This is a genomic window from Providencia sp. PROV209 (genome assembly GCF_028479485.1).
GTDB lineage: Bacteria > Pseudomonadota > Gammaproteobacteria > Enterobacterales > Enterobacteriaceae > Providencia > Providencia alcalifaciens.
The window spans coordinates 57,672-115,342 of sequence record NZ_JAMPNR010000003.1 but is presented as its reverse complement, the minus strand read 5'-3'; the positions used below and the strand labels follow the sequence as shown (position 1 = coordinate 115,342).

The following is a 57,671-nucleotide window of genomic DNA, read 5'->3' as shown; positions in this document are numbered from 1 at the left end:
CAAGCGCTCGCTGAGGAATTTCCTATATCCCAAGCAATTGCCGAAAACGTGACAGCGTCACGTAAAAGAATTGAAAAGATCTTATCCGGTGAAGACCCTCGTTTATTGGTCATCGTAGGTCCGTGCTCTATTCATGATATTGATGCTGCTATTGAATATGCGAATAAGCTCAATGTGCTACGCCAAAAATATCAAGATCGCTTAGAAATTGTCATGCGCACCTATTTTGAAAAGCCTCGCACCGTTGTAGGTTGGAAAGGTTTAATCTCTGATCCACACCTCGATAATTCATGCCAAGTGAATACAGGGATTCGATTAGCCCGTAAGCTTTTGATTGAAGTTAACCAATTAGGGTTAGCAACCGCCACTGAATTTTTGGATATGGTGACCGGACAATACATTGCTGACTTGATTAGCTGGGGTGCTATCGGCGCAAGAACAACAGAAAGCCAAATTCACCGCGAAATGGCGTCTGCACTCTCCTGCCCTGTAGGCTTTAAAAATGGAACTGATGGCAATATTAATATTGCCATTGATGCCATCCGTGCCGCTAAAGCACAACATATGTTTTTATCTCCAGATAAAAACGGGCAAATGACTATCTACCAAACTCGCGGTAACCCTCATGGGCATATCATTATGCGCGGTGGTAAAAAACCTAACTACGAAGCGCAATACATTTCACAAGCCTGTGAAAAGTTAAATGAGTTCGGTTTGGCTGAGCATTTAGTCGTCGACTTTAGCCATGGGAATTGCCAAAAGATCCATCGCCGTCAATTAGATGTCGCGCAAGACATCGCACAACAAATAAAGCAAGGCTCCAAAGCAATTAGCGGTGTCATGGCTGAAAGCTTCTTAAAAGAAGGTAATCAAAAGATTTGTGCAGATCAGCCTTTAGTCTATGGTCAGTCAATTACCGACCCATGTTTGGGTTGGGAAGATACAGAACAATTGATTGAAATTCTGGCTGACGCCGTTAATTCCCGTTTTAAGTAACTCGTCATTGAATTGCTCCCTCAGTGCTTTAGATGCCTTTTTAATCTAAAGCACGCTTCTCTATCTCCCCCTCAAATACATCTCAGTAAACCAATTTCACCATCAATATAATTATCTGATTATTTACTATTTTTCATTATTATTATCCAGAAAACACTTGATACTACCACTTTATTAACGATAATGATTATCGTTTTAATTATGAGCTACCCATAAATAGTTTTCTTATTTAGGCAACTAGCACTCTATTAACCAGGAAAGGATTTCCGATGGCGTTTATCATGACATGCGCATCAAGACAAGATGCTCCTCGCACCAAGATATTTTCTTTATCAACATTAACAGTTGCTCTTGCAATGACCGGTTTTAGTACAACAAGCCTAGCAACCAAGGATGTAATCTACGTCACAACCCCTCCACTAAATAGCGAAAAATTTGCTGTTGCAGAACAATTTGAAGTGATTGACGCAACTGCACCTGAACAACAAACTGCGTCATCTGCCCTTGATTTATTAAAAGGACAAGCGGGTATTTTTGTGACTGGGGCGGGTAGTACCTATGGACAATCCGTACAAATGCGCGGATATGACTCTCGTGGTGTAAAAATCATGGTCGATAATGTCACCCATGATTTTAACTCCGGTCTATTTGATGCCACATTAATTGATCCTTCATTAATCAGTAAAGCGTACGTACATAAAGGCTCATCCTCAGTGCAACATGGCAGTGGTGCAATGGGCGGTGTTATCTCGCTAAAAACACTCAGTGCTTCTGAGGTCTTGGAGCCTGAACAGCGACTTGGCGGACGTTTATTTAGCGGAATAAATCGTAATGATCATGGTTATTATGCAGGAGGAACATTGCTTGGGCGTAGTGATTCTGTGGATGCCTTATTCAGTTATAGCCAACGTAAAAAATATTTAGTGTCATCAATTGAATCGGTTCCTTTTGATAACCAAGAAAAAATTCACAATTGGATGTTTAAAACCGTCTGGATGGCTAATCCCGCATATCATGTTGGTTTACAGTTAAGGGAATACCGTAATGACGGTTTGAGTTTGAGACAACCTGCACTCATTAATACCCAAAAAAACATGTTCAAGAATACCCCGACTGAACGTCATGCACATCAGCGCGATATTCTAATCAATCAAATATTTAAGCCTGAAAATAGATTTCAATGGGAGGCTGAGTGGGATATTTATTACACCGACCTAAGCTTAAACCAACTCGACCTAGTTAAAGCTCAAAAAAAACCAACCGAATATGGTAATGAAAGGCGTAACCAATATACCTATGGTTCTAAGTTTTCAAATCACTTTACACTGCCTGTATCAAACTGGGCATTCAGTCGTATTCAAAGCGGTATTGAACATTACCAACAAGCGCAAACGTCGAATGAATATGCTATCAGCTACCCGCCGACTGAGTTGTCAAATACCTCCGGCTGGCTGAATAATGACTTCACATTCGCTCACATCCCTGTGACATTATCAGCAGGAACGCGGTTTACTCAATATCATGTCAACCGAGAAGGTTTTGCAAAAAATAAACATACTAATTGGTCTTCTCGCGTTGCTATCAGTGCAACACCAACCCATTGGTTGAGCCTTCACTCTTCCTATGCAGAAGGTTATCGCACGCCAAGAATGGCTGAGCTGTATAATAATTCACTTCACTTTTCCACGCCGTTTAGCGGTTCTTCCATCTTTAAAACGTCCCCTGATTTAAAGCCAGAAACTAATAAAACTGCAGAGGCAGGGTTAAAGCTGAGTTTTGATGATTTCGTGGTAACAGGCGATACACTCAGCTTTGGATCAACCTACTTCCATACAAAAGCGCGTAATTATATTGCAATGAATAGCCAATATAAGCGGAAAATTGGGCCAGACCTCTATTATGTTTGGTTCCCTGAAACCATTTATTACATCAATGTGCCTTCCGCAACAATTACTGGATTCGATAGTTTTGTTCACTATCAATCCCAATGGTTTGATTTAAGCTTTAATCATAATCTGACCACAGCTAAAGAAGATTTAGAAAATCACGCGCTATCCTCCATTCGCCCTGAATCACTGATAATCAAATTCAATGCACCAGTATCAAATACAGGGATCAACGTTGGGTGGAGTGGCGAATTTGCTGCAAGAACGAAAATAACAGGCGACAGCACCCATAAACTGCCTGATAGAAAAAACTCGAAAGATTTGGATCGCTATCGTCGAGAAATATTCCAACAAGCAGGCTATGGTATTCATGACTTTTACATTAACTACCAAGCCGATCAATTCGTGAAAGGACTAAATACCACCCTAACGCTAAAAAATGCCTTTGATAAAGAATATGTTTCCTCCATTGGGGTACCACAGGAAGGGCGTAACGTTTATTGGAACGTCAACTATCGCTGGTAATTCACACATAAGTCATTATTGAACAAGTAGGCTCATTTCTCTGACTCATTGAATTTACGGATAAATGAGCCTGCTATATTACTATTTTTGTGTCTGCCAAAACTGATAAAATCAATGGCTTCTACTCCATAAGAAGAACACAATTTACTTCGGAATTTCCTGTCAATTGTTATACCCTACTCGTCAATTTGTTCATTATTAAACCAAATAAAAATTCAATAATTTACTTGGTTAATAAAATCGAACAGTATCAACAATAAAATTGAATGAGTATCTAGCCCCTTCCAAAAGCACACCTTTAATTTCATTAATTTAAATATATCTTATTGTATTTAATGATATTTTAACATTCATTTGTGTATGTTTAGTTTTTCGCATTTTAATAGAAACTATCGTAGCAATAGCTATTCTCATTCAAAAACCGCACGATTAGCCTATCGATATATCGGAAAAAAAGGAAGAATAGACCATAATTTCATGAGTTATTATTAGTTATTAATGAACAATAGCCTACTAGAGTAGGAGGTAGATATGTCAGAAAGTGTAGTCAATGAAATTGTTAGATGGCTTGAAAGCCAATTACAACGCAATGAAGGCATCAAAATCGATACTATCGCAGATAAAAGTGGGTATTCGAAATGGCATTTGCAGCGCGTCTTTAAAGAGCTTAAAGGATGTACTCTTGGTGAATATGTCCGTAAACGTCGCCTGCTAGAAGCTGCTAAATCATTACGTGAAGGCAACTTACCTATTCTAGACATTGCGCTACAATATGGCTTTAGTTCACAAGCAACATTTACACGCATATTCAAAAAACACTTTGATACTACGCCTGCAAAATTCCGTCAAGTAGGTGAATTACCAGAATGCAAAACCTTTATGACCTGCAATTGTCATCATTAATAGTACATTAGATTTTCGTTACACCCTCAAACACCCATTCCAACGAAATCTATATTTTGAGCCGATACACTAATCGGCTCTTTTTTTATCTCAGTTCGTTAACTAACCAGCCTTCTAAATCAGCAAACTGCTCAATCAATGCTGGCCACCGTGTTTTCATTTGTGCCATTAACTGGTGGATAGTGTCTATCTGATACGTTTGCCCAACAAATTGTTCGCTCAACCATTCTAGCGGCGATGGATCTAAGCTATCCGTAAAAAATTGGCAGCGAGTGATCACCCCTTTTTCGATATCAAAATGAAACTCGATACCTCCCCATGGGAAACGAGTATCCGCCATATGACTAAAAGCTGGCGCTTGCCCAAAGTTCCATTCCCAACTACTTTGCTTTGCAAATGTCTCCGCAAAATTAGGTAAGTCAGGGAGTTTCTCCGGTGAAATATATTCAGCTTCGACGGTTTCACCATAATAACTAAAGAAGCTATTTATGATCCCTTCACACACTTTTTCATGAGAAATATCAGGGACTAATTCATTTAGATTGGCAACACGAGAACGAACTGATGTGATCCCTTTAGCTTGCAGCTTTTTAGGATCTGGATTGAGGTAGTTTGCTAAGCGACTTAAATCTGTATTAATGAGCAAGGTACCGTGGTGAAAACCGCGATCTTTGGTTTCACGGTAAGCTGAACCTGAAATTTTTCGCGGACCATTTTCTGTTTCGAGAACCAAGTCATTACGCCCAGAAATTTCAGCGTGAATCCCCACGTTAGCAAGACCATTCACAATAATTTGGGTTGAGATAGTCTTATCATATTCAGGCTTACCTGCCATAAAGGTAAAGCAGGTATTGCCTAAATCTTGAAATACAGCCCCACCACCACTGCTACGACGCGCTAATCGAACATTATCTTGTTCCATTTTACGCGTGTTGCATTCTTTCCACGGATTTTGAGCGCGTCCGATAACCACAGTATCCGCATTCCGCCAAAGAAACATAACACGCTGATCAGCTGACATTTGACGAAAAATAGTTTCTTCAACCGCTAAGTTAAACCATGGGTCGAAGGATTCTGAGATAAATAAACGTAATGTAGACATTCGGCTACCCTAAAAACAAAACTTGCTCTTAAGATAGCATAATCACTGAAGAATTAATGGAGAATGAAGCGAAATTAGATACGGCGCGCTTGCCAAAACACTTTTCGCCAATAACTATTGTCCATTGATGAGCGCATAACGCCTTTGCTGGTAGAAGCATGGATAAACGTGTTGTCTGTATCATAAATTCCTACATGCAAACCGTTCTCTCCTGACCCTGTTTTGAAAAACACAAGGTCGCCAGGCATTAAATCTGATTTATCAATACGGGTGCCTAAGCGAGTTTGGTCAACCGTCGTGCGCGGAACCTCAATAGCAAAGCGATCACTAAAAGTACGATAGACAAACCCTGAGCAATCAACGCCATTTTGGCTCATTCCGCCATAGTGATACGGTGTGCCATACCATTGACTTAATTGATCTTTAAGTTGAGCGATCGTCATTATAGGGTCTGACAATTGGGTTTTCATTGGCGGTGCTGACGTCCGTTTTACGGATGAAGAGCAGCCAATCAACACGAGGCAACACAGCAATGGTAGGTATTTGAGATTCACTATCATAGCGTACCTTATAGATAACCCATGAATAATCACCTTAAGTGATATCTTTATACGCGAGACTATAATGTACAATGCGTGAAAAATAAACACTTAAGGCTAATTATCTGGAACTATTCCGCTTTTTTAGTTAACTGCTTGGAAGGGCGGCTAATCAGCCATACACCTAATAAGATAAATGCAATTCCTGCTGCTTTTAACCCTGTTGCTGGTTCATTAAACCATGGCAGCACTACCGCCAGTATATAGACAAATACATAGCTTAAACTGATCAGCGGATAGGCTTTATTTAATGCGATATATTTCAACGCAAATAGCCAACACAACATCGATAATGCATAACAAACTAGCCCAACAAAAATAATCCCTAAGCTTACCGCATTAGCCATCAGCCATTCTCGCTGTAGCCAGTGCCACCCTAAGGAAAAAGAAGGGAGTTCGACAACGCCGGCTTTTAAACTCAGTTGAGCGACAGTCACTAATAACGCACTACCAAGCACCCATAAGTAGCCTTTATTCATACGCTTATACTCATTAGTAATATCCCTACCATGATAGAAACAACCCCAAGCCAATGATTCAACCCAGTTTGCTCATGGTAGACAAATTGCCCTATCAGCGTGACTAACACAAAATTAATGCTGAGCATCGGATAAGCAATACTTAATGGCATCGTCTCCAATAACTTAAGCCAAAACAACATGCCCAGACCCAGCATAAAAACAGCCAGCACCAGCCAACGAATGGCGGATGCGGCTTTGTTCTGTTTTTCGCCTTGCCAAGTCACTACCGCTTGCTTTTGGGCAATTTGCCCCACACAAGTCAGAATACTGACAAGGAGTAATAAAAATAATTGCGCTATCATTGTTTATGATAAACCACTATCGCCATGCGAGAATTTTTGATCACTTCATCCGGTTTCGGAATATCTGGCAATCCTTCTTTCTTACCTAGCAAGAATACCACCGTAACCTGCCCTTCTTGACGAGCCTTCGCTAACCATGCGGCAAATTCATCGGGTTTTACTAAGCGATGCGCACTGTCAGGGTATTTCAAACCATAAGTCAATTCGCCACTACTGTTGTAGAGGTAAATGTTCGAATTTTTAGTTTCCCATGCCAAACCGGCTGCCACCCCAACATTACTCGCCATCAAATAGCGGCTATCCATCAGAAGGTCATGATTTTGGTGAATAAAATTCTGTGGTAATTTCGAATCAATCGTATTATTAGGTAATGCGCTACCAATGCATAAACTGACAGCTAACGAGCAAGAAGCCGCCCATAACCAATATTTGGCATTCAGCACTGTACAGAGATACCCAATGATTGCCCAAATTGAAAACGCCACAACACCCAGCACCATTTTTGACCATTCATCATGCTCATATAATGGTTTTTTGATTACACTGCTGACGATAATCACCGCGATCACCGCCGCGATTCCAAGCACTATGTTGATAATTCCATTGGCTTTCAATGCCTTCATCGTGCCATTACGTACACAGTCGACACCATATTTCGCCATTAACAGTGCCAATGGACCCATAAATGGCAGCATATAGGTTGGTAATTTTCCGCGTGAAATACTAAAGAAAATCACGGGGACCACGAACCAACATAATAAGAAGAACATATCTGGGCTTGATTTTCGCTCTTTCCACCCCTTAACCAAGGCACCAGGCAGTAAACCAGTCCACGGAATTGCACCTAGTAAAATGATAGGAATATAGTACCAAAATGGCTCAAGGTGTTGGGCATCATCAGCCGTGAAGCGTTTAATATGCTCAATCCAGAAGAAGTAATTCCAGTAGTCTGGTTCTTGTTTAGCGATGGCTAAAGCCCACGGCAAACTGATGATCACTGCAGTGATAATCGCCAGAGGACCATATTTCAGCATTTCAAGAAAACGTTTTTGATACAACGTAATAGGGAGCATCACGATAACGGGAATGGCTAAGGCTAAGAAGCCTTTGGTCATGAATGCCATTCCACAGGCTAAACCAAGTGCACTCCATGCTGCAAGTTTGGTTTTTACCTCTCGGGCTTTCATCGCCCATAAGCAGCAAAACATGCTAGCAGTAATCCATAAAGACAACATGGGATCGAGGACGCTGTAGGTTCCCACGGCAAATACGAGGAACATCGAGATATAAATGAAGCTTGCCACATATGCCACATGACTATTACGCCACATCATTTTTGCCATGCGATACACAAGCAACGTACTCAATAAAATACAGAAAACTGAACCAAAGCGAACGGCAAAGTTAGTATCACCAAAAATCATTTGGCTAATATTGTTGATCCAATACCCTGCCACTGGTTTTTCAAAATAGCGAATGTCCAGCATATACGGCACGATCCAGTCACCGCGTTGCAACATTTCGCGACTGATTTCTGCGTAACGAGTCTCATCCGGCTGCCAAAGTAAACGGCTGTTCAACGGCAACAAATAGGTCAAGACAAAAAAAAGAGCCAGCAGAGAGGCTCCTACTTTGCTCGCTCGGTTATTCAACATGGGTATTTTATTCCTCTTCTTGGCAGCCCAGCCAACCTTCTCGTCCCGGGAATGGGGCGCGAACCACTCTTCCTTTAGGAAGCATATTGATGTCTTCAGGCAACAATTCACTTAATGTACAGAATTGGATTTCTTCTTGCTTAATTCGTTCCAATAATTGTGAAAATTGTTGTGACTTTGACATTCCTTCAACTTCCGTATGGATAGTGTAAACCGGAATACCTTGGTCATCTTTTATTGCTTGAAGAATAAAATCATTAAATTCTTCATCAGTGACTACCGTGCCGACGACTTCATCGTAGGTTGGTAATGTCACCGGAATTTGAACCGTACCCAAAGAACCATCACGCAAGATAGGTCTAAATGGGAATTTTCCACGACAGTCGCTGTTGTAGTCAAAATTAAACCCTTGTTTAACTTCGAGTACACGCTCGTCACCACGCCACCCTGCTACCGCTGAACAAGTGACTCGTTGACCTGTTGCGTTGTGCAGTGCGTCGACACCCAATTTCACTTGTTCAGTGAGTTGAGCCTCGCTCCATTTAGCCACCTTAGCTTGCCACCCTTGATGATCCCACGCATGTAAGCCGACTTCATGCCCAGCGTCCAAGGTTTGTTTCATCAAATAGCCTAGATCTTTGGCGATTTTTTTACCTGGCCACGCAGTACCCGCCAGTAAAATATCTAAACCATACAAAGATGCCGCATTCGACCGTAGCATTTTCCACAGAAATTTAGGACGCAAAAGGCGCCATAAATGGCGCCCCATATTATCGGGTCCTACACTGAAGAAAAAGCTGGCCTGAATATCATGCTCTTTGAGCACTTTAAGTAATTGAGGAACCCCTTTCAATGTACCTTGATAGGTGTCCACATCGATTCTCAAGCCAACTTTTTTCATTATTTTTTGCTTTCCAGCTCTTCTACAGCACCCTGTAAGAAGAAGTCTAATGTTTCTTCAATGGTATCTTTCATATCGATAGTCGGAACCCAGTCAAGTAAACGACGTGCGTTTTCAACACTTGGTTTACGATGCTCGACGTCTTGGTAACCTTGACCATAGTAGCTAGCACTTTCGATTTCACGGAAGCCAGCAAATGGAGGGAATTTTCCACGTGCAGGGTGTTTTTCGAAGCTTTCTAACAGCATTTCCGCTAACTGACGAATACTTGCTTCGTTAGTTGGGTTACCGATGTTGATGATTTGACCATCACATTTGCCGTCTTTGTTTTCAATGATGCGGAACAGTGCTTCGATACCATCTTTGATATCTGTGAAGCAGCGTTTTTGAGCACCACCGTCAACTAACTTGATTGGTGAACCTTCAACTAAGTTCAGGATCAGCTGAGTAATCGCGCGTGAGCTACCAATACGCGCAGAGTTTAGGCTGTCTAAACGTGGTCCCATCCAGTTAAATGGACGGAATAAGGTGAATTTCAGGCCTTCTTTCGCACCGTATGCCCAGATCACTCGGTCAAGTAACTGTTTAGAAACCGAGTAAATCCAACGTTGTTTGTTGATTGGACCGACGATCAAACGAGATTCGTCTTCATCAAACTCTTTATCATCACACATACCATAAACTTCAGAAGTGGATGGGAAGATGATGCGTTTGTTGTATTTCACACAGTAACGAACAACTTTCAGGTTTTCTTCGAAGTCTAATTCGAATACACGCAGTGGGTTACGGGTATATTCGATTGGCGTCGCGATAGCAACCAGTGGCAGAATAACGTCACATTTTTTGATGTGGTACTCAATCCACTCAGTGTGGATGCTCACGTCACCTTCAATGAAGTGGAAACGTGGGTTACCAATGAAACGTTCAATCGCAGATGAGCCAATATCCATACCATAGATATCGTAGTTGTCATCTTGTAACAGACGCTCAGTTAAGTGGTTACCGATAAAGCCGTTCACACCTAAGATCAGAACACGTTTACGACGCTTAACTTGCGCAGTTGGTTTAGCACCAACGCGAACGTCAGTTACGATGCCCATTTCGTTAGCCAGGCGGTTGCCTTGCATGTACAGACCAGTTTCGCTTTGACCGCTAACGATTTCCAGTGCGCCTTGACCACATGCGATACGCAGTGGGTCGCTAGACAATACGGTACCTGCTGCTTTACCTTGGTTATCGTCTAATACACGCGCACGCCATATAATCATTTTACGCGCACCTAAATAGGTAAATGCGCCTGGGTATGGTTCTGTTACTGCACGAATCAAGCAGTTAATTTCTTTCGCGCTACGGTTCCAGTCGATTTGACCATCATCCGCACTACGGCGACCAAAGTAGCTCGCTTGGCTTTCATCTTGTGCCGTTGTTTTGTAGCTGCCTGCTTCGATTAATGGCAGGGTTTTATCCAACAGAACTTCCGCAGCTTCGCGGACTTTAGCGTGTAAAGTCAGTGCAGTATCGGTATCGGTGATAGCCACTTTCTCTTGAGCCACGATATCGCCAGCATCAGCTTTAGCAACCATCTTGTGCAACGTTACGCCTGTTTCGCTTTCGCCGTTTAACAGCGCCCAGTTGATTGGTGCACGACCACGGTATTTTGGCAGTAAAGAACCATGCAAGTTGAACGCGCCTTTCGGTGCTAATGCTAATAGTTCTTCGCTTAACATATCGCGATAGTAGAAAGAGAAAATCACATCAGGTTTCATCTCACGAATACGTTCAATCCACAGTGGGTGGTTAACGTTTTCTGGAGCGAAAACAGGAAGTTCCATATCTGCACTGACACGAGCTACAGAAGAGTAAAAGTGGTTTTCATTTGGATCATCAGTGTGAGTAAATACTGCCTGAATATCAAAACCCGCTTTCTCAAGCGCTTTTATCCCTACACAGCCAATATCATGATAGGCAAAAACAATAGCTTTCATTAGTTTTCTTCCTGATTTTTGTCGGATTTAAGGTCTGCTCCGACGACTTTTTGAATAAAATAACGAGGTCTCGCGCGCACATCATTATAGATCCTACCGATGTATTCGCCCAATAATCCCATAGCAACAAACTGCGCGCCGATAAACATAAAGAGTATCGCAAACAGTGTAAATACGCCGTCTGCAGCCCAGCTCGCGCCGAACAGTAGACGTAAAACAATTAACAGCACTGCCAGTACAAAACCACCCGCAGCGATAATGCTACCAACAACACTTAACAAACGCAGAGGTGCAGTGGTTAAGCACGTTAATAAGTCATACATTAAATTAATCAGCTTCATAAAGCTGTATTTTGAATCACCAAACTCACGCTCAGCATGCGCTACATCAATTTCAATGGTTCTACGTGCAAAAGTATTCGCTAAAATAGGAATAAATGTACTGCGTTCATGACATTGGAGCATGGCTTCAATAATATGTCGACGATAAGCACGCAACATACAACCATAGTCACCCATTGAACGACCTGTTGCTTTGGTGATCATCGCATTGATCATTTTTGATGCAGTTTTACGGAACCAAGAGTCTTGACGATTCGCACGACGAGTGCCAACAACATCATAGCCTTGAGACGCGGTTTGCACTAAACGCGGGATTTCTTCCGGTGGGTTCTGTAAGTCGGCATCAAGAGTGATGACTAAGTCACCATCAGCTTGATTGAAACCCGCCATAATAGCAGAGTGTTGACCATAGTTACGGTTCAAAATGATCGCAATCACATGATTATCTGGATTTTCTGCGGCTTCCACCAGCATTTTTGCTGAACGATCGCTACTCCCATCATCAACCAAAATCAGTTCATAAGACTGAGTGAGTTGTTTACAGGATTTAATCGTACGTTCTAACAATTGAGGCAAACTTTGCTCTTCGTTATAAACAGGGATTACGACTGAGACTTTTTTAATCTCATCAAATTCATCAGCTAATGACACTATTTTGACTCCAAAAGGACTGTATTAATCGCACTCACTACCCGTTCAACATCGGCGTCAGTCATGTCTGGGAATAAAGGCAACGAGCAAAGTGTTGCGCTATTCCATGTTGATTCTGGTAATGACAGCTCTGGGTATTTTTCGCGGTAATATTTTTGTGTATGAGCTGCACGGAAATGTAAACCCGTACCAATATTATGCTCTTTTAACTTCTCCATAAATGTATCGCGGTCAATACCACAAACAGATTTATCAACACGCACCATAAACAAGTGGTTTGCATGCAAATGAGGGTATTCTGGCACAGATAACATCTGTAATGGAGAGTCTTTTAGTAATTCACGGTAACGAGCCGTTAATTCTGCTCGACGTTGATTTAAATACTCAACACGAGACAATTGTACGACGGCAATGGCAGCATGAATATCGGATAAGTTATACTTGAAGCCGGGCTCAACCACTTCCGCTTGCGGTTTTCGACCTTGCATCTGACGATCAAATGCATCCACACCTAAGCCGTGGAATTTCAATGCACGAACGCGCTGAGCAAGTGCATCATCATCTGTGGCGACTAAGCCACCTTCCGCACATGTCACGTTTTTAATCGCGTGGAATGAAAAAATGGCAGTCCCCTTTTCACCAATCCACTCATTCTTATAACGTGTTCCAACCGCATGAGCTGCATCTTCAATGAGGAAAACGCCCGCTTGTTGAGCAATAGCACGCAGTGCATCTAAATCGCAAGGCGCTCCCGCATAGTGCACAGGGATAATTGCCTTCGTTTTACTTGTTAAGGCTTTTTCTACTGCTTCTGGCTTAATCATTAAGGTATCACGATCAACATCAATCATGACAGGCGTTGCACCCAGCAACTCGATCATATTGATAGTGGAAACCCACGTTTGTGATGGCGTAATAACCTCATCGCCTGGACCTATGCCCAATGCCATTAAAACAACATGCATGCCAGCTGTCGCCGATGCAAGTGCAATTGCATGCTTGCAACCATAGCGCTTACAGAAATCTTCTTCTAATTGATGATTCTGTGGACCCGTGGTAATCCAGCCTGAACGCAGAACGTTTTCTACTGCCTTAACCTCTTCATCCCCGATTGCTGGTTTTGAAAACGGAAGGAAATTGCTCATATTGTTTGTAGCCTAATTTCATTATGAATAGGATATTCTAGTTAAATTTACTTTAACCGAACCTCAACACCAGTCATCATTACTGCAATAAATTGCCGTGATACGGGCAATAAGAACACGATTAGCTAATTAGTATGATTAATAATTTGCCATACTTTCTCTGATGAGCTTTGGCTGAGTTTTATATCAGCCATAAATACTTCTGACAAATGACTTTCTGTCATTACATCGTCAGGCTCACCTGCATAGATAATTGCACCTTTCTTAATCATCCAAATTCGACTTGCATTTTTATATGAATGACTAAGATTATGTCCACTCATTATAACTGTTCCTGCGCAATGACAAAAACATTTCACCCATTTATCTAGCATTCCTTGCTGAATAATATCTAAATTGTTTATTGGTTCATCAAATAAGATTATTTTTCCGCTCAAACAATCCTGATCCCAAACCTGCAAAAATACAGCAACAATCCGAATTCGCTGCCATTCTCCACCAGATAATTGATTAATTGGCTTAGACAATAATGACGTAAGTTGGAAATCAGAACATATTTCACTAAAAATAACCGGTGGAATTAATTTCTGTCCAATAAACAAAGTTAAGTATTGAAATACTTTTAGGCTTGGTAAAGTGCTTGCTTGCTGTGTTAAATAAGCTCGATACGTTGAAAGCGCTTGAACAGTATAATTTTCTAAATTCAGGTTATTGAGAAGAATCGTTCCTGTATAGGTGATGCAACCACTCAGAGCGGCTAACAATGTGCTTTTTCCTGCACCATTCGCACCTAAGAGGTGTATTTGCTCGCCAGCAGAAACACATTGGCTAATCCCAGATAACCGATGTTCCACCTTTAAATTTTGAGTTTCAATCACCCATGTTTTATTCATATCATTGCCGCCAAGCGTGATTTTTGACTAATAAATAGATAAAAACCGGTGCACCTAAAGTTGCCGTAATCACCCCTATCGGAATTTCCGCATTGTCTATCAATAACCGAGACAACAAATCTGCAATTAATAAACATAGCGCACCAGCGACTGCACAAGCAGGTAATAAAAAGCGGTTATCCGTTATACCGCTTAGCCTTAATATATGCGGGATAACCAACCCAATAAAACTAATGGCACCCGCCACTGCGACACTAAGCCCAATTAGTATTCCGGTAATGATAATTAATATTAACCGCCATCGATGAGTAGAAACACCCAATTGGTAAGATTGAATATCACCCAGTAATAAATAATTTAAAATTTTACCCTGTCGCATTGCCCAAAATAAGAAAGGAAGACAAGCAATAATTAACCCTATTTGACGCCAATCCACGCCGCTAAAGCTTCCCATCATCCAATACAACAATTGGCGTAAATCTAAATTGCTGCTCATATAAACCATCCACGTCATACAGGCACCACTGATCACGCCAAGAGCAACACCAACCAATAGTAGGCTAGTATTATTGATATTTTTACGGCGAGCAAAATACAAAAGAATACCAGTAAGAATCAATGCCCCCGCTATTGCACTGAAGCTCAGAACCCAATAATTAACCTCCCCTGATGAAATCAAGACGGTAAAAACCACAGCGACGCCAGCGCCATTACTGACCCCGAGTAAGCCCGGCTCTGCAAGAGGATTTTCGAATAACGCCTGCATGATCGCACCGGTAACCGCTAATGCCGCACCAATAATCACCACAGCAAACAATCTCGGCAATCGAATTTGCCAGACAAATAATTGTGCAGAATCATCCATCCATTGACTCGGCCAATACCAAACTTCTCCTGCACTGAGCGATAGTATAACAATGATAAAAAGACTCAGTAACAACAAAAAAATCAACCCCATATCAGATTGACATTGCTGTTTTTTTAATTTTTTCAAGGAAATAGTCATGACATTTACAATAATTATTTCTTGTTAAAAAACAAGCGCGTTTTATATAAGAGAGAACATAAAAAAAAATTTAAACTACTGCCAATTTTTTACTCTTAACCACTATAAGGGGCTACACATGGCACAAACTACAGTTAACCATTCTTCCAAATCGCAACTTTCTGCATATAACACAAAAGAGGTGGACCAAACTGGGGATAAGGCTAGCAGCCATTTTAAAACATCAATAAAGAAAGTAACTCAATTATTTGCTAGCTTTTTTTCTTTATTTTTTAGTAACCAAAACAAACAAGCCGACCATAAAAAAACCGTTTCAGATGAACCCTTGGTTATGATTAGCCTTCCAAACAAGGATGCATCGTCACGCACAGTTTCCTTTACAAATGAAACTTCCACAAAAAACTTACCCCATCAAGAGGAAACTATATCTAAAGCGAGCTTAACTGGAAATCCTCGAGCCGATGCTGCAAAAGCTGCTGCACTACATAAAGTCGCGCAACATAAAGCCCAGCTAGCAGAAAAAACACGAAAAAACGAAACCACTAAATTGCAACAAAGGAATGTTGAGCTCATTAATAATGATGAGCGTCTTTCTGACATAGATAGAGAGAAAAACCGTACAATTAACCTGTTAGGTTGTGCGATTCTTAAACATCAGGAATATGCAACGAGTCAAGGAATCTTTCGTACTCCAGGTACCGAAACTGACATCAATAAACTCTTTAATAAGGTAAATGACCCAAAGAATGGCCATGAGCATCTGACACAACTAGAGCACTATCCTTTAACAACATTAACCAGTACGTTTAAAAAAATAGCTGGAGAATCGCTTAGAAAAAATAACAACATTGACTTCAAATCAGATATTTCATTTGGTGATTTACAAGCGTGTGCTGATGCAGTAAAAAACAAAGAGGATGTAACTCAACAAATTAAAAGTAACGAGCAATTAAAAAATAAGACCCCTTTGATTTTAAAAAACAGTGATAACAGGATCCACCGTGCGTTGAGCCGCTTGGCACCACCGCCATTAACATTACAACTTGTTACTCGCTTTTGTGCTCTTATTTCCAATGATGAAGCATCCCATAAAATGTCCATCAGAAATTTAGCTATAATATTCGCTCCACACTTAATTAACACGAGCAACGCCTCGCAACATAATAGCCAAAACGCTCTTGCTGAGCTCGAAAAAGAAGCTGCAGCAACTCAGCTAGCAGAAAATTATCTTGCTGCGTTAATCCATCAAGAGAAAAGTACATTTCATCGTCTTTAAAAAAATGTTTTTTACTTAAAAACAAAAGACCGCCTAGGCGGTCTTTTTTATTACTCTGCTATTCAGAGAATAGGATTACTCTTTTGGGGTTGCTCTTTCCACACGGCTTTTTAATTTTTGGCCAGGGCGGAAGGTGACAACACGGCGAGCAGTAATTGGAATATCTTCCCCAGTTTTAGGGTTACGACCGGGACGTTGATTTTTATCACGTAAATCAAAGTTACCGAATCCAGATAATTTAACTTGCTCACCATTTTCTAAGGAAAGGCGAACCTCTTCAAAGAAAGTTTCAACAAGGTCTTTCGCATCACGTTTGCTAACACCTAGCTTTTCAAACAAATTTTCTGACATTTCAGCTTTAGTAAGCGCCATAAGTTTAGTCCCTCAAGGAGGCTTGGAATCGCTGTTTTAACGCAGCAACACACAGATCAACGGTCGCGGTAATCTCTTCTTCTTCCATGGTACGCTGGGTATCTTGGAAGACGAGACTGATAGCGAGGCTCTTATAACCTTCTGCTATCCCCTCACCACAATACACATCAAATAAGTTTATGCCAACTATATGATTTATGCCAACTTTTTTACATTCTGCTAAAACTTCGGCAGCTGCTACATTTTCTGGCACAACCACAGCAATGTCACGACGGTTCGACGGATAACGCGAAATCGCTTTCGCTTCTGGAATAACACGCTGTGCGATTGCATCAGTACGAACTTCAAACACGACTGTTCTACCATTTAAATCGAGTTTACGTTCTAACTCTGGGTGAACAACACCAATAAAACCAATATGTTCATTTTCCAGATAAATCCCAGCACTTTGCCCAGGATGTAATGCTGGATGAGCTTCAGATTTAAATGTAATTTGATTTAGTTTTCCAGTCAATTCAAAAACAGCTTCAAGATCACCTTTTAAATCAAAGAAGTCAACAACTTGTTTATCTAATGACCAATGTTCATCAAATTTATTGCCCGTGATCACACCCGCCAGCATGTTTTCCTGACGGATCCCATATTCTGCTTGATTATCAGGTGTAAAGCGCAGACCAGTCTCAAATAAACGAATTCTATTTTGTTGACGATTTTGATTATAGACCACCGTTCCTAATAAACCAGTCAACAACGACAAACGCATAGCAGACATGTCGGCTGAAATTGGATTTGGCAGGCTCAGCACCTCTTCTTGAGGGTGTAACAAGCTTTGAACTTTAGGATCAACAAAGCTATACGTAATCGCTTCTTGATAACCACGGTCAACCAGCATCGCTTTAATGCGTTTCAGCGGTAAATCCGCTTCTTTATGATCCGTCATGATCAAGTCAGCACGCAAAGGAACGTCAGGAATATTGTTATACCCATATACGCGAGCGACTTCTTCCACTAAATCTTCTTCGATTTGCATATCGAAGCGCCAGCTTGGAGCAACAACGTCCCAACAATCGGCGGAAACTTGTACTTGGCAACCTAAACGCGTCAAAATATCGGTGACGATATCATCCGCAATCACATGACCAATTAAACGATCTAATTTTTTACGAGTCAGTTTAATATTTGCCGCTTTTGGTAAATGTGCTTCACTAGAAACATCAATAATGTCACCAACTTCACCGCCACAAATTTCCACGATCAACGCAGTTGCACGCTCCATTGCTTTAAATTGCAACTGTGAGTCAACACCGCGTTCAAAACGATGGGATGCGTCGGTGTGCAAACCATAATTACGTGCACGACCGGTAATCGCCAGTGGTTCGAAGAATGCGCACTCTAATAAAATATTTTTAGTTTCGGCGTTAACACCAGAATGCTCACCACCAAAAATCCCCGCGATACCCAGAGCTTGAGACTCATCGGCAATCACCAGAGTATCCGATTTCAAAGTAGCTTCAGTTCCATCTAGCAGAACCAGCTTCTCTTCATCTTTTGCCATACGGACAATGATAGAACCGTTTAAACGGTCTAAGTCGTAAGCATGTTGTGGTTGACCTAATTCCAGCAGAACATAGTTTGTAATATCCACAACTGCATCAATAGAACGAACACCGCCACGACGTAACTTTTCTTTCATCCACATTGGTGTCGGCGCGCTAACATCGATATTCTTGATAACACGACCTAAGAAACGTGGGCATGCCGCAGGCGCTTCAACACGGATAGGGAAAGTCTCTTTAATGGTGCTAGCAACCGGAGTGATCGCAGGTTCAACTAAATCTAATTTGTTGATCACCGCAACATCACGTGCCACACCTAAAATACTTAAACAGTCAGCACGGTTTGGAGTAATACTGATTTCAATTGCATGATCATCTAATTTTAGATACTCACGAATATCAGTACCAATAGCAGCATCTTGTGGCAATTCAATAATACCGCTGTGATCATCAGAAATACCCAGCTCAGAATAAGAGCACAGCATTCCTTCAGATGGCTCGCCACGTAATTTGGCTGCTTTAATTTTGAAATCGCCTGGCAATATCGCACCGACCGTTGCAACAGCAACACGTAAGCCTTGACGGCAATTTGGTGCACCACAAACGATATCTAATAAACGATCGCCACCTACGTTGACTTTGGTGACACGAAGTTTGTCGGCATTAGGATGCTGTCCGCATTCAACAACTTCCCCTACAACTACACCGTGAAATTGCCCTGCGACAGTTTCAACACCATCAACTTCCAGACCAGCCATCGTGATTTGGTCTGATAATTCTTCACTACTTACCGCCGGGTTCACCCATTCGCGTAACCATAGTTCACTGAATTTCATGAGATAGACCCGCCTTATTTAAACTGTTTGAGGAAACGAAGATCGTTTTCGAAAAATGCACGAAGGTCAGAAACGCCATAACGCAACATGGTTAAACGCTCCATTCCCATACCAAATGCAAATCCGGAGTAGACTTCAGGGTCAATACCAACATTGCGTAATACATTTGGATGCACCATACCGCAACCTAATACTTCCAACCATTTACCATTTTTACCCATCACGTCAACTTCAGCTGAAGGCTCTGTAAATGGGAAATAAGATGGACGGAAACGCACTTGAACCTCTTCTTCAAAGAAGTTGTTCAGGAAGTCATGAAGTGTGCCTTTTAAATTGGTAAAGCTAATGTCTTTATCAACAATCAGACCTTCAGTTTGATGGAACATTGGGGTATGAGTCTGGTCGTAGTCATTACGATAAACACGACCAGGTGCAATAATACGGATTGGTGGTTGCTGACCATTCATGGTACGAATTTGCACGCCTGACGTTTGAGTACGTAATAGACGTTTTGCATCAAACCAAAAAGTATCGTGGTCTGCACGCGCAGGGTGATGAGCAGGAATGTTTAGTGCATCAAAGTTATGATAGTCATCTTCGATTTCGGGTCCGGTCTCAACAGAGAAACCTAACTCACCAAAAAACTCTTCAATTCGCTGAATGGTACGAGTTACTGGGTGTAACCCGCCATTTTCCATACGGCGCCCTGGTAATGAAACGTCAATTTTTTCTGATGACAAGCGTGCATTCAGAATATCCGCTTGCATTGCATCTTTACGGGCGTTCAGTGCATCTTGAACTTGGACCTTAGCTTCATTAATCACAGCCCCTGCTGCTGGGCGTTCGTCCGCAGGCAGATCACGCAACGTTTTCATCTGGAGTGTGAAGTGGCCGCTTTTGCCTAAAAATTCAACACGCACTGACTCTAACGTCGCAACATCTTGTGCCTGTTCAATGGCTGCTTTTGCCTGTGCAACCAATTCAGCGAGATGTGGCATTGTTTCCCCTTTATGACCACTCGGTCTTTTGCTAGTTATTCACTAAATTTCACAAATCATATTTAATGAGATATGAATACTTGACTGATTTTACTGTATTTTCTGTTAAACCAAAAACAAAAAAGCCTCCTGACGGAGGCTTTAGCGTAACTTTTCGTTTCTATTCTACTCGCTATACGCAAAAGCCCCCGAGATTCAGGTGCTAAAGTAAAAAAAGAAACGAAAAATAACGTTGTTCATTAAAAGAGTCTCAATAAAAACAGGCTTAAAGTATTAACACAAGCTAATTTTTAATACAAACAATATAAATGAAAAGAGGAAGTTTCCTTCCTCTTTTCAAGCAAACATTAAGCTAAAGCGCCTTTTGCTTTTTCAACTAAAGCAGTGAATGCTGCTTTATCGAAAACTGCGATGTCTGCTAAGATCTTACGGTCGATTTCAATTGAAGCTTTTTTCAAGCCATTGATGAAACGGCTGTAAGACAGACCGTTCTGACGAGCCGCAGCGTTAATACGCGCGATCCACAGTTGACGGAACTGACGTTTACGTTGACGGCGGTCACGGTAAGCGTATTGACCAGCTTTGATTACCGCTTGAAATGCTACGCGGTAAACACGAGAACGTGCACCATAGTAACCTTTCGCCTGCTTCATGATTTTTTTGTGACGTGCACGGGCGATTACACCACGTTTTGCGCGAGCCATAGCTATCTCCTATCGTCTTTATTCTTAATTAACTAAAATGTTTACTTATGCGTAAGGCAGGCAAGCAACTACCAGACCCAGATCGCCCTTAGATACCATACCTTTCGGACGTAAATGGCGTTTACGCTTAGTAGACTTTTTAGTCAGAATGTGACGAAGGTTTGCATGCTTGCGCTTAAAGCCACCGCCTGCAGTTTTTTTAAAGCGCTTTGCTGCGCCACGTACAGTTTTAATCTTTGGCATTTCTGTTATTTCCAACTTCGCATTGTGATTAACTACGAATTAATTAGGCGAATAATATTCACATTACTGTAAGATTATTACTTGATGGCCTAATTATTTCTTCTTCGGTGCCAGCACCATAATCATCTGACGTCCTTCAATTTTTGAAGGGAATGACTCCACTGACGCCAGCTCTTCCAAATCAGACTTAATGCGGTTAAGCACTTCCATACCGATTTGTTGGTGAGCCATTTCACGACCTCGAAAACGTAGCGTTACTTTAGCCTTGTCACCATCTTCTAGAAAGCGTATCAGGTTGCGTAGTTTGACCTGATAATCACCTTCATCTGTACCAGGGCGGAATTTAATTTCCTTCACCTGAACAACTTTTTGTTTCTTTTTCTGTTCTTTTTGAGATTTGCTCTTCTCATAAAGGAATTTGCCGTAATCCATGATACGACAAACTGGCGGTTCAGCATTTGGGCTAATTTCAACGAGGTCAACACCCGCTTCTTCAGCTTTTTCAAGCGCTTCACGTGCGCTCATAATGCCTAACTGTTCGCCGTCTAAACCGGTTAAACGGACTTCAGGAACACGGATTTCATCATTAATACGATTTGGTCGTGTTGATGGGATTCTTTTTCCGCCTTTAATACTTCATTCCTCCAACTGGATAAAGAGATTTGCTACATTCTCTAAAGCAAGCGTTCCGGTAATGTTTTCAATAACTTTTCACCAAAACGCGATATTCTTTTTGGGCTTTAACTCGAACAATGCGAGATTTTACAAAGCGATTCGACCGCGGATTTTACTGCTTATTGTGAGATTACTCAAGCAGATATTCAAATTTTTCGCGGTAAGTCATGTTAATGAGAGGATATCTTCATAAAAAAAACGCGAGTGAGAGGCTATCCCCCACTCGCGTTCTTACATGACAACTTATTTATTTTTCTTCGGTGACATGACCATAATCATTTGTCGACCTTCAATACGTGAAGGGAATGATTCAACAATAGCCAGTTCTTCCAAATCAGCTTTAATGCGGTTAAGCATTTCCATACCGATTTGCTGGTGAGCCATTTCACGACCACGGAAACGCAGTGTGATTTTCGCTTTATCACCATCTTCTAAGAAACGAATGAGGCTACGTAATTTAACTTGGTAGTCTCCTTCATCTGTTCCCGGACGGAATTTAATTTCCTTCACTTGAACAACTTTTTGTTTCTTTTTCTGCTCTTTTTGAGATTTACTTTTCTCATAAAGATACTTGCCGTAATCCATGATTCGACAAACTGGTGGCTCTGCGTTTGGGCTGATTTCAACTAAATCAACACCAGCTTCTTCCGCTTTGGCAAGTGCGTCACGCACACTCATTACACCAAGTTGTTCACCGTCAATGCCAGTAACACGGATTTCAGTTGCACGGATCTCTTCGTTAATACGATTCGGACGTGCTGTTGGGAGTTTTTTTCCGCCTTTAATACCTTATTCCTCCATCTGATTGAGCTGACGACTGCGAATTTCTTCCAGTAGTTTAGTCGTGAATTCGTTAACATCAAGGCTGCCTAAATCTTTACCACGACGGGTACGAACAGACACTTTACCTGATTCAACTTCTTTCTCACCACAAACCAACATGTAAGGAACACGACGCAGGGTGTGTTCGCGGATCTTAAAGCCGATTTTCTCGTTGCGTAAGTCCGCTTTCGCACGAATGCCAACACTTTGCAGTTTGCTTACTAATTCTTGAACATAGTCTGCTTGACTATCTGTAATGTTCATCACCACAACTTGTTGTGGCGCTAACCATGTTGGGAAAAAGCCCGCATATTCTTCTGTTAAAATACCGATGAAGCGCTCTAATGAACCTAGAACGGCACGGTGGATCATAACAGGCGTAATGCGTTCATTATTTTCGCCTACATATGAAGCATTTAGACGACCTGGTAAGAAGAAGTCTAATTGTACGGTACCGCATTGCCATGCACGGTCAAGGCAGTCATACAGTGTAAATTCGATTTTTGGACCATAGAATGCGCCTTCGCCTGGTTGGTATTCGAATTCAATACCCTTAGACTTCAGAGCATTCGCTAAATCCGCTTCTGCTGTATCCCACATATCGTCAGTACCGATACGTTTTTCAGGACGAGTAGACAGTTTTACAACGATTTTTTCAAAACCGAAAGTGCTGTAAACGTCATAAATCATTTCGATACAGCTTGTCACTTCACCCAGAATTTGATCTTCGGTACAGAAAATATGCGCATCATCTTGAGTAAAGCCACGTACACGCATTAAACCATGCAGCGCACCAGATGGTTCATTACGATGGCAACTACCAAACTCTGCCATACGCAGTGGTAAATCACGGTAAGATTTTAACCCTTGGTTAAAGATCTGTACGTGACCTGGGCAGTTCATTGGTTTTACACAATATTCACGGTTTTCAGATGACGTTGTGAACATCGCATCTTTGTAGTTTTCCCAGTGACCTGTTCTTTCCCACAGTACGCGGTCCATCATGAATGGACCTTTAACTTCTTGGTAGTTATAGGATTTTAGTTTGGTACGTACAAAAGTTTCCAGCTCACGGAAAATTGTCCAACCATCATTGTGCCAGAACGCCATACCCGGCGCTTCTTCCTGCATATGATATAAATCTAATTGCTTACCAATTTTACGGTGGTCACGTTTTGCCGCTTCTTCTAAGCGCAGCAGATAAGCAGCTAACTGCTTTTTGTCTGCCCATGCCGTGCCGTAAATACGTTGCAGCATTTTATTGTCGCTGTTTCCACGCCAGTATGCCCCTGCAACTTTTTGTAATTTAAAGTGATGGCAGAAACGCATATTAGGTACGTGCGGACCACGACACATATCAATGTATTCTTGGTGGTGATATAAGCCTGGGCGGTCATCTTGGCTAATGTTTTGATCCAAGATTTCAACTTTATAATCTTCGCCACGGCTTACAAATGTTTCACGAGCTTCGGCCCAAGAAACACGTTTTTTAACCACGTCATAATCTGTTTTGGCAAGCTCAAGCATACGCTTTTCTAGCTTGTCCAAATCTTCCTGGGTCAGCGTATAGTCAAGGTCAATATCATAATAGAAACCGTTGTCGATAACTGGACCGATTGCCATTTTGGTATTTGGCCACAATTGTTTAATTGCATGACCTAATAAGTGAGCACAAGAGTGACGAATGATCTCTAGACCTTCATCATCTTTACTCGTGATAATTGACAAGTTTGAATCGTGCTCGATCAGTTCACAAGCATCCACCAGCTCACCATTAACACGACCAGCAATACACGCTTTTGCAAGACCTGCACCGATATCGCGAGCCACATCCATGACAGAAACGGCATGGTCGAATTGACGCTGACTTCCATCAGGAAGAGTAATAACAGGCATTAAAAAATCCTTATCAGCAGTGGTGACCCACACGAAAGATCACTTGCTTGATTATTCCAAAGTTTATAAATCAATACGTTACTTACGATTTCTCACTTCACTATGCGAGATAGGCACACCGTTATGTACACATCATATAAGCCATTATGGATATAATTGATGACACAATTATGCACATCGCTAGCAACTCAACTCGTAATCATAACACAGACATATTTTATGGCGATAGCCAGTTGTTGATTATTATATTACTAAAATCACTGCGAATTTGGGTGACCAAACATCACATGATGAAGCGTTCGATAATGCACGGTTTAAGCGTGTTGAGAACGGAAATACGTGAATAAGCTCGATGAAATCGACGCAGTTGAACAACGGCGCATAATGTGGGTCGCAAATTTCAATATTCGGTAGAAAGACAACAAAAAGGCTATCCGTTCATCAAGAGCGATAGCCTTAACCAAATGAAGGATTACCAACAACCGCGGTGATTACCACGTCCACCCCACCCTCCATCACGGTAAGGTCGGTTGTATAGTTTGTCTTCTTCATTTCTGATTTTTAGTGATAAATCATCAAGTTCTTTTACCAGAGCTTTCACTTTGGCATCATCATCACTAGCACCAGCATCATACAACTTGTTCAACTCAACACGCTTATCATCAAAATCCTTCACTAGCTTAGTAATCTCGTTATTCTGACGATAATTATTCTGGCTGTAATTATTTTGATATCGATGATCATAATTTCCATTGCAGTAAGGGCATGCTGCTGCAGATGCGGAATACAATAATATCGAAGAGACAATAGCGCCTAATAACACTTTTTTATTCACGGCAATAACCTCACAAGTTTATGGGTTATACCAGTTTATATACACCGTGGAATAAACGCCTTGAAATATGTCAAAATAATCAACTAAAGTTAAATATCATGAGCCAGATCACCAAAAAAACCAAAATTAAAAGGTAAAAATACTTATAAATAATTAAATTTCAATATATTACACCAAAGAACTATCACAACCAGCGACGAGTTTGCTGAGCATAAGACTGCCACTCATCTTTAAAGCGAGCCGACAAAAATTTCTCTTCTTCTGGAATGGTGTACAAATCCGTTATTAGCCAAAAGACCAAACCTGAAACCAAAAAATAAGGTGAATGTGAAAATAACGCCAAGCTTAAGCTCATTGAAGTAAAAGCAAGGTATAGCGGATTACGTGACAATCGATAAGGACCGCGAGTAATTAATGAAGAAGCTGGTGCCAGCGGATTAGGCGATGTTTTTTGCCGAAGAAAATAATATAAACTCGCGCCAATCCACCCGAAAGCCTCGAGAGCAACTAGAATACCAATAATTCCCATCCATCCAGAAAAGCTCCAATAAAAGCCTTCTTTGAGGTGTAGATAATAAGCAGCAAATCCGTTCAGTACTAACCAGTTAACAAATGGGAGTTTAAAAATGCGCATCACATATCCTAGATTGATATTCATATAACAAGCATATCATGGATAAAATGCTAAAAATTAGCGGTAACTATCAATAACGTTGTTCGGGTAAATACCTGCTCTTTTATGAACGGTACCCTAAAGAGAATACACTTTTTAATCCTTCAAGATTGGCATATTCTTGTTGGCATACTGAATTGCGCACATCACTAGGTAAATTATTTAATCTAGCTTGAATATTTGCAATTTGATCTTCTAATCCGTTCATTCCTTTAACTTCAACAACATCTGCATTTGCTTGCAAATAATCTGCAAAACTCCTTAAATTATTTTCTAAACTTTCGCATGCATTATTAGCCAATCCGTTTTGAACCATAAAAGCGCTAACAGAGTCAGGTAATAATTGAGAAATCGATGGGAAAATAGATTGTTTCCATGTTTGAGGAAACAGAATCAATACTGCAGCAATAGCCAAAACAAGCAGCATCGATGAAGTGACTAATGGTGATAGTAACCGTCTCATTGGCTATCCTAATATTCTATTTAACATGAAAATTAGAATACACAATAAACCGTAAAGCAGTTTTTAAAATAAAAAAGAGTTTGTAAAGAATATTCCAATTATATTTCCAATAAATAGGATTATCATCTAACAATAATCTTTTAACGAATTTACATAACCTGTCAGTAAAACACATTGTACTGTATATACTCGATAACAAATGAACATAAACCCCCTCTAGCAAAATGCCCTTGACCTTTTTATCTCACATAAAAAGGTTTTTTTTTGCCCAAAATATTGAATATTTTTAATCCAGTCACGTAATCCTTTGTTATTCATTAACTAATTATACTTATTCACATCTGAATAGGGATGTTATCCACAGTTAATGTGAACAACTTTGTTGTCCTCTAAGTAAAAACATTACGTGATCCCACGTAAATAACGCTTTAGCCTTAAATTTTTAAATGAATATTCTTTAGACCTCACAAATTTGTAACAATCTTTGTTATAGTCCCAAGGAAGCAATTCTAGATTAATTGGAGGGCAGTTTTCGACATGCAAGATATTTTACAACTGTTTCAAGCTGTTGGTCTTGGGTTAGTGTTACTCCTTCCACTAGCTAACCCGCTAACTGCCATTGCTGTCATGCTAAGTATTTCATCCAATATGACCAAAGAGCAGCGAGATCATCAGTCACGACTTGCTGCAATCTATGTTTTTATTATCATGCTCGTCGCTTTTTATGCTGGTCAATTAGTCATGAGTACCTTTGGAATTTCAATTCCAGGGTTACGTATTGCTGGAGGGTTGATCGTTGTCTTTATTGGTTTTGGAATGTTGTTTCCCAACTCAGAAAATAGTGAAGATACCAACAATCCCCCTGCTGATGATTTAAGTGTTCCCAAAAAACGTCAAGGTAATCAAAATATTGCCTTCGTTCCTCTGGCAATGCCAAGCACCGCAGGACCCGGTACTATCGCCATTATTATTAGCTCAACCGCATCTTTGCAAGGAGATATTGGCTTTGCACCTTGGGTGATCATCGTTGCCCCGATTATTGTCTTTCTTATTACCAGTATGATTGTTTGGATTGGACTACGTGGTGCAACGTCAATTATGAAATGGCTAGGAAATAGTGGAATTGATGCGATAGGACGTGTAATGGGCTTTCTATTAATTTGTATGGGAGTGCAATTTGTTATCAACGGTATTGTTGAAATCATCGCGCAGCTCCCACACTTACTGGCTGAATATCAGTAATTCACCGCTAATGCGTTATACGCATTTTTGACTTTCCACAAATAACGTGGCGCTTGTGGTGCGGGGTGTTTAGATTGAACATGCTGATAAAATTCTTCTGGGGATAAGTTATTGATCATTGCAATCGCTTTTGACTTATCATTATCAAATGTTCGTAATAATGCCCCTGCGCCATTGACGTAAGCCACAACGGTTGCATAGTACATCGTTTGAGGGTGGCTAATGCCCGCCAAGTGCTGCTCTTTGAGGATACGAATATAAGCGGTGCCAATATCAATATTTTTACGCGGATCTTTTAAATCGCTAGAACTTGGTTCACCCGCTCGCCCCTGAAAACGGTATGCATCGCGTCCTGCCGTAGATGCTTTAATTTGCATCAAACCAATCGCATTCGATTTGCTCACGACTTCTGGTCGGAAGTTAGATTCTACTTCAATAATCGCTCTGATCAGCGTTTCATCCACACTATAACGACTAGCAGATTCACGAATAAATTCATCATAAGGTGTTCGCGGGTAGCTAGTATTGGCTGCCGTATTTGGCATTTGATTACGATTATCTAGCATTCTTGTTCTGTTCGCGGTTTTATTGGGATCACTTGAACAACCTGCCAATAGCAAAAGGACAAGCGCACTGCCGACCATTTTTTTCACTGTTATATCCTCTGCAAATTAAAACACCAAAAGAATAGCTAATCTTTAGAAAAATAATACATTTTTTACTTAACTTTTACTTCTGGACGTGTTTTAGTCATGTTAAATAATGATGTGAATTATCAACTCATAAACAACATAAATATCACTTTTGGCTTTTACGGGCATTTTTTATAATTGATATTGATAATCATTATCAATTGAGATATAAATATTATTCGCTAGAAAGACCATACACATTATAGCGTTAATACCCTTAATGTGAAAATGAAGGCTTATTCGAATCCCGTAATGCACTGAGTTAATTAAACAGGTGCTTTGTGAAAACATTTAGCCAATTAGTACAAGTGACCCAACGTTAGGACTTATTTATGAAAACATTTTTATTCCGATTATCTACGCCTTTGCGGACAGCACTCATCGCGCTTGCGGCTATTCTATTTGTCAGCCAACCCGCTTTAGCCAAGAAGTTTAAAGTGGTCACAACGTTTACTATTATACAAGACATTGCTCAAAATGTAGCCGGTGATGCCGCAATTGTCGAATCCATTACTAAACCTGGTGCAGAAATTCACGGTTACCAGCCGACGCCTAAAGATATTATGAAAGCCTATGATGCCGATCTTATCTTATGGAATGGAATGAATTTGGAAGTTTGGTTCCAACGTTTTTTTGAAAATCTTAAAGATGTCCCTGCGGTTGTGGTCACTGAAGGTATTGAACCAATGCCAATTCGTGAAGGGGAATATAAAGATAACCCAAACCCTCACGCATGGATGTCCCCTGCAAACGCACAGATTTATATCGAAAACATTCGTAAAGCATTCGTGAAATACGATCCCGCAAACGCAGAAATCTACAATGCGAATGCCAAAAAATATTCTCAAGAAATTGCAGCACTTGATGCACCACTACGTGAACGTTTAAACCGTATTCCTGAAGATAAACGTTGGTTAGTCACCAGTGAAGGCGCATTTAGCTACCTAACCAAAGACTATGGTTTCAAAGAAGTCTACTTGTGGCCAATTAATGCTGAAGAGCAAGGGTCACCAATGCAAGTTAAAAAAGTCATTGATACTGTTCGTGAACACAATATTCCAGTTGTTTTCAGTGAAAGTACCATTTCAGATAAACCAGCTCTGCAAGTCAGTAAAGAAACAGGTGCAAAATACGGTGGCGTACTCTACGTTGACTCCCTGTCAACCGCCGAAGGTCCTGTACCAACTTACATTGACCTGTTGAACACGACCGTTGATACCATTGCAAAAGGATTTTCACAGTAAATGAGCCATACAAATCAGTTCGAGCATCCAACGCTAGTTGTTGATGATGCAACAGTTACCTATAACAACGGTCATACTGCAATTTATGATGCTAGTTTTAATATTCATGGTGGTTCCATTTGCGCACTTGTTGGCGTGAATGGAAGTGGTAAGTCCACCCTGTTCAAAACCATTATGGGGTTAGTCACCCCATCTTCGGGTAGTGTGACCCTGAATAATCAACCCATTAAAGCGGCATTAAAAGAAAATATCATTGCTTACGTCCCCCAAACCGAAGAAGTCGACTGGAATTTCCCTGTCCTCGTGTCTGATGTCGTGATGATGGGGCGATATGGCAAGATGGGGTTCTTTAGAATCCCTAAAAAGGAAGATAAAGATGCTGTTAAAATGGCATTAGAGCGCGTGGATCTAGCCGGTTTAGAAAATCGCCAAATTGGTGAGCTCTCTGGTGGGCAAAAAAAACGCGTATTTTTAGCCCGTGCGCTTGCCCAGCAAGGTAAAGTGTTATTACTCGATGAACCATTTACTGGTGTCGATGTAAAAACAGAAAACGCTATTATCGATTTGCTGCGTAGTCTGCGTGATGAAGGGCATTTAATTTTAGTTTCTACCCATAACTTGGGAAGCGTGCCTGAATTTTGTGACCATGTGATCTTAATTAACCGTACCGTGCTTGCCAGTGGTCCCACAGAAACGACCTTTACTCAACGCAATTTACAGCAAGCGTTTGGTGGCGTGCTGCGACACATTAACTTATCCGGTCAAGAGCTTCACGATGATGATGACCCTCGCTCTGTCACTGTTATTACGGATGACGAGCGCGCAGCTGTCTTCTATGGTCACGATCATGATGCACCGGTTAGAAAAAATCAGCCTAAGGAATCCGAATGATCGCGTTGTTACTGCAACCATTTGAGTACAACTTTATGGTTAAGGCGATTTGGGTCAGTGCCATCGTTGGTGCGGTGTGCGCTTTCTTATCGGCTTATTTGATGCTCAAAGGTTGGTCATTGATGGGAGATGCCCTCTCCCACTCCGTCGTACCCGGTGTGGCTGGCGCTTATGCACTAGGATTACCTTATGCCGCTGGCGCCTTTTTTACGGGGATCCTCGCGGCACTTGCGATGACGTTTGTTAAGCATCTCACTCGATTACGGGAAGATGCCGTTATTGGATTTATATTCTCCACGTTCTTTGCCGCAGGGTTATTAATCGTTTCCTTGAATCCAACATCGGTCAATGTGCAAAGTATTATCTTCGGTAATATTTTGGGTATTGCGGACGCCGACGTGCTTCAAGTCGAAATCATCATCGCAATTTCATTTGTTGTTCTGATGTGTCTATGGAAAGATTTACTCGCAGTATTCTTTGATGAAAGCCATGCTCGTTCTATTGGTTTAAACCCACTGCGCTTAAAAATTATTTTCTTTACCTTATTAAGTGCATGTACTGTTGCTGCTCTACAAACGGTGGGGGCGATTCTCGTTATCGCGATGGTAGTCACTCCAGGTGCTACGGCTTATTTGCTCACAGACAAGTTTAAAACTTTGCTGATTATCTCAGTCTCTATTGGTACTGCAACAAGCGCGATTGGCGCTTACCTCAGCTACTTTTTAAACGGTGCAACAGGTGGGCTGATTGTGACATTCCAGACCGTCATTTTCCTACTGGCATTCTTCTTTGCACCCAAACATGGACTGATCGCCTCTCGCCGTAAAGCGCGTATCGAAGTGGCGGACCTGCATCAAAGCAAACAACAAGGAGCCACCCATGAATGATTTTATGGACTTACTCATGGCGCCTTTCGCATTTCCATTTATGCAAAAAGCCTTAATCACCGCGATTGTTACGGGTACTGTCTGCGCTATTTTATCCTGTTTTTTAGTGCTAAAAGGCTGGTCATTAATGGGTGACGCCATTTCCCATGCCGTGTTGCCTGGCATTATTATCGCGTCATTAATCGGTATCCCTCTGGCTATTGGGGCTTTTGTTTCTGGGTTATTCTGTGCTATCGCAACGGGTTACTTAAAAGAAAATAGCCGAATAAAAGAAGACACCGTCATGGGTATTGTTTTCTCTGGTATGTTTGCCATCGGCTTAGTAATGTTCGCAAAAATCGATACGGAGCAGCATCTCACACACATTTTATTCGGGGATATTTTAGGGATCACCGATGATGAGTTTAAGCAAATTTTGCTGTTTGCTGGGATAACCATTGCCATTATCTTCCTCAAACGTAAAGACTTTATGCTTTACTGCTTCGACCCAAATCAAGCGCGAGTCATTGGGCTTCCTGTCAAATGGCTGCATTATGGCTTGCTCTCATTACTCGCCTTAACCATCGTGGCATCATTACAAGCTGTCGGGATCATTCTGGTGATTGCCATGCTGATTTCACCGGGAATTATCGCCTTTGTTCTATGTCGAAGTTTTGGTTGGATGTTAGTGATAGCGATTATCGCCTCCGTCACATCCAGTGTGCTGGGCACCATTGTCAGTTTTCATATCAATGCGACGACAGGCCCGACTATCGTGGTGATCCAAGCCGGTTATTTTGTTATCGCCTTAATCTACAGCAAGCTCGTCCTAGCCCGTCGAAAATCACGTATCACTCGCCAAGATTTGCATACGGCATAACCACAAAAAGCTGAATCGGGGTCTCACCTATTCAGCTTTTTACTCTACCTTATAGATTCCATATCAAAGAAACAGCCCCGTACACTCACCTTCCCCGTAAGAATAGGCACTCATCCAATTTTTGATAAAAATCAGCCACAACCATTTTCTTGATATGGCATAATTTTTAAACAATGATCACTGTTAATTCCTAAATTGTCGCTATAGTATGGTATGAGTGAAGACCAAATCACAGTGAGGTGGATCATGTGGCAAGCGATGAATCGTTTATTAATTGAACACTTTGGTGAAGCAGAGCTGCACAATAAAGTGATTCTTTCTGGTGGAGATATTCATAACACCTTAAGAATCGATTATGGTGAGCATACTGTGTTCGTGAAACAAAATCGCCGTGAGTTTCTCCCCCTCTTTAAACAAGAGGCAGAACAACTCGAAATGCTAGCGAAAAGCCAGACTGTGACCGTGCCGAAAGTCTACGGTTTAGGCAGTAATAAGCATAATAGCTTTCTTCTCCTCGAATATTTCCCATTAAAACATTTTGATAACACCAATGCGTGGCATTTTGGACAACAATTGGCTCGACTGCATCAATGGGAAGAGCAACCAAGTTATGGTTTTGATTTTGATACTATGCTCAGTACGACGGTTCAGCCAAATGGATGGGAAAAGCGTTGGAATGCATTCTTTGCAGAAAAACGTATTGGTCTTCAATTACAAATAGCGTCCGAAAAAGGCATGGTTTTTGGTGATATTCAAAAACTGGTTGATATTGTTAAACACCGTTTGTCCGGACATCAGCCTCAACCTTCTTTATTACACGGTGATTTGTGGCCAGCAAACTGTGCCATCACCAACCAAATAGATGGCGTACTTTACGACCCTGCATGTTATTGGGGTGATCGGGAATGCGATATCGCCATGTTGCCATTGTATAAAGAAATTCCGATTCAAATTATTGATGGCTACCAAAGCGTTTGGCCGCTACCCGCAAGTTTCTTAGATAGGCAACCAATCTATCAACTCTATTTCTTACTCAATCAAGCCAATATGTTTGGCAATGAGCAAAGCTATCTGCATGCCCGCAATATTATTGATAATTTACTCGCAGATGAATAATCTAAACTCAGTGATGCGCTGCACGGGAATAAACCTGGTGCAGCGCAGGATTATGATGGGAGAATTACCAATTCAGGAGCTTTAATGCAAAATAGATTGCAATCCCTAAGACTATCGGCCAGAAATACATCAAAAAGAACTGTTTAAAAATAGTGTGTCGGGGAATGGTCACTTTAGATTCTAATTCTTCTTTTGTGACCTCACTGCCTTTAGCATTCTCTAGAATGACATGATCTTCAATGCTTTCACGAATAAACTTAATTTGACGATACATGCGTAAGCCTGATGCGCTTAGTGCTAATCCCACAAAGATAAAAATAAAAATAACAAAAAATCCGATACAGCTACCAGAAAAACCTTGGCTTACTTCAGGAACTGGCGAATTATTCCAAAATACATTTAAAAATGGTGTGCTTTGTCGAGCCATTTCTGCCATCAATTTCACAAAATCATTAGCAACCGCATTGATCCCTTCACCTTGAATTCCTTTCAGAGCAGCGAGTTTAATTAATGATGCTAACGTAGAAATTAATGCTACAAAAAATACGATCCAGCCCAAAATACGTTTGCCAATCGCAAGAGAATTTGCCTTGTGGTAATTCATTACAACTATTCCTCAGAGTTTTTTTCTACGCTAATCATAGCCGATAATATTTGCTGGCTCCAAATTTCTATAAAAAAATGATAGTTAAAAATTGAGTTTCGGATTATTCAAAAATTTAATTGCATTCATATCACCCGCTAAATTCAAATTTTCAATAAAATCATGTGATAGCACATATATCTCTATAACCGAAAGTCATGGCTTGTTAGAATAGTTTTAGACACTAAATTGACTGTGATTAAAATGCAGCGACAGCCCCCATACCCTATTTTCAAATGGGTATCTAAATGAATGGAGTTTGCTATGTATCATAAATTACCTATCCAATCTGTTATCTTTGATATGGATGGTTTGCTGATTGACTCGGAACCTTTCTGGGAACAGGGAGAAGATGAAGTATTTGCAGAGTTAGGGGTTGATTTATCCATCAAGCACACGCTTCCAGATACCCTCGGTTTGCGTATCGACCACGTTGTTGAACTTTGGTATAACGCATCCCCTTGGCAAGGCTGCAGTTTAGAAGAGGCAAAACAGCGTATTATTGACAGAGTCATTGGCTTAGTCGAAGAGAAACGCCCATTGTTGCCCGGTGTCCAACATGCATTAGAGTTATGCCGTTCAATGGATTTAAAAATTGCGTTAGCATCAGCATCTCCGGATTACATGTTGGAGAAGGTACTGAATTTATTTGATATTCGCCATTATTTTTCTGCGGTTGTTTCCGCAGCAAAATTGCCTTTAAGCAAACCCCATCCTGAAGTTTATTTAAAAGCCGCAGCAGAATTATCGACAAAGCCTATTCACTGCGTTTCATTGGAAGATTCTTTTAATGGCATGATTGCAGCAAAAGCCGCAAGAATGCGCTCTATCGTGGTTCCTGATAACAAGCACTTCAATGACCCACGCTGGGGTTTGGCAGATGTCAAACTCGCTTCATTAAATGATTTACGTCCAGAAAATTTACGTTAATCTTAAATGAATTAGTGATGATTTCTTTCCCCTACATTATTTGCGTAGGGGAAATTTTGAAAAGTATAAAAATCTACGGTTATTAGCTAATAAATAAGAGTTTTTTTAACTCTCACCCTCTACCAAATTCCGCTCAAACCCATTATACTGCCCGCCTACTGTATAGATAAACAGATGGTATTTTATCCACCATGACTGCTGAAGGGCACCTGCTTTTTTCTGTCGCCTCACTCATAATGGCTCATAAACTGCAAATTACGCCAGAGTTCGCTCAGGGTGATTGGTTGCATATGGTGCCAGGCGTTTTGCTGGGTGCCTTATTGCCGGATATCGACCATCCATCATCCATTCTTGGGCGACTTTTTCGTATTATTTCTATTCCCATATCCAAGCTCTGCGGTCATCGAGGCTTTACGCATAGCCTTATTGCATGGCTAATTTTGCTGATTTCCAGCTATCAATGGTTACCCCATTATTGGGATTTACCCCCTGACCTTATCCAAGCGTTTTTACTTGGTTATATGAGCCATTTAATTGCCGATATGCTGACGCCATCCGGTGTCCCATTTTTATGGCCATTACCATTACGTTTCTGTTTTCCCGTTCTACGCGGTAAATCTAGTAAACGCGGAGAACGCTTTATTGCCGTGCTTTTGACCGTCTGTGCGGTGCTTATACCCGCAGGGCATCCAGCTGACTGGTTCCAGCAAATAGAAAGCGCACTAAATTATTTTAATAATCAGATAAATATACACTTACCGACAAAAACATCACTTTTGTAATATACTGTAAGTATAAATCAACCTAAATTATAACTTTTGATTATAAGTAATGACTAACTTCAACTGATATCATATAACCAGTTGTTAGAAGAAACGAAATCCTTATACCTATTAAGGATTAACAACAAGAATCATTATGTAAAATAATTACAATTTGGAGTGCGGAATGAATATTCCCCTGATTATCAATGTGCTCGTTTTCGTAGCACTTTTAATACTGTTAGCAAAACTCGGATCGAATGGTTGGAGCCTATCCAAAAAAGTCTTACTGGGTCTGGTATTCGGTGTTGCTTATGGTGTGGGACTGCACCTGGTGTATGGTTCTGGTCACCAAACGGTAAAAGACTCCATTCTTTGGTTTAATATCGTTGGTAATGGTTATGTTCAACTATTACAAATGGTGATTATGCCTCTGGTATTTGCCTCAATTCTGAGTGCAGTAGCTAGACTCCATAAGGCATCTTCTTTAGGGAAAATCAGCTTTTTAACCATTGGCACACTGCTGTTCACAACCGCTATCGCTGCTCTAATCGGTATCTTGATTGCTAACTTGTTCGGCTTAACTGCTGAAGGGCTGGTCCAAGGTCAATCTGAAACTGCACGTTTAGCTGCCATTGAAACAAATTACATTGGTAAAGTATCGGATTTAACCGTTCCGCAATTGATCCTGTCCTTTATCCCGAAAAACCCGTTTGCTGATTTAACAGGTGCAAGCCCAACATCTATTATTAGTGTGGTTATTTTTGCTGCATTCTTAGGAGTAGCGGCACTGCAACTGTTCAAAGATGATAAAGAACGTGGTGAAAAAGCATTAGCGGCTATCGATGTGATGCAGGCTTGGGCAATGAAATTAGTCCGCTTAGTCATGCGCTTAACGCCTTATGGTGTGATGGCACTGATGATCAAAGTGGTCGCAAGCTCGAATTTAGCTGACATCATTAATTTAGGTACCTTTGTGGTCGCATCATACGTGGCATTAGCCATTATGTTTGTGATTCACGGTGTCTTAATTGCGACAACCGGTTTAAATCCGATTAAATTCTTTAAGAAAGCAGGCCCTGTACTGACATTCGCCTTTACTAGCCGTTCGAGTGCTGCAAGTATTCCACTGAATATTGAAACGCAAACTCGCCGGTTTGGTGTACCAGAATCGATCGCCAGCTTCTCAGCGTCTTTCGGTGCAACTATCGGTCAAAACGGTTGTGCAGGTATCTACCCTGCCATGTTAGCGGTTATGGTGGCACCAACAATGGGTATCAATCCATTTGACCCACTGTGGATCGCGACTTTAGTCGGTATTGTGACTATCAGCTCTGCGGGTGTCGCAGGTGTGGGTGGTGGTGCAACGTTTGCTGCACTGATTGTACTGCCAGCGATGGGATTACCTGTTACTTTAGTCGCGTTATTGATTTCAGTTGAGCCATTAATTGATATGGGTCGTACGGCACTGAACGTGAGTGGTTCAATGACTGCAGGTACCGTGACTAGCCAATTAATGGGCGAAACAGACAAATCCATTTTTAACCAAGAAGATGACGGTGATTTGAAACACGTTTAATCGTCCTTATCACCGAATACTCCCTGAAACCTGCCCGTTAAACGGCAGGTTTTTTTATAGTTATAACTCACTGAATTTTTTACTTTATTTTGACCTGATTGCAAATATTGGGCTTTTACTCTAAAAAATATTGCCAATACGTAGAGCCGCGTAACATAATAGCGGCTGAGCAACATTTTCTTAGGCTTCCTGCCTGTGTTGCGTCTCCCGTTTCCTACGGGAACTATCAACTTCATTGTTAGATTTTTTATATGACCAATATTATTCATATACTAAAAACTGATCCTTCAGATAACCCTTGTGTCAACTGTGGTGCTTGTTGCGCCTACTTTCGTGTCTCATTTTATTGGGCTGAAGCGGAAGCTGGCGGGGGCTCTGTACCTCAGCATTTGACAGAGCAAATCACCCCGTTTATGAGCTGCATGCAAGGCACAAACCAAAAACCAAATACTCGTTGTACGGCACTAACGGGTAACGTAGGTGAATGTGTGTCATGTTCCATCTATGAGCAGCGTCCGACTCCATGCCGAGAATTCGAACAATCATGGCATAACGGCATACACAATGAGGCCTGCGATCGTGCTCGTGCAGCCTATGGTTTACCCCCTCTTGAGCCTCAGCAACCACAAATTGCGTGCTAACCCCGTCAATGACCCAGAGATGTTCTGGGTTATCTTTATTCTTCTTTCGCTGTCATTCTTTTCATAAAATAACGGCATTATTTTCCATAAAATGTGTAAAGAAAGGATAAAACATGCAGGAAATATGGAGCTTTAGTCAAAGCAGGTAAAAGCCATTGCGAGCGAAACCTAATTGATGAATTATCCTCTCATCACGTAATGAGGAGATAGAAATGAACAAATTAAACCAAGGTTTACTCGCTGCTATTTTAATGTCTGTAGGCTTTGCCGCTGCTGCAGCCAATGTTGATATGAATAAATCACCACGCCATCACGGTGGTAATCACCATAATATGGTGTATAGCGTGACAGAGCAAACCACTAAACCAAACGAAACCCTCAAAAAACTGGCGAACGATACACCTAAAATTGAAGATGGCAAACGTTACATGGTGAAGATGTCTGTCGTGGAAGTGCCAGAGTTCAAGCCTGCACAGCCGATGCCGATGCCAGTACCGGCTACAGCACCCGCAGCAAAGTGACAAATGAATTACCCTAAACCATAGGCTGTACCTGTTACACTGATAATGCCAACCATTTGGTATTGCTATTTAAAAATCAGTATCTTACTTGCACACAATAACGTTTAGGTATATCCCTAATTTTGCCCCTAATGCCATAGGGGCTTTTTTTTGCTTAAAATAACCAACGCAATGCTGCCGTCATCAATGCTGCCGATAACACAATCACAATAAATGGCTTACGATACCAAGTGAGTATTCCTGCAACGACCACACCAATAATTTTAGGAAAATCAGATAGTTCATCACCTGAGAAAACCGTTGCTGTCATCGCTACAGAAAATAAAATGACAATAGCTGCCGCCGAAAAGAGTGCTTTATTTTGCTCAGTGAGATTCACTCGACCTTTTAGCAAAGCCCCAGATGCACGCATCAAATACGTGCCAATTGCTAAAATAAGGATCCCACTCATCATCAACCATGAATGTTCCATCATCATTATTTCCTTATATAGATAACTAAACTCAACAGTGCGAGTAATACAGGAATACCCGCGGGTAACACTGGTGTTGTTACCATAGCGATAACCGCGCCGATTATGGCGGCTAATCTTAGGCGTTTATCTTTTAGCGCCGGCAAACTGAGCGCCAAAATAATGGCAGGAAACATTGCATCCATCCCAAGGGCATGAGTATCTTGGATAAAGCTCCCCAGGATTTCACCTATAATTACTCCGACAGGCCAGCAAATCAAAATACCTAACCCACATAGCCAGAATGCAGCTGTTTTCTCTTGCTGACTTTCTTGCGCCAAACCAAATACCACACTTTCATCATTCATAATGTGGTACCCCAGCAACGCTTTCGGTCCTTTTCCTGCTAGCTCACTCACAGCAAAACTAAATGGAATATGACGAGAATTGACCAATAAGCCCGCTAAAGCAGCGGATATCGGACTTCCCCCAGAAAAAACAACACCAATAAATAAAAACTCAGACGCGCCCGCTAAAACCAAAATAGACAATACCAGCGGAACCCACCAATCAAAGCCTTGTGAGTGAGCTAAAGCGCCATAAGATATCCCCACAATTAGGTCCGCAATACACACCAGTGCAATGTTTTTCACTGTGCTATTATGGAGAATAGAAAACTGAAATGTAGATTTCTGCATAGAACGACCGTTCGATATAAAAAACATTCGTTCATTATGTCGTTACATTAGGCTAAGTGCAATTAAAATAGGATGTTTACGTTGACCTTATTCACGCCCCCAATCGAATTAATTTCAAAATCCTTGGCTTGTGAAAGGCAAAAAAGTGGGATGTCTCTCTCCGAGCTTGCCCGTAAAGCGGGGATAGCTAAGTCCACATTATCCCAACTTGAAGCGGGCAGTGGTAATCCCAGTATTGAGACGTTATGGGCACTGTGTGTCGCCTTGGATATTCCATTTTCGCGTTTAATTGAGGAAAAGCGTGCAGCGGTAACCGTGATCCGCCACGGTGAAGGCACACCAGTTAGTGCAGAACATGCAAACTATTTGGCATACCTGCTCTCCTCTGCTCCAGCCAATTCCCAGCGAGATATTTATACGGTTGTCGCTCAACCCGGCCGAGATCGTATTTCATCACCCCATATGCAGGGGGTCACTGAACACATTATTTTAATGTCAGGACGAGCCTTAGTCGGTCCTCTCGAGAATCCCGTAGAACTCAATGTCGGTGATTACATTCATTATCGTGGTGACGAGCCACATATCATGCGTGCACTTGAGCCAAACACCATGGCCGTCATGGTGATTGATAAACAGAATTGATTAACGAACGCTATGCTTAGGAGAATTTACCGTGGATTATTATCAAGATATAGCCAATAAAGTGGCATTACTGCTAGATGAAAACATCGTTCATAACATGAATGAAATGCTGATGCAGCTTTCTCATGATGAGCAGCTCACCCAAGAACAACGCTTTGAGTTACAACAACGTCTCAGAGAAGCTATTTTTGTTCATCATAATTCGTAATCAACATCATAATTCTGTATTTTGTATCAAAGCCGAAAGATCCTAGTTTATTGAGTAAAAAAGAAAACCCGAACGATATTGCTTACCGTTCGGGTTATATTCACTATATCAACACTAGACTCACACAATCCCAGCCTTAGAATTTATCTTGCTGTAAATAAGACCATGCATACTGCGCATAAAGTTCCGCACCGGATGCCATGACGTCTTCATCGATGTTAAAACAACCGTGGTGATGTGCCCATTGAGTATCTTTTTCTGGGTTACCCGAACCTAATAGAGCGAAACATCCCGGGATATTTTCCATATAAAAGCTAAAATCCTCGCCACCTGGCGTTGGCTTTTCCGCCATTAAAGCCTGTTCTCCGAATGCTTCCGCTATCACCGATTGCGCCAATAATGCACTACGCTCCTCATTAATAACAGGCAGTGTTCCGTAGATATAATCCACTTCTGCCGTTGCACCATACATTGCTGCTGTATGATCAGCATAACGGCGAATCGCAGCTTCAATGCGATTACGTGTTTCAATATCAAAACAACGTACCGTACCATCGAGCACCGCATTTTCGGCAATAACATTGAACCGTGTCCCAACATCCATTTTACCGATAGTCACCACCGCAGAATCTAAGGATGATGTTTCACGAGAAACGATAGCTTGCAAATTCATGACAAATGATGAGGCAACAATCGCGGCATCAACGGTAGCCTCAGGCATTGAACCATGCCCCCCGCGCCCTTTAAATTTCACGACCAATAAATCCGCAGAAGCAAAAGTGCCTCCCACATTACATGACACTTTTCCGGATGGTGTCGTTGACCAAATATGCATGCCGAACACGTTATCGACATTATCCACCGCCCCTTGTTTCACCATCGCTTTAGCGCCTTGCGCTATCTCCTCAGCAGGTTGAAAAATGAGGCGGATATTTCCTTTTAATTCATCACGAACTTCATACAATGCTTTAGCGGCGGTCAACAACATCGCCGTATGTGCGTCATGCCCGCAAGCATGCATTTTCCCTTCGTTTGTCGATTTATACTCAAGAGCCTTATTCAACTCTTGCACAGGTAAGGCATCAATATCTGCACGTAAAGCGACTGTTTTTCCAGGCTTGCCGCCCTTAATGTCTGCAATAATCCCTGTTGGTTCAGTCAGCCGATATTCGATGCCTATTTTCCCTAGCTCTTCAGCAATTCGTTTTGTCGTTCTCACTTCCTCGAATGGCAATTCTGGATGAGCGTGAAGATCTCGTCGAAAAGCTATCATCCCTTCAGTGTGCTTTTTAATGGAAGCTGTAATGTTATTATTGACCATTTTCTGTCCTTATTTATTTTTTAACGCCTTATTATTATGCGTTTTTATATTCAGTTATTACGCCGCGACAGGCACGATATAAGCTACCATGATGCCCGCTAATACCACAGATACCATGGTGACAGAGATAAATCCGCCAACTAGCATCGGTCCTAACATGTGACTGGTTAAAATCTGACGCTCTTTTTCATCTTTGGTCAGCGCATTTATCGCTTCATTGGTAATGATATAATCTGCTGGGAATCCATATAGCGCAGTCAATGAAACCGCAAATGCCATCTCTTTTGATACCCCTAAAATTTTCCCTACAATCCACGATGCGATGAACATGCCCACCACAGCGGCAACAATCAACACCACCATTGGATAGACCAATCTCAGCAACATATCAGGCGTCGCGTGATTTAACGTATCAAAGATGAACAGCATCAATGCCATGATAGCGAAACCAAAACCGTTCGCTTTCTGTAACGGTTGCCTCTCCAAAAAGCCCATCGAAGACGCGATGACACCAAATAATAAGCACAGAACAAATGGGCTGATACTGACATAAGGCGCAGCAACCGTAGAAGCCAAATACGCTAAATAGCCCACTACCACTAATCGTAAAAATTGAAAATAGCTGGTGTTATAGTGACTTGGAATACGTTTAAACAATCGAGGCATTGCACTTTCTGACGCTAATGTTTTTACTTCAACATCATCCGCGCCATCAACGGCCAAAGACTCTTTCCATGCGCCACGGCGGTATTGCTCAAGCACTCGGCGCCCTTCACGTTTCAGCATAATTGCCGTTAATGGGTATCCCGCAAAGCCTTGCATCACATAAATTAAGATGGCAAACACAGATAAATCCACCAGTCCTGCTTCTGCCGCCCCTTTTGACATGATCAACGAAGAAACGATACCGCCCACTAATGGTGGGATTGCCACTAACACGGTATTTAAATCAAATAAAGCGAGACCTACGCCATAAATAAAAACGATAATTCCCAAAATACCAGATAACGAAATTAAGATAGTTTTCCATTGATGCAAAAGTTCTTTCAATGACAGCAATGTGCCCATGTTCGTAATTAACAAATACATCAACATGACAGCGACCACTTTAGGGATCCCTGCAATGCTAACAATATCTTTTGGGAAGAACGTCCAATAACCTAAAAGAAATAATACTGCGCACACAAATACCGATGGGATCCAAGCTTTTGTTCGTACCGCAATGGCATCTCCGATGTACAGTATCCCAACAATTAATAATAGAGCTAACATTTGTGACATGACTTTTCCCCGTATTTATTATTTTTATTTATTTCCGTTGTAGTTTTTTATAATTAAAATTTGGTTTTAATTAAACTTTGACATTCAAATGGCGAGTAAATTAAAACCAAACGATATATATCCATCCAACCCATTACAATTAAACAACAAATTCATCATATCACTGAAAAAATGGATGTATAGATTAAGTTACAGTGTAAGGATGGAAATACACTAATAGGGTATTACGAGTGACATAGTCATATATAAGGTTGGATAATTGAAAAACAGAAACATCACTTTGTGATAATCTGAGTTTTTGATGGGATATTTTAAAAAAGTTACTTTTACTAATAATTCATTCTTTTTCGTGAAAAGGGAAATGCCAAATTTATATTCTGTTGCCCAGTAATATATTTTTATTCATTCACTATCTATTTGTCAGGTTTTCATGATAAAAGCAAATTGTTAGCCACATTGGCAATATATTCTGCTTTATTTCACCCTTCCTCATTTTTTCTGAAAATAAAGATAAAAATAGCCTATTCGCATCCACAAATAGGCTATTAATTGAACACATCCAATGAATGAGAAATAAATCACTGCACCGATGTAGATTATCCTTGAGAAAGCATGTTATGACACAGCATACCCAATAAAGTGAAGAGCAACGCGCCGAGAACATGTATTGCAATGGTACTAAATGCGACCACCAGCTTCCCTTCTTGTAGCATCACCAATACTTCCAACGAAAACGTTGAAAAGGTAGTAAATGCCCCACAAAAACCCGTCACAATAAATAATTTGTATGCAGGATTAATATTCGCACTCGCAAAGTAAGAGACAGCAAAACCAATAATAAAGCCGCCCACTAAATTGACGAATACCGTACCAAAGGGGATATGAGGATGTAAATTATTGAGCTTCAAGCCGATTAGCCATCTTAACCAGCCACCTAACACTGAGCCCAAAGCAATAGAAATAAGAGATGCGTACATTGCTACTTTCCTTACAAGTCATATGGGAATAAATGCAAGGAAAAGCTCCCGCAGACATTTATGCCCTACATTCGGGCACATAATCCTACGTGCCCATCCAAATGAATAGGTTTACGTAGGCATCATCAGTCCACAAAAGGACGGTTAAACTAGGAGGAATGCCATCTCCTAACAAGACGTTACTGAAAATAATAAGGCAACTATTTTAGCCATGCAAATCTAATTTACCCAATCTGTTCCACATAACGCGGTGTCTATTTAGCCTAAATTGGCGCATAATATCCATAATCTCGATAATAGAATTAGATGGATTAGGTCATACATGGAAACAAAACACACCTTACTACAGCTCAAAAATATCGGTTTTCAGGTTGGTCAGAAGATAATTTTGGATAATGTGCAGATTGACCTATACCCTGGCGAATTTAAATTGATCACGGGTCCCTCAGGTTGTGGGAAAAGTACATTACTAAAAATTATCTCTTCTTTACTTCCTCCTAGCTGTGGAGAGATCCTCTTTGCTGGGCAAAACATCAATACTATTTTGCCAGAAAAGTATCGCCAGCAAGTCTCCTATTGTACTCAGACACCCGCGTTATTTGGGAATACCGTCTATGACAATTTATTTTTTCCATATCAAATTCGTAACCAGTCATTTGATAAAAAAAAGATTTTAGATGATTTAAGCTATTTTTCACTGCCAGACTCAATCCTAGAAAAAGGAATTAACGAACTTTCTGGTGGAGAAAAACAGCGAGTTTCGCTGATCCGCAATTTGCAATTTCTACCGCAAATCTTACTTCTGGATGAAATTACCAGTGCTTTAGATGAACAAAATAAAATCAAAGTCAATGAGCTAATTCATCAATTAGCGGTCAAGAATAATATTGCCATACTTTGGGTCACTCATGACCAAGATGAAATCGCCCATGCTGACGATATTATTACTCTTCCCGTACATCATAGCGAAAAATAGGAATTAACCGTGCATCAACCTACTATTTCTAATGAGTCGCTCGCTTTCTCTATCATGTTAGTCTTAGTGGCAATTTTTATTAGCCACAAAGAAAAGCTTTCTCTCGAAAAAGATATTATTTGGAGTACTTTCCGAGCTATTGTTCAGCTTTTAATTGCCGGATATATCCTCACATATATATTCCATATTGATCATAAAGCACTCACTGTTTTATTAGTGTTATTTATCTGCTTTAACGCTGCATGGAATGCAAAGAAACGCAGCAAATACCTCGACAAATTATTTATCACCGCATTAATTGCCATTACCTCAGGCACATTTTTAACCTTGTTAGTATTGATTATTACTGAAGCTATCGCCTTCACTCCAATGCAAGTGATCCCAATTACTGGCATGATTGCAGGAAACGCCATGATAGCCGTTGGTCTTTGCTTCAATAACTTGGGACAACGATTTAACAGTCAACAGCAACAAATTCAAGAAATGCTGAGCCTCGGAGCAACGCCGAAAATTGCTTCAGCATCCATTATTCGTGAAAGTATTCGAGCATCATTAATCCCTACTGTGGATTCAGCCAAAACGGTTGGGATTGTTAGTCTACCAGGTATGATGTCAGGGCTAATTTTTGCAGGGGTTGACCCTTTGCAGGCAGTTAAATACCAAATTATGGTAACCTTCATGCTATTAGCGACAGCCAGTCTTTCTACCATTCTTGCTGGCTATTTAACCTATGTGAAGTTTTATAATCAACGCCATCAGCTGCGATTAGATACCTTGAATAAAAACACTCAATAATATCTTCGTCAGGCTTAATATCCACTTTAAGCCTGACTTTATTTTATGCTATTTTTCCTACCGTGATTGGCATCACTTCGATCAGTTTAGGCTGACTTTCCCCTGATTCTATCAATTGGAAAACGTGCGCTAACATGGCAGGAACATCCTGTTTAACCATATCAATATCATGACCTAGCAGTGCAACAAATGGATCCCAGTCAAAACATCCCATTAGCGGTTGATGCTTCTCCGTATAACCCTCTTGTATTAACCATCTCATCACACCTTCTAATGAAATGGTTGAGTTAACGAATAATCCGCACAGTGCTATTTTTTTAGTGTTATCAATAGATTGTTGATGTGAGAAATACGCAGACAACGCTCGCTCCGCTTTTTCAGGCGCATAACCACACGTCAAAATATGGTGGGAAGGCACATCAATATTTAATGCGTTATGAGCATCAATAAATCCTCGAATTCGTTCGAGAGTATTATGTTCATCTTCTCGCCCTCCCACAAAGACTAACGACTCCGATGAGGCTACTTTTTGCTGCCTTTTTCGTAAGATATTGAGCGTCAGTTGCTTTGCACCATGATAGTTATCTGAAATAATCGAAGGTGCCAGTGTACCGGGTAAGTCTAAATTTAATGTCGGAACGCCGGATGCATGACAAATTTGCGTAATTTTATCGGGATCTGTAGCCCCTGTAGAGATTAACCAATCCACTTGATAAGACAACATGGCCTTCGCGGCTTCCAACTCTAACTGGGGGTCCCTTCGTGTACACGTAATAATAGGAAACAAACCCCGCTCACGCGCCATTTCTTCAAAATGTTCCACAATCGAACCAAAATAACGGTTATCGTATTTGGGCACCAACATCCCAATAATTTTCGATTTATTACTACGTAATAAACTCGCTTGTTTATTAACTGAATAATTTTGTTCTTCTGCTAAGCGTATAATTTTTTCAGCCAATTTCGCGCTAATACGTCTTTTTTGCCAATTTCCATTCAATACTGCGCTAACGGCACTGGCTGAAACCCCTGCCAACTCTGCAAGGTCATAGATCGTCGTTTTCTTATTTTGTCTGATCTTGCTCACAAATTCATGCCTCCATTTTTTCCTAGCTTGACACCAAAGCGTAAAAGTCGCAATACTGCTCTATCGATTGAGCTTACATCGAAATTAACCTAGAATCGAGTTGATATGGCGTTTTGCCTGCATTCTCACTCAATGAATACACACCGCCAAATTCCCTCGTAACTGACTAAAATTAAATAATTTCTAATATTCAACCTACATCTCTATTGATTAACTAACTTATCCGGAGTGAACATCATGGCTATCTCATTAGAAAACAAAGTTGCCGCAATTACAGGTGCGGCTTCTGGTATTGGACTTGAGTGCGCACGTACCCTACTTAAAGCTGGCGCAAAAGTCGTTTTAATTGACCGAGCAGAAGAACGATTAAATCAGTTAGTTGCTGAATTAGGTGACAATGCAATCCCGCTAGTCGTTGATTTAATGAAACCTGAACAAGTAGATGGCATGTTAGATGCTATTTTAGCAAAAGCGGGTCGCTTAGATATTTTCCATGCAAACGCAGGGGCTTATATTGGCGGTCCTGTTGCTGAAGGGGATCCTGATGTTTGGGATAAAGTGTTAAACCTCAATATCAATGCTGCATTTCGTAGTGTTCGCGCTGTTCTGCCTCACTTTATTGAACAAAAATCAGGGGACGTCCTGTTTACTAGCTCAATCGCAGGTATGGTACCCGTTATCTGGGAGCCGATTTACACGGCCTCTAAATTTGCAGTTCAAGCCTTTGTTCATTCGACTCGCCGCCAAGTTTCTCAATATGGTGTTCGTGTGGGTGCCGTATTACCGGGTCCAGTCGTGACGGCGTTACTCGATGATTGGCCAAAAGAAAAAATGGAAGAAGCATTAGCCAATGGCAGCTTAATGCAACCGATTGAAGTCGCTGAAGCCGTTTTATTCATGTTAACTCGCCCAAAAAATGTCACCATCCGTGATCTGGTCATTCTTCCTAACAGCGTTGACCTCTAATTTTACCGATAACAACACACATTGTGGGAGGACACATGAACAGCCCTACGCAAAACAAAAATGACGACGTCGTCATTGGGATTGATGTCGGTACAGGGAGTGCGCGAGCAGGTATTTTTGATATGTGCGGTAACATGCTCGCTTCCGCTAAACACGATATTACCCTCTACCGTGATAGCGCTAACTTTGCGGAACAATCCAGCAACGAAATTTGGATGGCGGTTTGCTATTGTGTGAAACAAGCTATGGCGGAAGCCAAAATGGATGCGAGACGGGTCGCAGGAATTGGATTTGATGCGACCTGTTCTCTGGTTGTTTTAGATAAAAACCAGCAACCTATTTCAGTCAGCCCAAGTGAAGATCCGGAGCGCAATATTATTGTTTGGATGGACCACCGAGCGACCGAGCAAGCCGAGCGCATCAATAGTTTACAGCATCCTGTCTTAAACTATGTCGGAGGTAAGATTTCGCCAGAAATGGAAACTCCAAAAATTCTTTGGCTGAAAGAAAATCGCCCCCAAACTTATGATGACGCGTGGCAATTTTTTGATTTGGCAGATTTCCTTACCTGGAAATCAACTGGTTCTTTAGCGCGTTCCACGTGTACGGTGACGTGTAAATGGACCTATCTTGCCCATGAACAGCGCTGGGATGCTGACTATTTCCGCCAAATTGGTCTCACTGAACTCGCTGATGAAAATTTTGCTCGGATCGGTCAGGATATTGTTGAACCAGGTACACCAAATGGTCATGGTTTAACCGCGCAAGCCGCTGAAGAAATGGGATTATTAATCGGAACCCCCGTTGCCGCAGGAATGATTGATGCTCATGCAGGTGGCATTGGCACCGTCGGAGTAAATGGTGATGCCACCGCTAATATGGCCTATGTTTTCGGTACATCCTCATGCACGATGACGACAACACAAGAGCCGGTTTTTATTCCCGGCGTTTGGGGCCCATATTATTCCGCAATGGTACCGGGTATGTGGCTCAATGAAGGTGGACAAAGTGCTGCTGGTGCCGCCATTGACCAACTTCTCTCACTACACCCAATGGCAGCGCAAGCCAAAGCAATGGCTAAAGAGCAAGGTAAGCCATTACCAGTAATGCTAGCGGATAAGGTGTTAGAGAAGTCCAACAGCCCATCTCAAGCCGTTGAATTAGCGGAAGGTATTCATATTGTTCCTGAATTTTTAGGCAATCGAGCCCCCTTTGCCGACCCACATGCAAAAGCAATCATTGCGGGTTTAACGATGGATAATAGTTTTGATAATTTACTCGCCTTCTATACCGCAGGTGTCTGTAGTATTGGCTATGGCTTGCGACAGATTATTGAAGCTCAAGCCCAGTCAGGCGCAAAAATCCAAAATATCGCAATTAGTGGCGGTGCGGGTCAACATCCATTAATCCGTCAGCTACTTGCCGATGCCTGTGGAGTTCCCGTGATTTCTACACAAGCGAGTGAACCTGTATTATTAGGCTCTGCAATTCTAGGCGCTGTTGCTGGAGGCGTTTGTGAGAATGTTGCACAAGCCATGGCTCAATTCGCTAATATTGACCTAACCTATCAAGCAAATAAACAATTTAAATTACATCATGAAACCCGTTTTGCTTCTTTTAAACATTTACAACAATGTGCTAGAGAGCTAAAAGGTTAATATAATAATTTTTATACACAAAAAAGGGATAAATTAATTTATCCCTTTTTATTAACTATTCCTTATTTTTATTTCTCATTTAAATTTGGATATTTATTTAAAAATAAAAATACCTATCATTAATATTAAATAGAATTTAAAATAAATTAAAAATCAATTTAATATTCAATCCATTCTCTCGTCTAGGTCAGTGAAATGTACCTAAAACACGCATTTATTAAGCATAAAGCAAAGCAGAGAACAACTTTTTCAAATAAATCATATCATTAAATATGCACCCAATATTCTTAAACACGATTGAAATCCATTAGTATTTGCAGGGATTAAATTATGATTTTCAAGCTTCAATATTCTTCCTTGGAAATAAATAGCTAACATAATGATATAATAAGAAATACTTTTTTAGGTTTAATTTAAAAACCAAAAACTAAAATTATCCGACTAATTTTGATAAAAGATTTATGGTAACTTGTGTACTATTCAAAAAAACAAAAATAGGACCCATCATGACAAATACACAACTACTATTACTCGCAACCAACAACGTCAAAAACAATACTGAACTTAGCCATTCTCAAGCGTCCTATGTTTATCAATATTATTATGCGAATGTTGCCAACAAATTCCTATCAGTTAAAGATTTCATGAAGGAATTCATAAAATTAACTAAGCCGGCTCTGGAGTGTGAACAGGATCTTCAAATACTGAGTTTACGTATTTACTCAGAAATTGAAAACTATTTAGGAGCAGCACAAACTCGTTTTATTCAACGTCAAAAATTATTGCAAAAGTAAGCGATAAAGCACAAAACAGACCTCCCATCGAGGTCTGTTCATCATCAAATTAACTTATTGTTCTTGCAATTCAAGTTCTGCAATAACTGGCAGATGGTCACTGACTTTCGACCACTGAAAATCCTTGCTATCTGTCGGTATCGTCATGTTTTTGACATCCCATACTTGCCCTTTATAAGTAAAAATGTGGTCAATATCAATGGCAGGGTTAACCGCTGGCCATGTTCGATAATTTACCCCTTTTTTCTCAACGGGATTCCAAAAATAGCTAATTTCTTCAATCGGTTGTTCTTTCGCCGTTGAGTTAAAATCGCCAGCAAGGATTTTAATAGAGGCGGCGATATTATCAAAACCCGTCTCTGTATCACCAATGGTCGCATCTAAAATATGGCGAACTTGTCCAATACGAATGGTTGGATCTTTTTGCCAATCTAAGTGTGTTCCCATGATAATAATGGGTGAATCAAAACCAGGCTTAGTAATTTGTGATAATAACACGACACGCTGTTCTGCTCCCCCAGAGGGTAAATTGACGACTTGGGATTTTTCAATTTTATATTTTGATAAAATACCTACCCCATATTCACCACCATCAAAATCGAGCGCCTTACCAAACGCAAAATCCATCTTGTTAGCTTTGGCTATTTCCTCGAGTTGATTCACTTTTTTACTACGAGCAGTTTTATTATCAATTTCAGTTAATACAATTACATCCGCATCAATCTTAGCAATTGCTTTGCTGAGTTCATCTAAATTAGCCACATCCGCTGCCAGCTCATTCTTACCGATATTGTAGGTAGCAACTTTGATTGTTGGTTTATTAGCGGTATAGACCTTATTAGGCGTACCCCCATTTTGCACCATTAATACTTCAGAGCCCGTTGTTGCAGCAGTAGCACCACAGGAAACTAAAATTGCGGCAGAAATTAATGTTTTTATTGGTTTCATCGTTTATTTATCCCCAGTAAAATGGCTACATTCAAGCTAAATAGATACCTACCTCTGCACAAAATCCGAGCATTCAAGATAGATACTTCTAAAAAGTAACACAGAAGAATAAATAAACCGTGACCTCTACAGCACTCTTATTTCGAGATTAAAAATAACTTTTAGCCTTTATGTAATTTTGTGACCCAAACCACACTGCCATACAACAAATAGATTATTTTCTAGCCACTTTGTCTTGCTTCAAATTTATACGGAAAAATAATCTCATCTTGCTCATTAATAAAATTCTCTTCCGCCTCACTTAGCCATTTTAATAATTTCTTTGCCGTTTCCCGCGCCATTTTACTGTAATCAATACGTACAGAAGTCAATGATGGATGAATATGATCACAATTCTCAGACCCTTCGACACAGGCGATTGCCAACATTTTAGGCACTTTGATTAATCGTCTTTGGCATTCAAACATCACCCCCAGCGCTATCATTTCATGGCTACAGATCACCGCTTCTAATTCAGGCTGGCGAGTTAACATTTCACTAATCGCTTGTCGCCCAAAATCCATTGTGGCGATATAAGGAGTGGTAACACTCTGTTCAGCACTCAAATTATGCTTTAACAACGTATTATTCCAACCACTCAGTTGCTGGCTCTGCATTTTGCTATCCATTTGCGCACCAATATACCCAATACGTTGGTGACCTTTTTGTAGCAAGTAGTGAGTGAGAAAACTGACTGCTTCCCCCAAGTTATTTTTTATATTTAATGAAAAACGATGGGAAGAGTCCCCTGTCACACTAATAACAGGGATAGGTAAATTATTTAGCGTATTTAGTGCACTCTCAGAATTCACCACACCAAAAATGACAAATGCCGCAGGGCTACTTTGTAATAACGTGAGTAAGACTTCAGACTCTTTTTTATGTTGATAATCATGGCTACCAATCACCACTTGGTAGTTATTTTTATTCAAGACTTCTTGTAATGCTTGCAGAAAAACTGAGCTCGCATTATCCCTCAATGAAGGGATTAATACCGCAATAGTGCGACTTTGACCTGATGCCAAAATACCTGCGGCAGAGTTAGGGATATAACCCAGCTCTTCAACCGCTTCATTGATCTTTTCCCTTAGTTTATCCGAGACTAATTCCGGTGTACGTAAGGCTCGTGATACCGTCATTGAGCCGACGCCCGCATATTTAGCAACGTCTTGTAGGGTGACTCTTCCTGTATTCTTTCTTTTTCGGGTTTTCTGCATGAAATTCTTTTGATTCATCTAAACTGATTATTCAACGGCGATAACTTACCACAGGTCTGATTTGTTAATTAACAGACAAATACACTAAAAATGATTTTATTAGGGATATTTAGCCAAAATGATAGCGCTATCACGAAAATGAACAATTCAACTAGATAGCGCTACCATAGATCACTACTATTCACTCAATTACTACAATATCTAACAATAATTCTTTTTTACCAGGAGCCAAACCAATGCTAACCACATTATTAACCCCAAATGTGATTCAGGTGGTTGAGAGCGCCAATGACTGGCGTGATGCGATAAAAATTGCCTGTAATCCGTTAATTAATAATAAGTTCATCGAACCTCGCTATATTGATGCCATCATTCAATCCCATGAAAAAATCGGTCCTTACTATGTATTGGGTCCGGGTATCGCAATGCCACATGCGCGTCCTGAAGATGGGGTAAATCAATTATCCCTTGGACTAACTGTCATCAAGCAAGGGGTTGAATTTGGCTCTGAAGGTAACGATCCAATTAAGTTATTGATTGTTCTTGCGGCAACCGATAGCAATAGCCATATTGGCGCTATCGCAAAACTCGCCGAACTTTTTGATAACCAAGAAGATATTGATAGCATCATGCAATCAGAAAACGTAGATGACATTCTTAACATCATCGCTAAATATGAATAATTGAGTCATAGGTAAATATTATGAAAATCACTGTTGTTTGTGGAAATGGTTTAGGTACAAGTCTGATGATGGAAATGAGCATCAAGACAATTTTAAAAGACCTGCAAGTTGCGGCTGATGTTGACCATGTTGATTTAGGCTCAGCAAAAGGTACCGTGAGTGATATTTTTGTCGGCACTACAGATATTGCAGAACAATTAGTTGCTCAGCAAGTTGGCGGCGAAATCGTTGCTCTGGAAAACATGATTGATAAAGTTGCGATGAAAGAACGTCTGAGCGTAGCTTTACAGAAACTCGGCGCGATGTAACCGGAGGCTTCATGGAATTCTTTCGTTTTCTGATGCAAGATGTGCTTTCAGAACCCGCCGTACTGGTTGGTCTGATTGCCTTAATTGGCTTAATTGCTCAAAAAAAACCTGTCACAGAATGCATTAAAGGCACCATCAAAACCATCATGGGTTTTGTGATTTTAGGTGCAGGTGCGGGTCTGGTTGTCAGTTCTTTAGGTGATTTCTCCGCTATTTTCCAACACGCATTTGGTATTAACGGTGTTGTACCAAACAACGAAGCTATCGTCTCTATTGCACAGAAAAGCTTCGGTCGTGAAATGGCAATGATTATGTTCTTTGCGATGTTAATCAATATCTTGATTGCTCGCCTGACCCCATGGAAATTTATATTCCTAACCGGTCACCATACTTTATTCATGTCTATGATGATTGCGGTAATCTTAGCTACCGCAGGTATGGAAGGAACGATGCTCGTTGCAGTCGGCTCACTGATTGTTGGTTTCTGTATGGTATTCTTCCCTGCCATTGCACATCCATATATGAAGAAAGTGACTGGCTCCGATGATGTTGCAATCGGTCACTTCTCCACAATTTCTTATGTATTAGCTGGCTTTATTGGTAGCAAATTTGGTAATAAAGAACATTCAACTGAAGACATGAATGTGCCAAAAAGCTTACTGTTCCTGCGAGATACCCCCGTTGCAATTTCATTCACGATGTTCATTATCTTTATCATTACTTGTTTATTTGCAGGCAGTGATTTTGTTCGTGAAGTCAGTGGCGGTAAAAACTGGTTCATGTTCTCGTTGATGCAATCCATCACTTTCGCCGCAGGTGTTTATATCATCCTGCAAGGTGTACGTATGGTTATCGCGGAAATTGTTCCTGCATTTAAAGGAATTTCTGACAAACTGGTGCCAAATGCCAAACCAGCATTAGACTGTCCGGTTGTCTTCCCTTATGCACCAAATGCAGTATTAGTTGGCTTTTTAAGTAGCTTTGCGGCAGGTGTGTTAGGCATGTTTGTTCTGTATGCACTAAACATGACCGTGATTATTCCAGGCGTTGTTCCTCACTTCTTTGTAGGTGCAGCTGCGGGGGTATTTGGTAATGCGACAGGTGGACGTCGTGGTGCAATCCTCGGTGCCTTTGCTCAAGGCCTACTGATTACATTCTTACCGGTATTCTTACTGCCAGTCCTTGGTGATATCGGGATTGCCAATACCACCTTTAGTGATGCTGACTTCGGCGCTATCGGAATTCTATTAGGTATTATCGTTCGATAATTCATTAACCCTCTGGGTACCTGCTCAGAGGGTTTTTTCTATTTATACGACTTCAGTAATACGGACATTCCAATGGGGCTTAATTTACTTTCCCAGCCAAGCACCATCCTTAAATAAGAAATCTTGCAATAAAACTAAATCATCCGGCGTTACGTGGATCACCCCTTCTCCTGGAATATCAATTTCAGCAATCATAAATAATGCCAGTGTCGTCAATGATGGCAAAATCACAATTAACCAATTTTTTCCTTTTGTTCCACGAATATTGTAGCCAATCAAAATATTCGAACAGACCGCAAAAAAGATTAATAAAAACCATGCCGCATTCGGGATTTGGTGCCGCCAACTCGCCATCGTTTTTTGCTGTGACACATACAGATCACCAAAAGCAGATAAAACAGATGAAACCACTGGGTTCGGCGACGCTTGGGCTTGTTTAACGCCGATTTCCCAAAGTTGCCCTTGTTTTGTTAATGAAGCCATTCTCCATTGATTATTTTCATCGCTTACCCCTGACTTAAAAAACTCGATCCGCGCTTCAAGATATTGTTGAATAAGTAATGATGCCTCCGCTCGTTCATCACCGCTGAGTAATTGTGCGCGTTGATATGCATTACCAATCGCTATAGCTTCATTTTCTTCTGTTTGTTGGCGATTATTATAGCCATTGATTGAAATGGAGAGTACGAATCCAATTAATAACCCCAGCAATGATAGAATCGCTCCCAAAATAATCTTAGCTTCATCATCAGCCAGTTCCTCATGGGCACTGCGACGTTTAAAAATATACTTCCCAATATAAGCGGAAATAATTAATAAAATAAACGTAACGATAAATAAAAGAATGGAATCAATGGGGGAGTCATTAATTAACTCAGAGAGGTTAAACATACATAGCACCAGAAAAATTTATTTTCCGATATATAGCACAATCAAATGAGCAATATCCATGAAAATTACCTTTTAACTGGGAATTTTAGTAATAAGCTTCAGACTGCATATCAAATAACGATAACCCAAGATGAAATGGTATCAATAAATGAATAACCGTAGAATTTAACTAGCTAATTTAACTTAATAAAGAGAGTCGCCATATTCATGTTTAACTCGATATGGCGATGTGCTGTATTAACGCTCTTCTTCACGTAAAGTGAGAACTTCATAACCCGCTTTAGTGACTAGAATGGTATGCTCCGATTGAGCAGATAGCTTTTTATCTCGAGTCACCACGGTCCAACCATCTTTTTTGGTTTTGATTTTCATGCCACCTTGGTTAATCATTGGCTCAATCGTGAATGTCATACCTTCCTTCAGAACAACACCTCTGCCACGAGTCCCATAGTGCAATACTTGTGGATCTTCATGCATTTTACGACCAATGCCATGCCCACAATATTCACGAACAACACTATAACCATTTGATTCAGCATGGTGCTGAATTGCAGAGCCAATATCACCCAATGTCGCTCCGGGCTTCACTTGCTTAATGCCTTCCCACATTGCATTATAGGTATCTTTCACTAATTTACGGGCAAGTGGAGAAGCCTCCGGCATCACATACATTTTGCTTGAGTCCGCAATAAACCCATTTTTCTCTAACGTAATATCCACGTTAATAATGTCTTTAGGTTTTAATATTTCATCTACTTTTGGCACACCATGGCAAACTACTTCATTAATTGATGTGTTTAAAACATATTGATAACCATATTGCCCTTTACTGGCTGGGCGTGCTTGGAGTTCATTCACAATGTAGCTTTCAACTTTATCGTTAATTTCCATCGTCGAAATTCCAGGAACGATAAACGCATCCAACATTTTAAAAACGCTGGCGAGTAACCGCCCTGACTCCCGCATTAACGCTATCTCTTCAACATTTTTAATCGTGATATTATCCATTAAAATTTCCTTATACCGCTGTTCTTGCGTTTAGCATGTCGATCAATAACATGCTAAAAATCTCTCTTAACATAAATTGATTATGCTCATAATTTGTTATGATCATAACGTATCAACTCCCCCCATTAAAGCAACTCCATAGAGAAAGGCACAAATCAGCATAAAATACGATTTGCTCACCTTCGGGGATTATCTTAGTTACAGTCTAAATAATTGCTGCTAGATTACTTATAAGGATATGCATTATTAATAATTTATTGATATCAACTTGAGAATACGAATGAAAAAATACTTACTCGGCATTAGTCTCGGTGCAAATATTATTTTGCTTGTTGCCTTAGTGACAGTTGCCTTTATGCTATTTAATTTAAAAGCCAAAGTTGATACTGCCATTCAGCAAGTCAAGGACGGGGAATATATTGAATTAGCCAAAGAAAATATGTTACCTGATTCTTTAAAAAATCTTTCCCAAATTGATGCCACAGAGAAACCTTGTGATTATTTTTATCAAAACGTGGATGTATTTATCGAGTATTTAAAAGATAATCCGGACATTGCAGGTGCAGATATTTATGCCAATCAAATCACGGCATTGAAACGTAAGATTGAAAAAGCCCCCTCCGTCTTTCAAGATAAAGCGTGCGAGAAAGGTATTTCAGGTCTTAATTTTATGATTGAAACTATCTCGC

General features: G+C 40.8%; 61 protein-coding genes, 1 riboswitch and 1 other annotated feature (2 of these 63 cut by a window edge). Of the genes, 26 read left to right on the top strand and 35 right to left on the bottom strand.

Annotation, left to right across the window (positions count from 1 at the left end):
- The 3 genes from PR795_RS04400 to PR795_RS04390 all read left to right on the top strand — a co-directional run.
- Nucleotides 1-996, top strand: partial view of a 3-deoxy-7-phosphoheptulonate synthase gene (locus tag PR795_RS04400; RefSeq protein ID WP_006660098.1) — the 3' portion only. It extends 54 nt beyond the left edge of the window; only the last 996 of its 1,050 coding nucleotides appear in the window; its start codon lies beyond the left edge, outside the window; its stop codon occupies nucleotides 994-996.
- 269 nt (nucleotides 997-1,265) lie between these two features.
- On the top strand, nucleotides 1,266-3,407 hold the full coding sequence (locus PR795_RS04395) for a TonB-dependent receptor domain-containing protein (RefSeq protein ID WP_154629834.1): 2,142 nt from the start codon (nucleotides 1,266-1,268) through the stop codon (nucleotides 3,405-3,407).
- A gap of 531 nt (nucleotides 3,408-3,938) precedes the next feature.
- Nucleotides 3,939-4,310, top strand: coding sequence for a helix-turn-helix domain-containing protein (locus tag PR795_RS04390; protein ID WP_006659467.1), 372 nt, complete (start codon nucleotides 3,939-3,941; stop codon nucleotides 4,308-4,310).
- A gap of 85 nt (nucleotides 4,311-4,395) precedes the next feature.
- Here the strand turns inward: PR795_RS04390 and PR795_RS04385 are convergent, their stop codons facing one another.
- From PR795_RS04385 to btuC, 11 genes are all read right to left on the bottom strand, one after another.
- Nucleotides 4,396-5,412 (bottom strand): lipoate--protein ligase A, encoded by a 1,017-nt coding sequence (locus tag PR795_RS04385; protein WP_006659466.1) that lies wholly within the window; start codon nucleotides 5,410-5,412, stop codon nucleotides 4,396-4,398.
- Between the two features lie 74 nt (nucleotides 5,413-5,486).
- On the bottom strand, nucleotides 5,487-5,972 hold the full coding sequence (locus PR795_RS04380; RefSeq protein ID WP_036950443.1) for a C40 family peptidase: 486 nt from the start codon (nucleotides 5,970-5,972) through the stop codon (nucleotides 5,487-5,489).
- A 110-nt stretch (nucleotides 5,973-6,082) separates the two neighbouring features.
- On the bottom strand, nucleotides 6,083-6,490 hold the full coding sequence (gene arnF, locus PR795_RS04375; RefSeq protein ID WP_006659464.1) for a 4-amino-4-deoxy-L-arabinose-phosphoundecaprenol flippase subunit ArnF: 408 nt from the start codon (nucleotides 6,488-6,490) through the stop codon (nucleotides 6,083-6,085).
- Nucleotides 6,487-6,834 carry a 4-amino-4-deoxy-L-arabinose-phosphoundecaprenol flippase subunit ArnE gene (arnE, locus tag PR795_RS04370; protein WP_006659463.1) on the bottom strand — a complete coding sequence of 116 codons (348 nt, stop codon included), beginning with the start codon at nucleotides 6,832-6,834 and terminating at the stop codon, nucleotides 6,487-6,489. Before arnE ends, arnF begins: the two co-directional genes overlap by 4 nt.
- Entirely contained in the window at nucleotides 6,831-8,489 is a 1,659-nt protein-coding gene (arnT, locus tag PR795_RS04365) for a lipid IV(A) 4-amino-4-deoxy-L-arabinosyltransferase (protein WP_006659462.1), read from the bottom strand. The genes arnE and arnT overlap by 4 nt, the downstream gene beginning before the upstream one ends.
- Nucleotides 8,490-8,496: 7 nt before the next feature.
- Complete coding sequence (arnD, locus tag PR795_RS04360; RefSeq protein ID WP_006659461.1) at nucleotides 8,497-9,390, bottom strand: 4-deoxy-4-formamido-L-arabinose-phosphoundecaprenol deformylase; 894 nt, start codon at nucleotides 9,388-9,390, stop codon at nucleotides 8,497-8,499.
- On the bottom strand, nucleotides 9,390-11,375 hold the full coding sequence (gene arnA / locus PR795_RS04355; RefSeq protein ID WP_036978035.1) for a bifunctional UDP-4-amino-4-deoxy-L-arabinose formyltransferase/UDP-glucuronic acid oxidase ArnA: 1,986 nt from the start codon (nucleotides 11,373-11,375) through the stop codon (nucleotides 9,390-9,392). The genes arnD and arnA overlap by 1 nt, the downstream gene beginning before the upstream one ends.
- Entirely contained in the window at nucleotides 11,375-12,367 is a 993-nt protein-coding gene (gene arnC / locus PR795_RS04350) for an undecaprenyl-phosphate 4-deoxy-4-formamido-L-arabinose transferase (RefSeq protein WP_006659459.1), read from the bottom strand. Before arnC ends, arnA begins: the two co-directional genes overlap by 1 nt.
- Nucleotides 12,367-13,512, bottom strand: a complete 1,146-nt coding sequence (gene arnB, locus PR795_RS04345; RefSeq protein ID WP_006659458.1) for a UDP-4-amino-4-deoxy-L-arabinose aminotransferase — start codon at nucleotides 13,510-13,512, stop codon at nucleotides 12,367-12,369. Before arnB ends, arnC begins: the two co-directional genes overlap by 1 nt.
- Nucleotides 13,513-13,637: 125 nt before the next feature.
- Nucleotides 13,638-14,405 (bottom strand): vitamin B12 ABC transporter ATP-binding protein BtuD, encoded by a 768-nt coding sequence (locus PR795_RS04340; RefSeq protein ID WP_006659457.1) that lies wholly within the window; start codon nucleotides 14,403-14,405, stop codon nucleotides 13,638-13,640.
- Nucleotide 14,406: 1 nt separating this feature from the next.
- Nucleotides 14,407-15,411, bottom strand: a complete 1,005-nt coding sequence (btuC, locus tag PR795_RS04335) for a vitamin B12 ABC transporter permease BtuC (protein WP_181480781.1) — start codon at nucleotides 15,409-15,411, stop codon at nucleotides 14,407-14,409.
- Nucleotides 15,412-15,529: 118 nt separating this feature from the next.
- Between btuC and PR795_RS04330 the strand changes: the two genes are divergently transcribed.
- Nucleotides 15,530-16,687 carry a RhoGAP domain-containing protein gene (locus PR795_RS04330; protein WP_181480780.1) on the top strand — a complete coding sequence of 386 codons (1,158 nt, stop codon included), beginning with the start codon at nucleotides 15,530-15,532 and terminating at the stop codon, nucleotides 16,685-16,687.
- A 75-nt stretch (nucleotides 16,688-16,762) separates the two neighbouring features.
- Here the strand turns inward: PR795_RS04330 and ihfA are convergent, their stop codons facing one another.
- The 12 genes from ihfA to PR795_RS04270 all read right to left on the bottom strand — a co-directional run bounded on the left by ihfA (nucleotide 16,763) and on the right by PR795_RS04270 (nucleotide 26,760).
- Nucleotides 16,763-17,059 carry an integration host factor subunit alpha gene (gene ihfA, locus PR795_RS04325; protein WP_006659454.1) on the bottom strand — a complete coding sequence of 99 codons (297 nt, stop codon included), beginning with the start codon at nucleotides 17,057-17,059 and terminating at the stop codon, nucleotides 16,763-16,765.
- Between the two features lie 4 nt (nucleotides 17,060-17,063).
- Nucleotides 17,064-19,451 carry a phenylalanine--tRNA ligase subunit beta gene (pheT, locus tag PR795_RS04320; RefSeq protein ID WP_181480779.1) on the bottom strand — a complete coding sequence of 796 codons (2,388 nt, stop codon included), beginning with the start codon at nucleotides 19,449-19,451 and terminating at the stop codon, nucleotides 17,064-17,066.
- Nucleotides 19,452-19,465: 14 nt separating this feature from the next.
- Nucleotides 19,466-20,449 (bottom strand): phenylalanine--tRNA ligase subunit alpha, encoded by a 984-nt coding sequence (gene pheS / locus PR795_RS04315; protein ID WP_006659452.1) that lies wholly within the window; start codon nucleotides 20,447-20,449, stop codon nucleotides 19,466-19,468.
- A gap of 115 nt (nucleotides 20,450-20,564) precedes the next feature.
- Nucleotides 20,565-20,695, bottom strand: a sequence feature (Phe leader region).
- Complete coding sequence (gene pheM, locus PR795_RS04310; protein ID WP_126437459.1) at nucleotides 20,645-20,689, bottom strand: pheST operon leader peptide PheM; 45 nt, start codon at nucleotides 20,687-20,689, stop codon at nucleotides 20,645-20,647. Its footprint overlaps the feature before it by 45 nt.
- A gap of 101 nt (nucleotides 20,696-20,796) precedes the next feature.
- Complete coding sequence (gene rplT / locus PR795_RS04305) at nucleotides 20,797-21,153, bottom strand: 50S ribosomal protein L20 (protein WP_006659451.1); 357 nt, start codon at nucleotides 21,151-21,153, stop codon at nucleotides 20,797-20,799.
- Nucleotides 21,154-21,198: 45 nt separating this feature from the next.
- Nucleotides 21,199-21,396, bottom strand: a complete 198-nt coding sequence (gene rpmI, locus PR795_RS04300; protein ID WP_004263702.1) for a 50S ribosomal protein L35 — start codon at nucleotides 21,394-21,396, stop codon at nucleotides 21,199-21,201.
- Between the two features lie 93 nt (nucleotides 21,397-21,489).
- The gene (gene infC / locus PR795_RS04295) at nucleotides 21,490-22,029 is read right to left on the bottom strand and encodes a translation initiation factor IF-3 (RefSeq protein WP_071524939.1); all 540 of its coding nucleotides are present in this window, start codon (nucleotides 22,027-22,029) and stop codon (nucleotides 21,490-21,492) included.
- 285 nt (nucleotides 22,030-22,314) lie between these two features.
- A complete protein-coding gene (gene infC, locus PR795_RS04290; RefSeq protein ID WP_071524940.1) occupies nucleotides 22,315-22,857 on the bottom strand; it encodes a translation initiation factor IF-3 in 543 nt (180 codons plus the stop codon).
- Between the two features lie 3 nt (nucleotides 22,858-22,860).
- Nucleotides 22,861-24,789 (bottom strand): threonine--tRNA ligase, encoded by a 1,929-nt coding sequence (thrS, locus tag PR795_RS04285; RefSeq protein ID WP_036965079.1) that lies wholly within the window; start codon nucleotides 24,787-24,789, stop codon nucleotides 22,861-22,863.
- Between the two features lie 472 nt (nucleotides 24,790-25,261).
- A complete protein-coding gene (locus PR795_RS04280; RefSeq protein ID WP_036974730.1) occupies nucleotides 25,262-25,624 on the bottom strand; it encodes a hypothetical protein in 363 nt (120 codons plus the stop codon).
- 184 nt (nucleotides 25,625-25,808) lie between these two features.
- Nucleotides 25,809-26,258 carry a methyltransferase family protein gene (locus PR795_RS04275; RefSeq protein WP_036974729.1) on the bottom strand — a complete coding sequence of 150 codons (450 nt, stop codon included), beginning with the start codon at nucleotides 26,256-26,258 and terminating at the stop codon, nucleotides 25,809-25,811.
- Between the two features lie 103 nt (nucleotides 26,259-26,361).
- Nucleotides 26,362-26,760 carry a hypothetical protein gene (locus tag PR795_RS04270; protein WP_036960669.1) on the bottom strand — a complete coding sequence of 133 codons (399 nt, stop codon included), beginning with the start codon at nucleotides 26,758-26,760 and terminating at the stop codon, nucleotides 26,362-26,364.
- Between the two features lie 537 nt (nucleotides 26,761-27,297).
- Here PR795_RS04270 and PR795_RS04265 point away from each other — a divergent pair.
- A complete protein-coding gene (locus PR795_RS04265; RefSeq protein ID WP_006661975.1) occupies nucleotides 27,298-28,002 on the top strand; it encodes a MarC family NAAT transporter in 705 nt (234 codons plus the stop codon).
- Here PR795_RS04265 and PR795_RS04260 read toward each other — a convergent pair.
- Complete coding sequence (locus PR795_RS04260; RefSeq protein WP_006661976.1) at nucleotides 27,996-28,655, bottom strand: transglycosylase SLT domain-containing protein; 660 nt, start codon at nucleotides 28,653-28,655, stop codon at nucleotides 27,996-27,998. The genes PR795_RS04265 and PR795_RS04260 overlap by 7 nt on opposite strands.
- A 371-nt stretch (nucleotides 28,656-29,026) precedes the next feature.
- Between PR795_RS04260 and PR795_RS04255 the strand changes: the two genes are divergently transcribed.
- The 5 genes from PR795_RS04255 (at nucleotide 29,027) to PR795_RS04235 (ending at nucleotide 33,691) form a co-directional block, all read left to right on the top strand.
- The gene (locus PR795_RS04255) at nucleotides 29,027-29,938 is read left to right on the top strand and encodes a metal ABC transporter substrate-binding protein (protein ID WP_181480778.1); all 912 of its coding nucleotides are present in this window, start codon (nucleotides 29,027-29,029) and stop codon (nucleotides 29,936-29,938) included.
- Nucleotides 29,939-30,829, top strand: coding sequence for a manganese/iron ABC transporter ATP-binding protein (locus PR795_RS04250; RefSeq protein ID WP_006659441.1), 891 nt, complete (start codon nucleotides 29,939-29,941; stop codon nucleotides 30,827-30,829).
- Nucleotides 30,826-31,716 carry a metal ABC transporter permease gene (locus PR795_RS04245; protein WP_006661978.1) on the top strand — a complete coding sequence of 297 codons (891 nt, stop codon included), beginning with the start codon at nucleotides 30,826-30,828 and terminating at the stop codon, nucleotides 31,714-31,716. The genes PR795_RS04250 and PR795_RS04245 overlap by 4 nt, the downstream gene beginning before the upstream one ends.
- The gene (locus PR795_RS04240; protein ID WP_181480777.1) at nucleotides 31,709-32,575 is read left to right on the top strand and encodes a metal ABC transporter permease; all 867 of its coding nucleotides are present in this window, start codon (nucleotides 31,709-31,711) and stop codon (nucleotides 32,573-32,575) included. Before PR795_RS04245 ends, PR795_RS04240 begins: the two co-directional genes overlap by 8 nt.
- Before the next feature lie 246 nt (nucleotides 32,576-32,821).
- Nucleotides 32,822-33,691 (top strand): fructosamine kinase family protein, encoded by an 870-nt coding sequence (locus PR795_RS04235; protein WP_006661979.1) that lies wholly within the window; start codon nucleotides 32,822-32,824, stop codon nucleotides 33,689-33,691.
- A 64-nt stretch (nucleotides 33,692-33,755) separates the two neighbouring features.
- Here the strand turns inward: PR795_RS04235 and PR795_RS04230 are convergent, their stop codons facing one another.
- Nucleotides 33,756-34,295: a YniB family protein gene (locus PR795_RS04230; protein ID WP_006661980.1), complete on the bottom strand. Its 540-nt coding sequence runs from the start codon at nucleotides 34,293-34,295 to the stop codon at nucleotides 33,756-33,758.
- A 303-nt stretch (nucleotides 34,296-34,598) separates the two neighbouring features.
- Here PR795_RS04230 and hxpB point away from each other — a divergent pair, with 303 nt between their 5' ends.
- From hxpB to PR795_RS04205, 5 genes are all read left to right on the top strand, one after another.
- Entirely contained in the window at nucleotides 34,599-35,264 is a 666-nt protein-coding gene (gene hxpB / locus PR795_RS04225) for a hexitol phosphatase HxpB (RefSeq protein ID WP_006661981.1), read from the top strand.
- 191 nt (nucleotides 35,265-35,455) lie between these two features.
- Complete coding sequence (locus PR795_RS04220) at nucleotides 35,456-36,046, top strand: metal-dependent hydrolase (RefSeq protein WP_036974725.1); 591 nt, start codon at nucleotides 35,456-35,458, stop codon at nucleotides 36,044-36,046.
- Nucleotides 36,047-36,212: 166 nt separating this feature from the next.
- On the top strand, nucleotides 36,213-37,604 hold the full coding sequence (locus tag PR795_RS04215) for an L-cystine transporter (RefSeq protein WP_006661983.1): 1,392 nt from the start codon (nucleotides 36,213-36,215) through the stop codon (nucleotides 37,602-37,604).
- Between the two features lie 251 nt (nucleotides 37,605-37,855).
- A complete protein-coding gene (locus PR795_RS04210) occupies nucleotides 37,856-38,245 on the top strand; it encodes a YkgJ family cysteine cluster protein (protein WP_006661985.1) in 390 nt (129 codons plus the stop codon).
- A gap of 212 nt (nucleotides 38,246-38,457) precedes the next feature.
- The gene (locus PR795_RS04205) at nucleotides 38,458-38,766 is read left to right on the top strand and encodes a hypothetical protein (protein WP_154629803.1); all 309 of its coding nucleotides are present in this window, start codon (nucleotides 38,458-38,460) and stop codon (nucleotides 38,764-38,766) included.
- Nucleotides 38,767-38,920: 154 nt separating this feature from the next.
- Here the strand turns inward: PR795_RS04205 and PR795_RS04200 are convergent, their stop codons facing one another.
- Together PR795_RS04200 and PR795_RS04195 are read right to left on the bottom strand one after the other, a co-directional pair.
- Nucleotides 38,921-39,244 (bottom strand): AzlD domain-containing protein, encoded by a 324-nt coding sequence (locus PR795_RS04200; RefSeq protein WP_006659430.1) that lies wholly within the window; start codon nucleotides 39,242-39,244, stop codon nucleotides 38,921-38,923.
- Nucleotides 39,244-39,915, bottom strand: coding sequence for an AzlC family ABC transporter permease (locus tag PR795_RS04195; protein WP_006659429.1), 672 nt, complete (start codon nucleotides 39,913-39,915; stop codon nucleotides 39,244-39,246). Before PR795_RS04195 ends, PR795_RS04200 begins: the two co-directional genes overlap by 1 nt.
- 72 nt (nucleotides 39,916-39,987) lie before the next feature.
- Between PR795_RS04195 and PR795_RS04190 the strand changes: the two genes are divergently transcribed.
- Nucleotides 39,988-40,557: a helix-turn-helix domain-containing protein gene (locus tag PR795_RS04190; RefSeq protein WP_006659428.1), complete on the top strand. Its 570-nt coding sequence runs from the start codon at nucleotides 39,988-39,990 to the stop codon at nucleotides 40,555-40,557.
- A gap of 31 nt (nucleotides 40,558-40,588) precedes the next feature.
- Entirely contained in the window at nucleotides 40,589-40,765 is a 177-nt protein-coding gene (locus tag PR795_RS04185) for a DUF2526 family protein (protein WP_006659427.1), read from the top strand.
- A gap of 136 nt (nucleotides 40,766-40,901) precedes the next feature.
- On the opposite strand, the gene PR795_RS04180 is transcribed toward PR795_RS04185, so the two are convergent.
- The 3 genes from PR795_RS04180 to crcB form a co-directional block, all read right to left on the bottom strand.
- Nucleotides 40,902-42,086 (bottom strand): M20 family metallopeptidase, encoded by a 1,185-nt coding sequence (locus tag PR795_RS04180; RefSeq protein WP_006661988.1) that lies wholly within the window; start codon nucleotides 42,084-42,086, stop codon nucleotides 40,902-40,904.
- A gap of 57 nt (nucleotides 42,087-42,143) precedes the next feature.
- Complete coding sequence (locus tag PR795_RS04175; protein WP_006659425.1) at nucleotides 42,144-43,367, bottom strand: hypothetical protein; 1,224 nt, start codon at nucleotides 43,365-43,367, stop codon at nucleotides 42,144-42,146.
- A gap of 596 nt (nucleotides 43,368-43,963) precedes the next feature.
- Nucleotides 43,964-44,344: a fluoride efflux transporter CrcB gene (crcB, locus tag PR795_RS04170; protein WP_006659423.1), complete on the bottom strand. Its 381-nt coding sequence runs from the start codon at nucleotides 44,342-44,344 to the stop codon at nucleotides 43,964-43,966.
- Between the two features lie 109 nt (nucleotides 44,345-44,453).
- Nucleotides 44,454-44,522: riboswitch (Fluoride riboswitch) on the bottom strand.
- Nucleotides 44,523-44,666: 144 nt separating this feature from the next.
- Between crcB and fetA the strand changes: the two genes are divergently transcribed.
- Nucleotides 44,667-45,320 (top strand): iron efflux ABC transporter ATP-binding subunit FetA, encoded by a 654-nt coding sequence (gene fetA, locus PR795_RS04165; protein WP_036960646.1) that lies wholly within the window; start codon nucleotides 44,667-44,669, stop codon nucleotides 45,318-45,320.
- Between the two features lie 9 nt (nucleotides 45,321-45,329).
- On the top strand, nucleotides 45,330-46,115 hold the full coding sequence (fetB, locus tag PR795_RS04160; RefSeq protein ID WP_039861912.1) for an iron efflux ABC transporter permease subunit FetB: 786 nt from the start codon (nucleotides 45,330-45,332) through the stop codon (nucleotides 46,113-46,115).
- Between the two features lie 43 nt (nucleotides 46,116-46,158).
- On the opposite strand, the gene PR795_RS04155 is transcribed toward fetB, so the two are convergent.
- Nucleotides 46,159-47,202 carry a LacI family DNA-binding transcriptional regulator gene (locus PR795_RS04155; protein ID WP_181480775.1) on the bottom strand — a complete coding sequence of 348 codons (1,044 nt, stop codon included), beginning with the start codon at nucleotides 47,200-47,202 and terminating at the stop codon, nucleotides 46,159-46,161.
- Nucleotides 47,203-47,439: 237 nt separating this feature from the next.
- Here PR795_RS04155 and PR795_RS04150 point away from each other — a divergent pair, with 237 nt between their 5' ends.
- The 3 genes from PR795_RS04150 (at nucleotide 47,440) to PR795_RS04140 (ending at nucleotide 50,620) form a co-directional block, all read left to right on the top strand.
- Complete coding sequence (locus PR795_RS04150) at nucleotides 47,440-48,168, top strand: SDR family oxidoreductase (RefSeq protein WP_036974720.1); 729 nt, start codon at nucleotides 47,440-47,442, stop codon at nucleotides 48,166-48,168.
- A gap of 35 nt (nucleotides 48,169-48,203) precedes the next feature.
- The gene (locus PR795_RS04145) at nucleotides 48,204-49,826 is read left to right on the top strand and encodes an FGGY-family carbohydrate kinase (protein ID WP_006661993.1); all 1,623 of its coding nucleotides are present in this window, start codon (nucleotides 48,204-48,206) and stop codon (nucleotides 49,824-49,826) included.
- Between the two features lie 506 nt (nucleotides 49,827-50,332).
- The gene (locus PR795_RS04140) at nucleotides 50,333-50,620 is read left to right on the top strand and encodes a hypothetical protein (protein WP_181480774.1); all 288 of its coding nucleotides are present in this window, start codon (nucleotides 50,333-50,335) and stop codon (nucleotides 50,618-50,620) included.
- 54 nt (nucleotides 50,621-50,674) lie between these two features.
- Here PR795_RS04140 and PR795_RS04135 read toward each other — a convergent pair whose 3' ends face one another.
- Both PR795_RS04135 and PR795_RS04130 read right to left on the bottom strand, forming a co-directional pair.
- A complete protein-coding gene (locus PR795_RS04135; RefSeq protein ID WP_006661995.1) occupies nucleotides 50,675-51,568 on the bottom strand; it encodes an endonuclease/exonuclease/phosphatase family protein in 894 nt (297 codons plus the stop codon).
- A gap of 221 nt (nucleotides 51,569-51,789) precedes the next feature.
- Nucleotides 51,790-52,824, bottom strand: coding sequence for a LacI family DNA-binding transcriptional regulator (locus PR795_RS04130; protein WP_181480773.1), 1,035 nt, complete (start codon nucleotides 52,822-52,824; stop codon nucleotides 51,790-51,792).
- 236 nt (nucleotides 52,825-53,060) lie between these two features.
- Here PR795_RS04130 and PR795_RS04125 point away from each other — a divergent pair, with 236 nt between their 5' ends.
- Genes PR795_RS04125 through PR795_RS04115 form a run of 3 tightly spaced genes read left to right on the top strand, consistent with a single transcriptional unit; the run spans nucleotide 53,061 to nucleotide 55,083 of the window.
- The gene (locus tag PR795_RS04125) at nucleotides 53,061-53,507 is read left to right on the top strand and encodes a PTS sugar transporter subunit IIA (protein ID WP_006659413.1); all 447 of its coding nucleotides are present in this window, start codon (nucleotides 53,061-53,063) and stop codon (nucleotides 53,505-53,507) included.
- A 20-nt stretch (nucleotides 53,508-53,527) separates the two neighbouring features.
- Complete coding sequence (locus tag PR795_RS04120) at nucleotides 53,528-53,815, top strand: PTS sugar transporter subunit IIB (RefSeq protein WP_006659412.1); 288 nt, start codon at nucleotides 53,528-53,530, stop codon at nucleotides 53,813-53,815.
- Between the two features lie 11 nt (nucleotides 53,816-53,826).
- Nucleotides 53,827-55,083 carry a PTS ascorbate transporter subunit IIC gene (locus PR795_RS04115; RefSeq protein WP_006659411.1) on the top strand — a complete coding sequence of 419 codons (1,257 nt, stop codon included), beginning with the start codon at nucleotides 53,827-53,829 and terminating at the stop codon, nucleotides 55,081-55,083.
- A gap of 84 nt (nucleotides 55,084-55,167) precedes the next feature.
- Here the strand turns inward: PR795_RS04115 and PR795_RS04110 are convergent, their stop codons facing one another.
- A complete protein-coding gene (locus PR795_RS04110; RefSeq protein ID WP_006661997.1) occupies nucleotides 55,168-55,974 on the bottom strand; it encodes a bestrophin-like domain in 807 nt (268 codons plus the stop codon).
- Between the two features lie 237 nt (nucleotides 55,975-56,211).
- A complete protein-coding gene (map, locus tag PR795_RS04105; RefSeq protein WP_006661998.1) occupies nucleotides 56,212-56,982 on the bottom strand; it encodes a type I methionyl aminopeptidase in 771 nt (256 codons plus the stop codon).
- Between the two features lie 280 nt (nucleotides 56,983-57,262).
- Here map and PR795_RS04100 point away from each other — a divergent pair, with 280 nt between their 5' ends.
- A protein-coding gene (locus PR795_RS04100; protein WP_181480772.1) for a hypothetical protein crosses the window boundary here: on the top strand, nucleotides 57,263-57,671 show its 5' portion. Its footprint extends 11 nt past the window's final position; 409 of the gene's 420 nt are visible here — the first part of the coding sequence; the start codon lies at nucleotides 57,263-57,265; its stop codon lies beyond the right edge, outside the window.

Coding starts and splice junctions, on each gene's coding strand:
- PR795_RS04245 (WP_006661978.1), top strand. CDS start 30,826: ATGATCGCGTTGTTACTGCAACCATTTGAGTACAACTTTATGGTTAAG.
- PR795_RS04210 (WP_006661985.1), top strand. CDS start 37,856: ATGACCAATATTATTCATATACTAAAAACTGATCCTTCAGATAACCCT.
- PR795_RS04125 (WP_006659413.1), top strand. CDS start 53,061: ATGCTAACCACATTATTAACCCCAAATGTGATTCAGGTGGTTGAGAGC.
- arnF (WP_006659464.1), bottom strand. CDS start 6,490: ATGAATAAAGGCTACTTATGGGTGCTTGGTAGTGCGTTATTAGTGACT.
- PR795_RS04250 (WP_006659441.1), top strand. CDS start 29,939: ATGAGCCATACAAATCAGTTCGAGCATCCAACGCTAGTTGTTGATGAT.
- PR795_RS04390 (WP_006659467.1), top strand. CDS start 3,939: ATGTCAGAAAGTGTAGTCAATGAAATTGTTAGATGGCTTGAAAGCCAA.
- PR795_RS04200 (WP_006659430.1), bottom strand. CDS start 39,244: ATGATGATGGAACATTCATGGTTGATGATGAGTGGGATCCTTATTTTA.
- PR795_RS04110 (WP_006661997.1), bottom strand. CDS start 55,974: ATGTTTAACCTCTCTGAGTTAATTAATGACTCCCCCATTGATTCCATT.
- PR795_RS04205 (WP_154629803.1), top strand. CDS start 38,458: ATGAACAAATTAAACCAAGGTTTACTCGCTGCTATTTTAATGTCTGTA.
- PR795_RS04240 (WP_181480777.1), top strand. CDS start 31,709: ATGAATGATTTTATGGACTTACTCATGGCGCCTTTCGCATTTCCATTT.
- arnE (WP_006659463.1), bottom strand. CDS start 6,834: ATGATAGCGCAATTATTTTTATTACTCCTTGTCAGTATTCTGACTTGT.
- PR795_RS04380 (WP_036950443.1), bottom strand. CDS start 5,972: ATGATAGTGAATCTCAAATACCTACCATTGCTGTGTTGCCTCGTGTTG.
- PR795_RS04190 (WP_006659428.1), top strand. CDS start 39,988: ATGTTTACGTTGACCTTATTCACGCCCCCAATCGAATTAATTTCAAAA.
- PR795_RS04255 (WP_181480778.1), top strand. CDS start 29,027: ATGAAAACATTTTTATTCCGATTATCTACGCCTTTGCGGACAGCACTC.
- PR795_RS04395 (WP_154629834.1), top strand. CDS start 1,266: ATGGCGTTTATCATGACATGCGCATCAAGACAAGATGCTCCTCGCACC.
- PR795_RS04340 (WP_006659457.1), bottom strand. CDS start 14,405: ATGAATAAAACATGGGTGATTGAAACTCAAAATTTAAAGGTGGAACAT.
- PR795_RS04385 (WP_006659466.1), bottom strand. CDS start 5,412: ATGTCTACATTACGTTTATTTATCTCAGAATCCTTCGACCCATGGTTT.
- PR795_RS04140 (WP_181480774.1), top strand. CDS start 50,333: ATGACAAATACACAACTACTATTACTCGCAACCAACAACGTCAAAAAC.
- PR795_RS04265 (WP_006661975.1), top strand. CDS start 27,298: ATGCAAGATATTTTACAACTGTTTCAAGCTGTTGGTCTTGGGTTAGTG.
- btuC (WP_181480781.1), bottom strand. CDS start 15,411: ATGACTATTTCCTTGAAAAAATTAAAAAAACAGCAATGTCAATCTGAT.
- map (WP_006661998.1), bottom strand. CDS start 56,982: ATGGATAATATCACGATTAAAAATGTTGAAGAGATAGCGTTAATGCGG.
- PR795_RS04120 (WP_006659412.1), top strand. CDS start 53,528: ATGAAAATCACTGTTGTTTGTGGAAATGGTTTAGGTACAAGTCTGATG.
- PR795_RS04195 (WP_006659429.1), bottom strand. CDS start 39,915: ATGCAGAAATCTACATTTCAGTTTTCTATTCTCCATAATAGCACAGTG.
- pheS (WP_006659452.1), bottom strand. CDS start 20,449: ATGCCACATCTCGCTGAATTGGTTGCACAGGCAAAAGCAGCCATTGAA.
- PR795_RS04235 (WP_006661979.1), top strand. CDS start 32,822: ATGTGGCAAGCGATGAATCGTTTATTAATTGAACACTTTGGTGAAGCA.
- PR795_RS04175 (WP_006659425.1), bottom strand. CDS start 43,367: ATGTCACAAATGTTAGCTCTATTATTAATTGTTGGGATACTGTACATC.
- PR795_RS04330 (WP_181480780.1), top strand. CDS start 15,530: ATGGCACAAACTACAGTTAACCATTCTTCCAAATCGCAACTTTCTGCA.
- rpmI (WP_004263702.1), bottom strand. CDS start 21,396: ATGCCAAAGATTAAAACTGTACGTGGCGCAGCAAAGCGCTTTAAAAAA.
- PR795_RS04180 (WP_006661988.1), bottom strand. CDS start 42,086: ATGGTCAATAATAACATTACAGCTTCCATTAAAAAGCACACTGAAGGG.
- arnD (WP_006659461.1), bottom strand. CDS start 9,390: ATGAAAAAAGTTGGCTTGAGAATCGATGTGGACACCTATCAAGGTACA.
- PR795_RS04135 (WP_006661995.1), bottom strand. CDS start 51,568: ATGAAACCAATAAAAACATTAATTTCTGCCGCAATTTTAGTTTCCTGT.
- PR795_RS04275 (WP_036974729.1), bottom strand. CDS start 26,258: ATGCGCATTTTTAAACTCCCATTTGTTAACTGGTTAGTACTGAACGGA.
- PR795_RS04115 (WP_006659411.1), top strand. CDS start 53,827: ATGGAATTCTTTCGTTTTCTGATGCAAGATGTGCTTTCAGAACCCGCC.
- arnA (WP_036978035.1), bottom strand. CDS start 11,375: ATGAAAGCTATTGTTTTTGCCTATCATGATATTGGCTGTGTAGGGATA.
- PR795_RS04150 (WP_036974720.1), top strand. CDS start 47,440: ATGGCTATCTCATTAGAAAACAAAGTTGCCGCAATTACAGGTGCGGCT.
- arnB (WP_006659458.1), bottom strand. CDS start 13,512: ATGAGCAATTTCCTTCCGTTTTCAAAACCAGCAATCGGGGATGAAGAG.
- thrS (WP_036965079.1), bottom strand. CDS start 24,789: ATGCCTGTTATTACTCTTCCTGATGGAAGTCAGCGTCAATTCGACCAT.
- hxpB (WP_006661981.1), top strand. CDS start 34,599: ATGTATCATAAATTACCTATCCAATCTGTTATCTTTGATATGGATGGT.
- PR795_RS04215 (WP_006661983.1), top strand. CDS start 36,213: ATGAATATTCCCCTGATTATCAATGTGCTCGTTTTCGTAGCACTTTTA.
- fetA (WP_036960646.1), top strand. CDS start 44,667: ATGGAAACAAAACACACCTTACTACAGCTCAAAAATATCGGTTTTCAG.
- PR795_RS04130 (WP_181480773.1), bottom strand. CDS start 52,824: ATGCAGAAAACCCGAAAAAGAAAGAATACAGGAAGAGTCACCCTACAA.
- PR795_RS04270 (WP_036960669.1), bottom strand. CDS start 26,760: ATGAGACGGTTACTATCACCATTAGTCACTTCATCGATGCTGCTTGTT.
- ihfA (WP_006659454.1), bottom strand. CDS start 17,059: ATGGCGCTTACTAAAGCTGAAATGTCAGAAAATTTGTTTGAAAAGCTA.
- PR795_RS04220 (WP_036974725.1), top strand. CDS start 35,456: ATGACTGCTGAAGGGCACCTGCTTTTTTCTGTCGCCTCACTCATAATG.
- rplT (WP_006659451.1), bottom strand. CDS start 21,153: ATGGCTCGCGCAAAACGTGGTGTAATCGCCCGTGCACGTCACAAAAAA.
- arnT (WP_006659462.1), bottom strand. CDS start 8,489: ATGTTGAATAACCGAGCGAGCAAAGTAGGAGCCTCTCTGCTGGCTCTT.
- PR795_RS04230 (WP_006661980.1), bottom strand. CDS start 34,295: ATGAATTACCACAAGGCAAATTCTCTTGCGATTGGCAAACGTATTTTG.
- PR795_RS04145 (WP_006661993.1), top strand. CDS start 48,204: ATGAACAGCCCTACGCAAAACAAAAATGACGACGTCGTCATTGGGATT.
- pheT (WP_181480779.1), bottom strand. CDS start 19,451: ATGAAATTCAGTGAACTATGGTTACGCGAATGGGTGAACCCGGCGGTA.
- crcB (WP_006659423.1), bottom strand. CDS start 44,344: ATGTACGCATCTCTTATTTCTATTGCTTTGGGCTCAGTGTTAGGTGGC.